The sequence below is a fragment of the Fluviicola sp. genome (assembly GCF_029266855.1).
In the GTDB taxonomy this organism is placed as follows: Bacteria; Bacteroidota; Bacteroidia; order Flavobacteriales_D; family Crocinitomicaceae; genus Fluviicola.
Map to the genome: position 1 here is coordinate 1 of NZ_JAQSWB010000005.1, position 57,671 is coordinate 57,671.

The following is a 57,671-nucleotide window of genomic DNA, read 5'->3' on the forward strand; positions in this document are numbered from 1 at the left end:
CGTAAAAACACGAAGCACAGCTTGTTCCGAAGTATTCCCCGATCGAATTCATTCCACCCTGAACTAAATCGTAAGTTAAAGTAATCGAATTCGTGCCCAGATTCAAATGGGTATAATCCACTACACTCTGCATGTTTCCATTGGCATCCGTAGTGATTAAGTTCATCGGCATCAAACTCGAAATCGTGGTAACCGGAATACCCGCCGGGTTATTATCCAACGGAAGTAAATTCGTTGGGGCACCGTTCATTAAACCAGTAGCAATGATACGTCCCTGCTGATCCGTATAACTTGCAGAAGCTTGACCATTAGCATCGACTTTTACCTGCTTATCGTAATGTGACAAATTTCCCACGTTCGAACCAAACAGTTCACGCAAATCACGATCTGTAGGCTTTATGTAATAATGGTGAATCTCATGACCGCTTCCTATTCGGTGAGTTAAACCAACTCCTGAACGGATTTCAACCCGACCTAAATTGTCATTACTTACAATTGCCTGGGAATAGGGATAACCTTCTGCGTCCGGAATGCGGGATCTGAATGGATCGGATGTTAAATCATTTGCAGAACTGTAGTAACGACCTGCTCCGCTTGCTGTTCCCATAGCTGCGCTTGTTCCCAGATCAAAATCCGCTTTATCAAAAGCTGTACCCGTACTGAACACTGGATCTTCCTTCATAATCATATAAAGAAGCTGTAGCAAGCAACTGCCCAGTACTTTTTTGTTGACTTAACTGTTGACGAGCACGAAGAGAACCGTCATAATATGTAATTGAACTGCTGGACAAACCATTTTGTGCATATGCAACATTATACTGCCAGTTCTTCTTCCCTTCATAATCCGCAGTAATGGTTAAACTCATGTTCCCACTTCCAGATTTTTTTTCGTAAGACCAGGAATTGTATGAGTAAACCTCCTTATTTCCTGTTCGAAAAACATACCCCCTCGGTCTCACTCTGAAATACAAGGTTCCCTTGGGATAAACTAAATCCAGTACATGCCGGTGTTTGTAAGTTGTAATGCGAACGCCCTGTTTAAAATCAAAAGGACTCTGAGCGGTAGTATAAATAAACTGGTCCAATTCGTGAATGAAAACCCATTCCACATCGTATTCCACAGCACCCTCTACAGGTGTCCAGTTCAATTCATTTCCATTCGTAATGGATAATTTTGGAGCTATCGTAGAAAGTTTTACGATCCGGTCATTAAATGCCATTGCCTCCAAATGGATATCAGCAATTGGAATATCTGAAAGGGTTGCAGTAACCCATGCTGAACCATTATACTTCTCAATAACCATCTGAGTTACCGACCAGGTCATGTTATAATCCAGTGGCTGCCCTGTAGTTTTAAAATCCGCCCAGGAACTATAACGTGAGGTTCCACTTGGAGTAAATTCCACCACAAGTGGTTCTTCCTGTAACGTTACTGTATTTTTAAAATTCATCGTTAAGCGCCAGTTCGTTGAACCAACAATATCTGTGTGGGTATTGCGGTCATAAACCAGTTCCAAGCGGAATCTTCGGTCTACCTTATTATCCGCTGCAACCTCCATCGATTTCAAGGGATCTTCCATAAACACCGTACTTCCCAAACCGATATTAGCCAATTGGTACCTGGATGTATTGAGCAATTCCTGAGAGTTGGCAAACAAACAAGAAAGAAGGGTTAGTAAAAAAACTAAAATCTTATTCATGGTTCAGATTTAAATGGTTATTCTAAAATTGAATTGGTTGATTCGCTCTGTTGAATCCGGTAAAGCGAAAACTCCTCCGTCGGGATCATTGTTTTATTCTTCTCAACAAAGTAAAAATCAGTTCTTAATATCCTGGCATCATACTCCGGATTCTCAATAAAGGTGATCTCATTTCGAGCCATCAGACCTGTATTCCCAACAAAATCAGCATTGTAGTAATAATCAATCTGCCGGAGCATTTCCCCTGTAAACCGAAGTTCAACCAAATTGAAGTATTGATTGGCAAAACGCAAGTAATACACCCGATCCAAACCATCAAAGGAAAAGTAAATAGAATCTGCTTTGGTAACTAAAGTATCGATTTGATTCAGCAGCATTCCAGTAGTAACAGACTTATTCGTTCTGTCCAGGTTTTCATTCTTTGAATAGAGAATCTGATGATCCTCATCATTGATGATAATTGTATGTTCTCTATTGATGACCATCTCACAAAAAGCTGTTTGATAAAAGTATCCATCCGGAGTGAATAGCACATTGACCTTTCCTTTCTCAGAAAACTCCAGGGTATCATTGGATGAGTAATCGACTATAAACTGAAAAGTTTTTAGCTGATCCAGTTTGCTGTAAATCTGCTGAAATTCCTTACTCAAGTTTTGAGCACCAGCAAGTGGGGAAAAGAAAGCAATCAAGAGCCCGCAAAAAAAAGTCCCTTTCATCTTAGTTCTTTTTAAATGAGGTTCTTGTTTCCTGAACTGTAATAATTCCCTTTTCTGTTTCCTGTTTTACGAGGAACAAATCCCCCTCATCATTATAATAATAGAAGGTTGCATAATTGTTCTCATCCAGTACAGCTTCCAAACGTTGGTTATCATTATTGTAAACATATGTAGACATACTTCCATCACGCGGTTGTATGCGCAAATCATCAAATAGTGCATATTGTACATAATCTCCACCATCCGGAAGGGTCGGATCAAACACTTCCTTGGTTCTTGGAAGTGTGAAACGAACGTATTTAGCTCCCACAGGCATTGTAAAATTGAGCGTGAATTTCTGCCATTCATCAACAAATGTTCCCTGCAGAATGTCTGGTTCCTTATAAGTAATTGTATTGGATGTCATCACTACACTTGAGGCATCCAAAAATTCAACCTTAAAGGGCGCTTCAAACAAATCACTGCTGCCATGTAATGTTTGTAAAGATTGATTGTCGGCAGTGCTAAACCATCCGGAAAACTGATATTCTTTCCCTTCCAATAAATTCAATCTTCTTTGAAGGAATTTTGCTCCATCAACTGTACCTACTGCCAAACTTTTCTTCCCAGTATGACCTTTGGTCGTAAATAGGGATACAGAGCCGGCACTCCCGCTCGGACCAGGATTTGGCATATTTTTTCCTAAGAACAGTTCCCCTCTCCAGTTACGCTGGTCAATACCTCCCGGAATATTTAACAATGGGTTAATTGAGCTAAACTGGAAATTGGTCAGTCCACCCCCTCCAGCTACAACAGAAGTAAAGTTTGAAGCAGAAACGCGAACCAAGACTTCCTGTTTCGGGTAAGTTACCGGATTTCCTAAGACAACAGTATTTAATGCATCAATATGAAGCCGAATTACAAACGATGAATTGTCTGTTGTAAAAGTTACCGGTGCATTCGTTTTACCCGTAACTCCAGCTCCCGAAATTTCATGCCGGTTCTCCATTAAAATTGGAGTACTAGTGTTCAAGTTCGTAGAATAGAAATTCAGATTATTTGTTGAGTTATTATCGATATCGATAGATGTTGTGGTATACTCTTCAAAGTTCTCAAATCCGATTTCAGAATTCTTTGCGTTATCTGCAAGAGCTATTGGCTCAATTCCATTTCTTCCATACAATGATGCATTATGTACATTCAAAATATTTCTTGATTCGATCGGAGCGCTTGAAGGATTTAACAAATTAATCTGATCAGTCAGTCTCCATTTCGTAGCGCATTCTAGCTTAGTAGGAGTAGCCAGGACCTGATCAAAATCAAATAATGCCACACTATTCAATAGTCCATCATGTTTTAAATCTACAGGACTAGATTGCGTACGATCATCAATATATGCATATTTCCGAACCGGTTGGAAGTTCCCGCCAAACCCTTTCGAATAGAATGCATTGTTAAACCAGTTGGATGGAAGCGAGTTAAGCTGTCTGGTATCTTTATACCAGTACTCACCTAACTCTGTTGCACCAATACCAATTACATTATCTATTGTTCGAACTTTATAGTTCCCCAGATCACCAGAATTTTTATCCCAACAAGCAATTACCGTTCTATTGATTGTAGGATCTGATAATGCAGTAATTTGGGATACAGAAGTATTTAAAATATTCTTCCGTCCTGATTGGATGATTACCAATTTATATCGCTGAGATAGTGCCGCATTCAATTCCAATTTCAGGGTTGTTGCGTCAAAATCCAGGCAATAGGCTACGGCTTTTGGTCGACCACCATCCGGCAACCCGCCCGCAGTTACGGGAACAAGTAAGATCTGATCTCCTTTTACAAAGCGGTCCATTTCAGAAGGAGTTTCCAATACAAACGACTGGATTCCGCTAGTCAAACCACCGGAAGGATTCGCGTATGCTTCTTTACCTATATTCTTATAAGATGCTCCAGCCCGATCATAAATATCTTTCGCCAGAATAGAATAGTTATAGATCTTATCTCCATAATCGTTCGTAACACTAGTAAGCAGAGGGTTCCCAGTAAGATCATCAAACACCAAACTTTCTGTTTCAACAATAGAACCTTCCTGTGTTGCAGTTATCTTTTTAACGATCCCTGATTTTGAAACGATTTTGTTTGTTACAACAGTCCCAACCCGTTCTGCCTGATAATTTACAGCAGGAATCGGATATAATAGAGCCAATGGAATAAAGGTCTCCACATTGATTTCCAAATTGACAGAAGTATTTTTCTTTTCAATGTATTGCGTTCTTGGTATAAATTCAATGCTGGTAGCCAAGGTAGCATCCTGCAATATGTTTGCTTTGGTCATATCGCTCGGATTATTATCCGATAACAATACATTGACATTGTTTTTCAATGAGCGTGTAATAAAGGTTTCGCCTGCACGGTTAGTTGTCAATTTTTCTTCATCAAAGTAATCATACTCTACCGAGGAAAGCACTTTTTCATCGTTTTGAGCTACCAATTTCATTTCCTTGGCTCCTTTCGGTTTTCCGTGCATATCATTGGTCTCAATGTAATAACCCTGAGTTGCAGCCATACGCAGTCTATCAATATTTACGAAAACAGCAGGAATAATCAAACGTGACTTTCTAAAGGTTTTATCTGTTTCCAATTCGGTAACTTTTGTAATTACCGGGAAATCTTTTGCCGTATAGAATTCCTGCACACTTATACCACCGTAATGCACTATGTTACTTGCATCAAAATTGTCCTTTTTCGTTGCTGTGTTTTTGGATAGAATTCTGACACTGCTGTAACCAACTGCTGGTCCAGGATAAACAGATTCATTGCCCGGTTCTTCACTGTAGGTCGTGGCCACGTTCTTCGATAAAGCATTCTTATCCTCCCAGCCTTTAACCGGGTTTCTCATTGCATTTTCATCTCCACCAACCAAAGGTTCGTAAGTAGCAACTCCCGAACTGGTTTTTACCCCGTTTGCATCCACTAGATCGTATTCATAAACTGTACCATAAACAGATCCCGCTTCAGTTCCAACAGTGGTAAAGGAATTTTCCCAGTTATCGTAAATCAAGATCTCCCTTACACGGTGACCGCCCCCATATTTTATTTTGTCCGGTGTTCTCATTCTCAGGTAAGAAGTATTCAAATCGATTTCGGAAAGGCGTTTATTCCCATTCCCATAGAGCGCCTCTGTGTAATTTTTGAAGTCGGGTCCGACACTTGCAACGGCAGAAATAATTGATGTCGCAATTGATTTGGCAACACCTTTATTCAAATTATCCATATCTGCGTTCGGCAAATTATCAATCAAAATGTCCGGTTGGTTATAACGGATATGACGTGCACCAACTTCTGTAAACGGGTGATATTGGGTGTCTTTTCCATCGACTTTAAGTGGCTCCAATTCCACAAAGCCCCACAAATAATTTGCACCACTATAACTGGTTTCATCCACCCCGATATTTCCTACCCGGGCATAACCTGCAACGAGTTCTTTCGAATCGGAATTCTTCGTGAGGTTGATATCGACCTTGAAGTACAAATACTCTCCGGTTTTGATATACTTCAACATCTCGGCTTGCCGCTGTGCACTATTATACGACATGGGAATGGGTTGTTCCAGTTTAAAATAAACCCTTCGATTCTCCGGTGGATCATTTTTGTCGCAGGTGATTTTATTATCCCCTGTATTTATGTTCCCACCTGAATCCCTATACGGTCCCAGGTTTGCAACTTTAAACATATGCATGGCGACTTCATTCTGCACATAAGCATATGAATCGGATTCGTATTTGATCTCATACTTACCTCCTGAAGGAAGCACAACAGATTTTAAATTCCAAAGAGAAGCTCTTTCATCATTAGTTGCTTTATCCACATAAGGATCATTATAAGGGTCTTCTACATTTGTAAATGGTTTGTAATTCCCCCATCTGTCAACGGCATATTTGGAATATTGAATCTCCTGGCCAGCAACTGTCTTGTAGTAATCAAAAACATACGGAGTAGTAGCTCCTGATTGGTTGTTTCTGTAAGTAAACCAAACTTTTTCCAAGGTTAATTTACCACCACCTGTTGGGTTGTCAGGAGTCCCTTTACATAATGAATTGTTGCTTGCCAAATATTGGAAATGACATGTTTGGATTGGTTTCGCAGATGTATTGAAAACGCCGTTCGGATAACGCTCGGATTTCAAATACACGTTGATCTTACTTAATGCTTTGTATTGCCCCGATCCATTAGTACTACTTGTCTCACCTCCGGATTCATAGCAATCCGGTCTGCTGGTTAAAATAAACTCTGCTACGTGCGTTTTCGTCTCTACAGTCGCAACATACCAAACCTCTTTCTCTCCATAACTGTAGTTTGCAGTACCATCCTTAAAACTGGTTTTATTTCCTCTGCTATAACTTACTCCCTGATAAGGAGACTTCCACTTGAAATTATCGTGCGCTTTGTAATAACTGAATTTAACCCAATACCCTAAATCTCCATCGGATGGACCTTTGGTTCCATCTAAATCTACATAATCAGCTCCCAAAATGGAACTCATTAAATGTGAATGTGCATAGGATCCTTTTTCAACCGAATTATAGTATTTATTTGTTCCTGAAATTTTATAATCTGAAGGAACAGGGATAAGTTGTGCAGCACCATTTTGACCAGGACTTTCAGCAACAGACATGACTACATCCCTTTCCTTCTTATTTTGTGCGGGTAAGGCATAAACATAACGCATTCCAGTTTCGTTTCGAGCTACAAAGCCTCCGATCTGTGAACCACTTAAACCCGATCTGATCCCATCATAATCTACATAAGAACCACTTGTTCTGTTGTACCCGGTTCCGGAAGTTGCATTGTAGTATTTCATTTCGAATTCCGGGATAATCGTTTGACTACCATCCAGGATCATCGAATTGGTATAGGATTCGATATCTTCAGCACGTTTTTTTCTTGTTGGCCTGGAAAAATTGGAAACCATTGTATTTCCCTGCTGATCCAAATTCTCAATTTTATAGAACCCGTCATCTGCGTTTAAAGCATAAGCAACTGCGGAGTTGTTTGCAATCGTCGCCCCATAATTTGCTACCAGATCGTCATGAGAATGTTCTCCATACTTTTGGAAATAAACTGATTTTGACATAGATGCATCCAAGGTACTATGTTGAGAAACGGGTGACTGGGGCCACGGCTTAACGGAGTTACCACTGTATGAATATCCCGCATCAATTCCGAATCGAATATTAATCGCTGCTGGGGGAGCTAAATCAATTCCCAAGTTACCCGAATGCATTTCTGAATGTACGTTCGGATCATCGGCATTTCCGATATCTGTTCTATACGGACGGAAAGAGCTTCCAATTCCCTGACCAGTTACAGAATAATTATCATAAGTCAATGTAGGAATTGCCAAACGGCGCGTATCCTTATGAACAAATCCCTCATTTTCAATAGAAACGTCTTTTACCCGTAAATCATCCTCTTCAGAAGTTGTGGTGTTATTCTGGTAATACATATACCCGACACCTCTATAGGTAATTTCTTTATTTCTATTTTTAAGTTTACTCAATTCAAAACCTACATTCCAGTCTGCTTTTAGGAAAACTCCAAAAAGATTTACTCCAGTTTTTAGTATAAAGTTTCCCGATCCACCACGCATTGCCTGGGGAGCACTTACATTAACGATTGGTTTTGCAAAACTCAGGCTGCTTCCCGCACCATACATTGCACTTCTGATTTTTGTTGAACCATCTTCTTGTTGAATCTTTTTAGTTAATTTGAAACTTGTTGAAATATTAATATCTTTCTGCCATCCATTCTGAGTAAATCCGGTCGATACGCTACCGGATTTTATATTCCCCTTATCATTCGAAATTCCAAGTGTGACATTTCCCGAAACACCTTCTCTACTATCCTTTTTAATGTTGAACCCTAAGTCTCCCGATATATTGGATTTTCCGGTACTGGTATTCCCATCCGTATAAATCTTACGTACTTTCAATGATAAACCAAAATCTCCGGAATAACCGAAACCTCTGTAATTGTTGTAGTAGAATCGAGTTCCCGCTGAGATTGTAGGCACCACATACATTGCATCAATCGGGTTAAACCCAGCCAACTCCAAAGATCCTTTCAAACCCGCAGAAACTGTCCAGTTTGGTTTTTGATCGGTTTTGATCTTAATATCTTCCCCCTGGAAATCATCCGGTAAATTACGAACCTGGCGATTGATCGTCCCCATATTGATATTCCATCCCAGACCAACCCAGCTCGCTTCCTGGTCCATCTGGATCCCGCTGTGATAAGCCAAATTGACCGGATAGCCACCATTCGGACCAGGCAAGTTAAACAAGGGAATATTGTAAGTAAAATCTCCTGTAAACGGATCCACCATCTGATTGGTACCAATCGGTTCGAATGACTGAACTTCTGGCTGGGAAGGTCCGCCATCACCGGCAAATACTGTATTCAAGCCAAGTGAGTCGACCAATAACTGAAACACTAATAAAAGGGTTAGACCTTTAAACGATTTAGCTTCTCTAATTTTAAGAATCATAATTGTGTTATTTTAGGAATATTTAGGTTATTCAAGTTTTTTATTTCAAAGGGGATTACCGCATTGTTAAGTACCTGATCTTTAAAGATCAGTTCTTTCACCCCATTGTCTTTAGGTGATTTATCAAAAGCCAGATAGATCGTTACAAACGGTGCAACACCATAAGTGTTTTCAAATTGGTAATGCACAGGGGCGATGGTATCTTTCTCGCGGACAAGCAAAAAATCGTATTTCGCAGATTCAACGAAATAAAACACCTTCTCATTGATCTCTTCTTTCGTCTCCGAATACTCAACGAATAAATCTCTACCGGCTTTCGAGGTAATCTTAAATGAGAACTCTTCATAGGTATCGTTTTCCTTGTACCATTGTTTGATTTCTGCTTTGTTATTGACTTCATTTCTGCTTATTGCACCCAATAGACGCAACTCTGCAGGATTATATCTCATTTGATAATTGAGATTTTCATAATCAGTAGAAAACACCAAAGACTGGTAATTTGTTTTATACCATTCTTTAAATTCATCCGCTGTTGCTACTCTATCTTTCGTCAGAAAAGCAAAACCTGGTAAAACCACTATTATGAAAAGCAGCCGCATTCTTATTTATGAGATTTCATATAGGTAAGTACTTCATCCGTTATGTCGCAGCGATCAGAAGCAAACATGATGTTACCATCCCCCTTTGCTCCCAAGACAAAATCAATCCCTTTCTTTTTACCATATTCAGACAAAATGCGATTGATTTCTCCCCAAATGATTTCATCGAACTTTTTGGATTTTTCCTGGTATTCAGCGGTTAAGGTTTCCTGCTTTTTAATCAGCTCTTCCTCCAATTCCTTGATAAATTGCGGATCGGATCCTCCTGCTTTGTAGTCTCTGATTCCTTTCTGGATATCTGCTAACTGTGCATTGCTTTTCGCTTCAATTTCTTTCAGATCGCCCTGGAATTTTTCATAATAAGACGACTCCAAATACAATTTGTTCATCGAAACAAAACGCACCTTATCACCATCCTTTATAAAAAACCCCAACAAGCCTCCAACTGCAAGAAGCAGGAGCATTACAATGCCCCATAAAACATTTTTCTTCATTAACTGTTTACCACTTTAAATTTTAAATATTCTTTCTTTCCACTCGCATCTGTTAACTCAAGCAAATAAACATTTCCCAATACCAAACCGGCAGCGTTCAAATTGATTTCGATCCAATTCGTATTGGCATTTTTCGGAGTCAGTGTAAGAGTAACAGAAGAATCATCAGTTAAGCATTTAATGGAATAATTTAAAAAACCATCCGCATCAAAGTAATCCTTATACCTGATCCGAAGCGTTTTATCCGAATTCCGCAAATCTGCGATTTCGGGTCCTACATTTTCTTCCGGAACATAATATAAATTGGTATTTGTCCCACAATTTGTTGAGGTCAAGTTTAAGGCTAAAGATGGCCTTGAACCTGCTGCAGCTTCTGAAGAATTGAACTGCATCTTCGTAACCGAACCTTCATAAAATGACAGTTGAAAATGACATCCGTAGTTTTGCGGATTGTTCAATTTCCAGCTATTTACCAAACTTGCAATGTTCACGGTTGCATTTCCATTTCCGGCCACTATACTGTTGATCGTTACGGACGGAGTTATCAAAGAGACAGGCCGGTTTGTATAAGCCACAGATGTTTCCGCCCAAGGAGCATTTACCAATTTCAAATAGGAAGTATTCGGTCTATCCGTAGGTGCATGTGCATTCCCATAAAGTGTCAGGTTTGCAGAGTTAACAGTCAGATTCGGATCAAACCACAAACGGAATCTCAACAAACCTTCAGTGGTCATCGGACTTAAATTTTCACTTGCCGGAATAAGTGAGGAATTCCCATTATTGACCTGTGTGTTAAATACTGCAGTCGTTCCGGAACCACTGATATTGTTGATCATATAAGTATCATCCACATAGTTTCCATCCGGAGCAAAAGTCACGTTCACAGTGGAACATTTAACTCCAATGAGGAATGCATAGTACATCACATCACTTGGATCCGTACCACTAACTTTTAACCCGTACCAACCATACGTTCTTCCGGTCAAATTTAGACTTGTACCTCCCGGAATAGTATTTCCTAAAGAATTATACCATTGATATGTTTTCGAAGCTGAAGATCCTCCAGCAATTACAGGAGATATAGAGCCATCAGCAGAGGATGTGGTAGTTGCCTGTACAATAGTTGCGGAAGTTACAGTCATAGGAATATAATACTTCACTTCCAATTTCGGATAAAAAAACGCATTCCCGGGAATGTGCTCAGTTGAATAATAAATTGCAGGCGTTAAATTTCCAGTATCCGGATTTCTTCTTATTCTCCAGCCATGGTTTGGGATTCTTCCTTCTGCAAGTGCCTGAACATGATTTTTCACATCAAATTCCCGATAATCAATACTTCCGAAAATATCTGTTACAGTAACAAAATTAGAAGTAGTAACAGTACTTACAATCGTATTATTTGAAATTCCAGAATTATGAGTAATTGTAGATTGACTCCAAGTTGTATTCGCCAAATCCGCATATAATTCAGTTGAATTTGTCGTTACAAGAGATTCAGATTTAACTCTTAAACGCAATTTCGCGGAAGTAATTATTGCATTTGAAGGTATGGCAGATAAATCAAATTTAACAAATGATCGTGTTGAATAATAACTTAGAGGAGAAAGGCTGTAAGTTGTACTTGAAATAATCAATTCATTCACAGATCCATAATTAACAGCAGTGTTCGTTGCCCCACTCTTCGTGTGTGCATCTTCAGTGGCATCAAAAACGGCAGTTGTTATACTTTGTCCGTAAGATTTCGTCAAACCTGAAAACAAAAGACAGAACAGGATCAGATAATTCTTTCCTTTCATATGTTGTTTGGAATTAAGATTAGAATTAGGTTTTAAAAGAATCATGGTTAGTGAGATTTTCAATAGGTGGAACAGAATCGGGTCAATAACTCAAATTTAAATTATTACCTCCGTCGGGATACTTTCGGACACCAAAAGCATCTTCAATAAGAGATCCCATTAAACAAAAATTGCTTTGATTTTGATTTAGATGCACAACGATTAAGTATTAACATTCAGTAGCAAAAATAATAAAGCATTTGACATTTACACAAACCAGGAAGAAAAAAAATTAGATTTAATCAACTAATTTTGCCGCTTATAAACTATATAAACTACTGTTATATTTAAGGATAAATTGCACGAATTATTTCGTTGATTTTCTCTTAAAAACTTCAGAATTGAGACCAAATTTCTACTATTTAAATGATAAATTAATTGTTTTCGTGCATTCTGATGACAGCCAATTAAAAAAATACAATGTGGAAACTACTATTGATTCAAAAATCACAAATAGATTGTTTCATTAAACCCTGTAATTATTCAAATTACCTTATTTTTAGCTCATCAAAATTGGGCCAATCATGATAACAGAATACATTACCATTTGCTTGTTTGCGCTGCTGGGTTCAGGGCTGACTTTTTTCTCCGGGTTCGGACTCGGGACTATCCTGGTTCCCGTATTTGCACTCTTTTTTCCTTTGGAAATAGCTATTTCCCTGACGGCAATCGTTCACTTTCTGAATAACCTTTTCAAGCTTTTCCTTGTTGGGAAAAATGCCAGCAGAAGCGTTGTCATCCGCTTCGGATTACCGGCTATTGTCGCTGCATTCATCGGAGCTTATATCCTGACCTTCATTTCAGAGATGCAGCCCCTGTACTCCTATTCGATTTTCAATAAAACTGCCGATATTACAATTATTAAAATAACAATCGGGAGCTTACTGGCTTTCTTTGCGCTTTTTGACCTGATCCCTTCTTTATCCAAACTGAATTTTAATCAAAAATACATTCCGTTGGGCGGGTTTTTAAGCGGATTTTTCGGGGGATTATCCGGAAACCAGGGAGCTTTGAGATCGGCATTCCTTATAAGAGCGAACCTTTCCAAAGAACAATTTATTGCAACAGGTGTGGTGATTGCAGTTCTGATTGACATTTCGCGACTGACCATTTACTCGTCGGACATCGTAAAGCAACACAACAGCCTGGATTATATGCTGCTGATACTGGCAACACTCTCCGCATTTTTAGGTGCATTCCTGGGTAACCGCCTGCTAAAGAAAATTACCATCCACGCACTTCAGCGCTTCGTTGGAATTGTGCTGCTCGTTTTTTCTGCTCTGCTGATTGCAGGGGTTATCTAACTGTGAAATTCAACACGCCAAATTTGATTTTCCCAATCTTAAGAAATTAAAGTGTGAATTTTAGTCCGCATTTACTCAGTGATTTCTGCTAAAGACACATTTCCGATTCATGCACATACGGTATAAAGGCTAACAACAACTACTTATTTGGATTTTAGTTTTCAAGACTTCACATCCTAAAATCTAAATTCCATACCTTTGCGCAGTTATCTCAAACGAAACCGTTTCGAACAAATTTTTGATCGTGGACATGAACAATACACCCGCTGGCTCATTAGCAAACCGATTGAAAAGTATTTGCGTGATCTTATTCGCGTGCTTTGCCTTGATATTCAATTCTTCCGCCCAATTTTCGCGGTCTGATGAATCCGTTGCAACCAGCCTGTATCCGCTGATGCTGAATACGACCTGGGAAAATCAATCTTCCTTCCAGACATTCCAGATCGGTGTACTGGACAGTGACACCTCTTTTTACAGTGTTATTCGAAAAAAATACGAAGGAATTATCTTTAAAGGCAAAAAGGTAAGCGTCGTTCATTTTAAAAACCAGGACGCGATCAGCCCAACACAAGTCTTGTGTGTCGACAAGAAATTCAATAAAAAGATCGAAAAAATTGCGAAAGCGATCGACGGGAATCATACCCTATTGATTACCAACTCCTGCAAGGATGAGGATTATACGATGATAAACTTTAACGGTCGCCTGAAGAAAGATGATTTCACGGTAAACCAGCCCAACATGGAAAAGGCCGGGTTAAAGCTCACCAATCAATTCGAACAATACATGGAAGGTACGGTTGCCTGGGAAGAACTTCTCAACGAATCGACCGAAAAATTGGAGAAGGAGCGCGAAAAAGTAGCTGTAAAAGAAGAAACGATCAAAAATCAGAAGGCCAAGATCAATTACCAGAAAATGACACTGGTAGAGAAGATCAAAATGCTCGATGAACAAGGAACACTCCTGGAAGAGCAGGCGCAAAAATTAGAAAAGCAATCGCTTGCCATTTCAGACCAGGAAGATATCCTATTCGATCAGAAACGCCGGATCGATGCTCAGAAAGGACAGATCAACGAACAGCTGCACGAGCTTGGTATGCAGCGAATCATCCTGATCATGGGCTTTATCGTGCTGATGCTCATTCTTGCAACAGCCTATATTTTATACCGCAATTCAGTACAGCGCAAAAAATCCATCGTACAACTTTCGGAGCAACACGGTATTGTCAGTGCACAAAAAGACCAAATCGAAAAGATCCTGTTTGAACTCACCGACAGTATCCGTTATGCATTGCGCATTCAGAATGCGGTTTTACCAAATGAACAAACGATCCGCGGAACTATTCCGGGTGATTTCTTTGTCATGTACAAACCGAAGGATATTGTCAGCGGGGACTTTTTCTTCGTGGACCGCAGGGGAGACTGGACTCTGGTAGCAGTTGCCGACTGCACGGGTCATGGTGTACCAGGGGCATTTGTCAGCATGTTATGCATCAGCCTTCTGAACGAAATTGTGAAACAGCAGGAAATCACGCGTGCAGATATTATCCTGAACGAGCTTCGCGACAAAGTGATCGATTCACTTCAGCAAAAAGGCATCCAGGGCGAACAAATGGACGGAATGGATATTTCCTTACTGCTCATCAACAACAAAACGTATAAATGTCACTGGTCCGGTGCAAATAACCCGCTCTATATTGTTTCTTCGAAAAGCAACAAACTCGAAGAAGTGAAGCCGGATAAGCGACCTATTTCGATCTACCCGGACATGCGGGAGTTCACCAACCACGAGATCAACGCAAACCGCGGAGATATCTTCTATTTGTTCACGGACGGGTATTCCGATCAGTTTGGCGGGGAAAGAGGTAAAAAATTCATGAGCCGGAACTTCAAGAACCTGCTTGCCGAAAATGCGCATAAGCCAATGACCGAACAAGGAAAGATCCTGGACACAGCTATTGAAAACTGGAAGTACGGAAACGGTGCCGATTTCGAGCAGATCGATGATATTACGGTGTTGGGGATACAGATTGGGTAAGAAATAATTTCACGCAGATTATATAGATTACGCAGATAGTCTGTTAATTGACTTATTTTCTTCTGTTGATAGGTTTCAAATCACGCTTTCTTCATATGCAGATCGTAAACAATTCCATCGGAGAGACCTATCTTGGGAACATACATTTCCTTACAATTGAGTGCACTCATGCATACGCGGAAGATTTCCAGTGCCGGGACGATGACATCCGCTCTATCGGGTTTCAATTGGAAGCGGTCCATACGCTGGCCAACACTTAAAGGTTCCAACTCCCTATAAAGCTGATTCATTGCTCTCAAAGTAACGGGGGATTTCTCCTTAAAGCCCAGAATTTTGTGAATCTTATTGATATTTCCACCGGTTGCATAAACAGCGTGCGGGTTATCTTCCACATGTTCCTCAATCCAAAGCTTCAATTCACGCCAATCTTTTTTATCGACCTTGTTCTTTAACATCCGGACAGTACCAATATCAAAACTCTTTGCAGCAACGCGTTTTCCGTGTTCGAATACATTGATCTCCGTTGATCCGCCACCCACATCGATTACCAGATAAGGCTTCGAGCGTTCAATATCCAGCAAGACAAAGGTTCCGAAAATCAATCGTGCTTCTTCATCCCCTGAAATAATTTCTATCTGAATTCCTGTGTTGCGTTTGATCTGCTGAATGATCTCGGGACCATTTTTTGCATCACGCATGGCACTTGTAGCACAAGCACGAATAGCAGCAACGTTGAAAATATCCGCAATCAGGCTGAATGCTTTCATGGTTTTGATAAAATCTTCTGCTTTTTGAATACTGATCTCCCCCGAATCAAAAACTTCACCTCCCAATCTCAAAGGGAGACGCGTATAAGAAATCTTCTTCACGTAGGGGTGCCCGTTCTCCTTGGCAATTTCACCAATTAACAATCGAGCTGCATTCGACCCAATATCTATTGCTGCGTATTTCTTTGCCATGAATCCGAAATTAGCTAAAATGGTTTAAATCCCTTCATTCTTTAAATAAAAAATGCCGCCTCCTTCCGAAGCCGGCATTTTAAATCATTTATCACCAGGTGTAGCCGGTTTCTTACTTCACGATCACTTTTTGCACCAGGTTGCCCTGAGCACTATTGAAACGAAGGAAGTAAAGTCCTTTAGCCAAGTGAGAAACCTGCAATTCCGTTTCCGTATTCATACTTAGGGAAGAAACCGGATAAACCATTTTCCCATCCTCAGAGATCATAGAGAAAGTAACATCCTTTCCTGTTTTGATCGTCACTGTTGAACTGGCAGGGTTCGGGTAAATTTCCAATCCAAAAGATTCCGCCTCTTCAATTCCGGCACAATCCTCCACAATGATATTTTGAGAAGCCGCATTCGTACATCCGTTTTGAGTAACGGAATATGTAATTGTTTGTGTTCCGGCACCGGCAGTTGCCGGATTGAAGTTTCCACCCGTAACACCTGTTCCGCTATACGTTCCGCCAGCCGGTAATCCCCCAGCTAAACCGAATGAAGCTGCCTGTAAGCACACATCCTGGAATGTTCCAAGGGTTGTTTGTGGTGCAGCATTCAACGTAAATGTTGAAACAGCACTTCCCGAACAATTGTTTGCATCCGTATAGTTATAAGTCAAGGTAATTGAACCCGGAGTCAAGCCGTTCGGATCAAAAGTTGTTCCCGAAACACCTGTTGATCCGGAGAAAGATCCTCCTGCAGGCATTGCAAGCAAAGTAACAGGATTTGCATTATCGCAGATATCCGCAACTTGTGTAAACGTTACCGTTGGATTCGGATTGAATACCACAGAAGCAGTTCCCGTTCCTGCAGCAGAACAAGCACCCATCGCTACATTTGTAACAGTAAATGTCCCATTCGCCGTAGCATTTATCGTGTATGGTGACATGGTAACACCGGTAACAGTTGTCGGAGTTGTTCCATCCGTATAAGTAATATTCCATGGACCGGTTCCGGTTAAGGCAATATTTACCGGGAACGATCCCGGACCGCATTGTGTTCCGCCACCGGAAACAACCGCTGTTGGCACTGCCGCAATCGTTACACTAAATGTTTGAGTTGAAGCAGGACAAGAACCATTTGCGGCAATTGCATTCGTTACGGTATAAGTTCCTGCATTGCTGGAAGCCAAATCAATAACACCTGTTGAAGCATTCACTACCAAACCTGTTGTAGAGCTAAAGGCCCCTGCACTTGCTCCCGCACCAAATACCGGATTAGGATCCGTGCCATTTGTACAATAACTTGTTTGAGCATAAGTAAAAGTTGCGTCCGGTGCGCCGGAAATAACAACTGTCTGGTTACTTGAATTCGGGCAAGACCCGGAGGTAGTATACGTTACCGAATAACTTCCGGAAGTACTTCCTGCCACATTAATTTCCCCTGTCGCTGTATTGGCGAAAACCAGTCCGGCCGGAGTTGCAGAAAACGTTCCTGTAACAGCAGTTGTAGGAGTTTGATTTGGGGATGCATCACAAATAGAATTTGTTGGATAAGTGAATCCTGCATTATCAGCAGGGTTTACTGTGATTGTCTGAGCTGCCGAGTTCGGAGAAGTACAACCCAATGCAATGGCACTAACCGTATAGGAACCAGCGGAAGACACTGTAATTGCCTGAGTAGTTGCTCCGGTAGACCAGGTATTCCCTGTTGCGGAAGACGATGTCAAAACGACATTGCCACCAGCACAAAATGTTGTCGGGCCACCCGGAGTAATTGTCGGAGCAGCCGGAGTGGGATTAACCGTTATTGTCTGTGTTGTAAAATCAAAACAGCTACTCCAAAAACCACCGTTCGTTGCCAAAAGCACATCATAAGTTCCGGCAGCCGGGTGAGTATATGTAGTTGTACCGGTCCAAATATATGGTGATAAATTATCCATATCGTAAACAAAAGTCGAATCAGCGGTAGCCGCTCCGAAATACGTACGGAAAACCTGGTAGTTCATCATTCGGTTACTTAAAATCGCCATGGGAGTGGTTGCATTCGTGTACGTTACAGGTGTTCCCTGGCACACCGTTGTTAAAGAAGGAGTAAATTGGGTGTTAATCGAATAATTTACAATTGGTGCCATTAAGGCTTCGTAATTTGAAGCACCTCCGGAAAATGTCGGGATGGTGTTCCAATTATTCGGGTTCGGGTAGCTGGCATAAGCGGAGAAGAAATGTGTAAACAATTCGTCATACACTTGTGCGGGCGCAATATCATTTACATAAAGATTCAGGATCCCGTTTGCATTTGTAGGTTTAAGCACCACGGCATAATTACCGGTTACAGTAATTGGACTGGCAAATGTAGCATAACGATACCCGTATGCAGTTGCCGTGAATGTAACATTTCCACTTCCGATAAGGGTCGTAGGAGCATTCGAAGCATTCACATTGTAGATTGCAGCATTCACAGTTACAGAAGCAGCCGAACCTACTGCTGTACTTCTTGCGCCAAAAAATTCAACACCGGTAATCGAAATACTCGAAGTATTGAGAAAGGTCTGTGAAACCGATTCGTTATCAGCCTGCCAAACTTCAAATCCACTGTAAAAGTTATTGGTTCCGAGAATTTGTTCTTTTGCCTGCGGGTAGCGTAAGGTATCCTGACAAAGCAAGGTTTTTTCCAAAGGGTGATTCAAAGAAGCAGCATGCTGCAGGAGAACAGGGTTTGAAGCCGAACTTAAGGACATTTTAGTTCCTTGTTGGGCAAAACCAAACATACTCCCCGCGCAAAGCGAGAGTAACAGTAATGATTTTTTCATAGTAAGTCAATAAATTAATGTAGCACTAAAATAGGCAATCAGCTTTTGATTTCTGAATTATTTAACATATAAACCCTTGATTATCATTTATTCTTAACAATTGATACAACAATAAATGATGTTATCATGAATTCTTCAGAGGCAGGAAAAAAGAGAAGGGTTTATATTTAAAATACAACCAAACGGAATGAAACAAATACTTCAATTCAGAGATTGGAATATCCCTCGAACGCAAGGCAAGCCAGAGTGAAAGTAAAAAACTGACAATGAAATTGAAAAATCCGATCACACCAATCCCAATAATTCCCATTAAGATGGGATACCAGCCGGTGTGAAAGTTCTCACCGAATAATCCGATCGCCAGGTTCCCGGAAACAAAGGTGATGTGCCGAACATCCAGATTCAAGCCAAGAAAGATTCCGATCGAAGCCGTTGAACCCATAAAAACACCAAACCAAAAATTAGAAGCGACCCCCGCCCACTTTCGTTCAATCCACGAGGCAAAGCTTTGGGCTCTTTCTTTTCCCAGGGAGATTTTCAAAACCGGATGCTCTTTTATCCGGTTATAAATCTTCTTGTGTTTCAGCTTATTGGAAATCGATCCTGAAATGATCCCCGACAAGAACAAAAACACTCCTGCGATACAAGCATGGAGTATTGCCAGGGATTCTACCGGATTAATATCTTTCAGCAAGTGAGCACTTTTCTGTTTATCCACAATCTGAAAACCCGCTAAACCCTGAAACAGCCAAATAAGCAGAAGGGCCACCGGAAAAGCGACGAATACATTTCCGACGAAAGCAATGAACTGAGAGCGGAACACCTGTGAAAAAAGAATGGCAAAGGAGCGGTGCCTGTCGGCCTCGTTCTTAAGCCCAGACATTCCGGCCTCAATTGACTTCACAATAGCTGCAGCTGTCATTGCAGGCTGCTTCGTTGCCAATGTGAAGCCCAAAAGATAGATGAGGATAAATCCGAAAGCGTAATTCAAACTATACAGCAAGGCATGACCAAAATCACTCACCTCAAATTTTCCCAGGACGATTTTAGAGATACAGAGAAAACCGACAATTAAACCCGCCCCGCAGGCGGTAAGCAGCATCTGGTAGTATTCTTTCTTCGAATGCGTGATATAGTGTTCCCCCGTCTTGGCCGTGTGCTGTGTTACTTCGTATGCAATGGTTTGTGTACTGTCGAGCAACAATCGGCGAATATTGTTCTTCCTGCAATTGTACTTTATCAGCTTAATGGCTAAATAAATGGAGTTATCCCGCTTATCTTCATCCGAATCCGTAGCGAGTAATGGCAGAAGTGCTTCGATCCGGTACAACTGCTGACGGATTCTTAATAAACTTTGATTTACCCGGATGGAAATTCCAAACTTTGCACTATTATCAAAAGCAGTATTAATAATTTGATGGCAGCCCGCAAGCAACTGAATTAAATCCTGGAAATCAGAATCCGTTGTGGAAACTGAAAAATCCAGTTCGCGGGCAATCTTTAAGAGAATCAGATCGAGTTTCTTTTCAAATAATTCAAAAGGACTTTGAATATTTTCATATTCCGGGACCATGATCAGCACATCCTGTTCCAAAGCCCTGCCGCTTATTCTCTGGATCAGCAGACTGATTCCATTAATTATTTCCCGAATTGCAGAATCCGGACTGTGGTCATTGTCATCATAAATCGTTTTCAAATCAAGCAAGACAAGTAATTCATTGATTTCGGGAAGAGCAATTTCCTGGATCCATTCGAAATCAGTTTGCTTATAGAAAACCTGGTTCAGTAAGAACTGAAGGGTATCCGGTTCGGGCTGCTCCGGTAAAACTTTAGAAACGATCCGTTCCCGCACTTCACGCATAAAGTATGCGTCCCGAATAATTCCAGAATCCGTTAAAATAGTTGTGAATTTGCGGTTTTGAAGTACATTTTTAAGATAAACGGACATGGCATAACGCCTCACAGCATTTTCCTTCAGGTAATCCAATAAAGGCTGAATACTGACCGGTTTATTTTCTTCTATCTTCTCCGGACGAAAATATGCTACCAGGTCAACCAGGAACTCCAAATTATCCGCTGTATAATCAACCTGATGATAAAACTCATCAAACAGCTCATCGAGTTCCTTTTTTCTCCTTCTTCCAACTAGTCGCATCTTCTCTTCTTCTCCCTTTGTCTTAAAAGTAAGAAGACCATGTAAGATAGCGATGTTAAATCTCTTAAAAGTGTTGTTTAAAAAGAAAATGCCCGTCTTTTGACGGGCATTTCAGGTGGTTTCCACTCCGCTCAACCACCTTGGTTTCTAGTTTCTATTTCAACGACACGCGTCACGGTGACTTCGACTTCGCTCAGTCACCAATCTTAAATTTTATCTACACGGATCAAAGTATCTGCATCTTCTTCGATATCTGTTGAAAGGCCTTCAAAATTATCAGAAGTAATTTTTAAATCAGTTGCCAATACCTCATCACAAATAAACTGTTTATTCGCTTCAGCAGCCAATTGGATAAACTCGGATGATTTGAGTGTCAGACGGATCTTATCCGTTACCTCCAATCCTGAATCTTTCCGCAGGTTCTGAATGCGGTTTACCAACTCGCGGGCCACACCTTCCATGCGCAAGGTTTCGGTAATCGTACTGTCCAGGGCAACCGTCAATCCGTTTTCAGAAGCGACCAGCCATCCCGGAATGTCTTCCGCACGGATATCGAAGTCACTCATGTCCAGGATAATTTCGTCCCCGTCAATAAGCCCGGTCCAGCCCTTATTTGTTTCCACTTCAGCAATAGCGTGCTGATCCATTTGAGCGACCAGGGCAGCAATTGCCTTCATTTGTTTCCCGTATTTCGGGCCGATGGTTTTGAAATTCGGTTTAATAGATTTCACAAACACGTTATTCTCGTGAGCCAGGAGTTCCAATTCCTTCACATTTACCTCAGAAAGAATCAATTCCTGAACATGCTTGATGTTTGCAGCAAAGTGATTATCCAAAATCGGAACCATAATCTTTTGCAAAGGCTGACGCACACGGATCTTCTCTTTTGCCCGCAATCCCAATACCAGGGAAGAAACGTTCTGAGCGATCTCCATTTGTGCTTCCAGCTCCAAATCGATCAAATCTGCATTTGATTTCGGGAAGAAAGCCAAATGAACAGAATTCACCGGATGACGGCCCGAAATAGCATTCAAGTCAGAGAACAACTGATCCAGGTAGAACGGCGCAATCGGTGAACCCATGATTGCAACTGCTTCCAAACACGTGTATAATGTCTGATACGCCGAAATCTTGTCAGTTTCGTATTCGCCTTTCCAGAAGCGGCGGCGACACAAACGTACATACCAATTCGACAACTGATCCGAAACAAAATCCTGGATCAAACGACCTGCTCTTGTAGGCTCGAACGAGGCATAAGCTTCATCTACCTGTGCAATCAGTGAATTTAATTTCGACAAGATCCAGCGGTCAATTTCAGGACGGTCATCCAGGGCAATCTCTGCCTCTGAATAATTGAATCCATCTATATTCGCATACAGCGCAAAGAAAGAATACGTATTGTAAAGCGTTCCGAAGAACTTACGCTGAACCTCCGTAATTCCATCCGTGTCAAATTTCAGGTTGTCCCAAGGCTGTGCATTGGTTATCATGTACCAGCGCGTAGCATCCGGACCGTATTTCGAAAGTGTTTCAAAAGGATCAACCGCATTTCCCAAACGTTTGGACATTTTTTGTCCGTTCTTATCCAGAACCAAACCGTTAGAAAGCACATTTTTATATGCAACCGAGTCAAAACACATCGTAGCAATTGCATGCAGGGTATAGAACCAGCCACGTGTCTGATCCACACCCTCTGCAATAAAATCTGCAGGATATGAAAGATTATTATCGATCAGTTCCTTATTCTCAAAAGGATAGTGCCATTGTGCATAAGGCATAGCTCCCGAATCAAACCACACATCGATCAGATCACTTTCACGCTTCATCGGTTTCCCTGAAGGAGAAACCAGGATAATTTCATCCACATAATTTTTATGCAAATCGATTTGTCCGTAGTTCTCTTTTGAGAAATTATTCGGTTTAAATGCCGCCAAAGGATTTTCACTCATCAATCCGGCAGAAACAGCCTTATCACATTCCGCTTTTAATTGTTCTACAGACGAGATGCAGATACGCTCATCCCCATCTTCGGTTGACCAAATCGGAATCGGAATTCCCCAATAACGTGAACGCGACAAATTCCAGTCGTTGGCATTCTTCAGCCACTCACCAAAACGTCCAGTTCCGGTTGAAGCCGGTTTCCAGTTGATGGTATTATTCAACTCCATCATACGTTCCTTCACATTGGTCACTTTGATAAACCAGGAATCCAGCGGATAATACAATACCGGTTTATCTGTTCTCCAGCAATGCGGATAACTGTGTTCGTATTTTTCGATTTTAAAAGCCCGGTTCTCAATTTTCAGTTTCAGTGCAATGCGTTCGTCAACCGACATATATGCTTTCAAATCCGGAATGATCGCTTTCAGGCTTTCTTTCTGTTTTGCAAGCTCGATTTCTTTTTCCGCATCCGTCAGGTAATCCGTTTTCACATATTCACCTCCCAATCCGAAAACAGCGTCGGAAACTTCCATCCGGAAACGGCCACGCAGGTCAACCAGGGGAACCGGCACACCTTTTTCATCCAGAACCAGCATAGCCGGAACACCGAATTCAGTTGCAACACGCGCATCATCCGCACCAAAAGTAGGTGCGATGTGGACGATTCCCGTACCATCCGAAGTAGTCACGAAATCTCCTGAGATCACACGAAAAGCCTGATCCGCGTTCTCAAACGGCAAAGCTCCCGGAAGCAGTTGTTCGTAACGGATTCCGACCAGATCAGAGCCACTGCAAGAACCAAGAATTACAAACGGGATTTGTTTTGCTCCCTGTTCGTAAGTGCTTAATTCACTTTCTGTTTCAACCTGCAGAAATCCTTTTCCAAAATGAGCCGAAACCAAGTCTTTTGCCAAAACAACCTGAACAGGTTCGTACGTATACGGATTGAAGGTTGAAACCAGGACATATTCGATCTTTGGTCCGACACAGAGTGCAGTGTTGGAAGATAAAGTCCAGGGAGTTGTGGTCCAGGCCAGGAAGAATGTTTCCACCCCTCTTTGTCTCCCCTCAAGGGGAGAGTTGGAAACTGCCTCCTCCCTTGAGGGAGGATTAAGGAGGGTGGCGGGTAGAACCTGATCCTCTTTTATCTTAAACTGTGCAACAACCGTTGTATCTTTCACATCGCGGTAACAGCCCGGCTGGTTCAATTCATGTGATGAAAGCCCGGTTCCGGCAGCAGGTGAATACGGTTGAATCGTGTATCCCTTGTACAACAAATTCTTCTCATACATCTGACCCAGCAACCACCAAACAGATTCCATGTATTTCGGATCAAAGGTGATGTATGGATTTTCCATGTCCACCCAATACCCCATTTCTTCCGTCAAGCGATTCCAGATATCTGTGTAGCGCATCACTGCTTCGCGACATGCTTTATTATAATCTTCTACCGAGATCTTCTTCCCGATATCTTCCTTTGTAATTCCGAGTTCCTTTTCTACCCCTAATTCCACGGGCAAGCCATGTGTATCCCAACCGGCTTTACGCTTTACCTGTTTTCCTTTCAGGGTTTGATAGCGACAGAAAATATCTTTAATAGAACGAGCCATAACGTGGTGAATTCCCGGCAAGCCATTTGCTGATGGCGGCCCTTCAAAGAAAACAAACGGCTCTGCTCCGTCACGGGATGTGATAGAAGCTTCAAAAACGCGTTCATTTTTCCACTTTTCAAGAACTGCCTTTGCAACATTCGGCAAATTCAATCCTTGATATTCTTCGTATTTACGACTCATTCGTCTGTGTATTAAATAATTTTGGTCTTTTCAAAAAAGACTGCAAATTTAATAAAAAGGATCGAGAGCCTAAAGGCGAATTCAAAATGAAAACTTCAAAATTCAAAACCGGATCCTTTCATATTTCGTATTTTTCATTTTGAATTAATTTAATTCGTTAAATTCGCTTCGTTGGATTCATTGAATAACATAGAAATTAGTGCTTTAGTCAGCAAAGTAAAAACAGGAGATCAGAATGCTTTTGCGGAGGTCTATGATCGTTATTGCGGAGCGATTAACGGAGTGATTTCTCGTTTTATTACCGATGATGACATTGCCCAGGATGTGCTTCAGGACACCTTCATTAAGGTTTGGAAAAACATTCAGATGTATGATGATACCAAGGGCAGTTTTTTCACGTGGATGCTCAATATTGCACGAAATACTTCTATTGATGCATTGAGAAAATTAAAAAAAGAAGGCAAGTCTGAAATCCAAGTTCTGGAAACCACCGTAAATAGTTCTGTAACAGTTCAGCAGAATGTAAGTACCATCGGATTAAGACAATTGGTAGAGCGCCTTCCGGCAGAACAACAAACAATGATTGAATACTTATACTTCAAAGGCTACACGCAACAGGAAGTGGCAGACGAGCTGGAAATTCCGCTCGGGACTGTAAAAACCCGCTCGCGAATGGCCATGATGGAGTTAAGGAAATGGTTTACATTATTGATATTGTGGATATAAACGAATACATAGCGTCAGGAATTTTGGAGTCGGTAACACTCGGTCTTGCTTCCCCACAGGAAGTTCAGGAGGTTGCGTGCCTATCTAAAATATATCCTGAAATTCAGGCAGAGTTTATTCGCGTTCAGAAACGCTGCGAGGAGATGATGCTTGAACAAGCGCAGGCTCCTGATACAGCTATCCGGGCTTCCATATTAAAAAAGATCGCCGAAACCCCACAGGAAAATCCTTCAGGTAATGCGGATCCTGAGAAAAAGCAAGAAACAAAAATTATCGCTTTAAATACAGCTACTGAAATAAAAGGGGTAAGCCCGATGTGGAAAATGATGGCAGCTGCCTCATTGATCTTAACCCTTGGAATCGGTTCTTTGTGGTTTGTTTCCAATCGCGAAGTGAAACGCCTGGATTCCGCATTAGCCTCAATGGAAACCGAGCATTTGAAAGACAGCCAGGTTTTACAGGCCTTATTACTGGAGAAAGATCATTTACAAACAGTACAAGAAGTATTAGCAGAGCAAAGTACCCGAACAGTCTTAATGAAGGGAACTGCAAAGGAACCGGATGCTACTGTGAAAATAATGTGGAGTGCAGATATGAAAAAAGCAGTGATGCATGCTGAAAAAATCACTCCACCGCCAGCAGACATGCAATATCAATTGTGGGTAATCGCTGACGGGAAACCTCTTTCAGTTGGTTTATTCAACTACGATGAAGTAGAACAAATGACAGATCCATTTGACGTGAATGCTCAAAACATCAGCGCATTTGCAATTACCCTGGAGAAAAGAGGCGGCAGTCCTACTCCAACGATGGAAAACATGGTGGTAATGGGACCGATCAATAGTTAATTGATTTATAAAATATAAACAGTAAGGGCGAAAAATTTTTCGCCCTTACTGTTTTTTGCATTTTGCATTCATCCTTTTGAATTAATTTTAAGTCATGATTCGTCCTCCTCAATTAGTACCCGGTGATACCATTGCACTTGTTTCTCCTGCAAAGGCGATTGAAGCTTCTTACATTGATTTTGCAAAACATTATTTCGAAGACAGGGGATTCAAAGTAATTGTTGGTTCGGGCGCTTCAAATACCTACCGGTATTTTTCCGGAACAGATACAGAGCGTGCAAACGATCTGCAATGGGCAATTGATCACCCGGATGTAAAAGCGATTGTCTGCAACCGGGGCGGATATGGTGCGGTAAGATTATTTGACCTGGTAAATTGGGCCAATCTTTTACGTGAACCGAAATGGATCCTGGGCTTTTCAGACATTACTAATTTCCATTGTCTTGGACTGAAACTGGGGATTGAAACAGCACACACGAGTATGCCCCTGAATTTTCAGGAAAACTCGGAAGAATCACTGGAATCATTAGTGAATGTTCTGCTCGGAAAAGAGAATCAATACACCTGGAATACGCATCCTTCCAATAAATATGGAATGGCAACAGGAGATGTGGTAGGGGGAAATCTATCTATCCTTTACTCCCTGCTTGGAACCCCTTACTCCCCGAGTTACGATCATGCTATTTTATTTATAGAAGACATAGGTGAACAAGTATATCATTTAGACCGGATGCTAATGGCATTTAAATTTGCAGGCGTATTTGACCGCATTGCAGGCTTAATCGTGGGAGGAATGACCGACATGAAAGATACGGCAGCTCCTACACTCTGGACCCCCGAGGAGCTCATCCTGGAACATACCAAATACCGTTCGTTTCCAATTGCTTTTCAAAGTCCGGTAGGTCATGTTTCAGATAACCGGGCATTCATTTGCGGTCGTTCAGCTACCCTCACCACGACAGAAAATCAAAGTTATTTTTTCCAATAAACTAAATAATTCTTCTTCTGGTACTGTTTTTGATCCACTTGTTCCGTACTTTTGTACTTGAAAATTGACTTATGCGTGTTTTTCTAATTGGTTTTCTGATTCTTATACTGTCCTCCTGTGTAGATATCTGGGATGATATTACCATTCATGCAGACGGGAGCGGTACCTACAAGTATACCGTAAACATGAGTGCCAGTAAGGTAAAGATCAATTCGATCCTGGCCCTTGACAGCGTAGAAGGAAAACGGATTCCCAAACTTCCAGAGATCAAAGAAAAAATTGAATACTACCGCAACAAACTGGAAGAAAAACAAGGAATTTCAAATGTTAAGGTAGAATCGAATTACGACGATTTTATTTTCAAAATTTCCTGCGATTTCGAATCCGTTGCAGACCTTCAGGATGGTATTCGCGAAATTATAAAAGAAGAGATCAAAGACAAGAACGATCCCGCTTTGGATGAGAACTGGCTGACTTGGGATGGGAAAACATTAACCCGGATAGCTCCCAATTTTCAGAGTGTCATTTATAAAATGAAAGCAGAAGACCAGGAGAAACTAAAAAAAGGAAAATACACTTCCGTTTCCCGATTTGACAAAGCCATTGTAAAATGTGATAATCCACAGGCCCGGATCTCTCCAACTAAAGTTGCAGGTCTGATCGAATCCACTACTTATTCCGTGGGAACGAACCCTTCAATTCTGAAAAGTACCTTTACCCTTTCAAACTAGTTTCGCAGATTGCAGGAAAAAGCCGTCAATTTAACACAAGTTATCAACCAAATACTGGTTCATACGGTAAATAGCACATCCAATTCAAAAAATGATTTTACTTTCGTGTAGAATCCGTTCATTCGCTCATTTATGAAAATTAAAATCTTAATTCCGATTACCCTTTTGGGAGCTGTTTCATGGGGACAGAAATCAGAAGATATTATTCCCAAGGATGCAGTCACCATCTTTAGTCTGAACAATATCTCCATCCTTCAGAAAGTATCAATGGATGAGTTGGTTTCATATGATTTTATGACTGAATTGCAGTCCGAATTATTTGATGGTTCTACCCAGGGAAAAACATTGAAAGATGCCGGAATTGACTTCAATCAGAAAATGAATATTTTCTACGGAAAGAATCCTGAATTTGAAATTTCAGGTTTTACATTCGGGATCAGCGATAAAGAAAAACTATTCACCGTTTTTGATGATTTTGACCGCAAGGAAAGCCTGGTTGCGGGAACGGAATATTACAACAACTATTTCAATCATTTAATGATCCAGGGAAATGTTGGTTTGTTAATCCGCGTAGATACCGATCAGCAAAAACTAACCGAAATAACGGATTCTATCTGGATCTCCAGAGGTCTTGAGCTTCCATGGATGGAAGATGAGTATTACGACGAGGAAGGAATAGACACTTACGATGAGGAAGAACTGAGCGATGAAGATCCTGCATTGAATGAAGAAGGTGACGAAATAGAAGAAATTATCGAGGAAGAAGTGGATGAGACTCCTATCGCCATTGATGAAACAAGTGATCTGTTCAAGAATTACTATGAATTGCGCGACAGTATCGAATCGGAATATTCCCGCAAACGACTGTTCATCATTACGGAAGAATTATTCGTAAAAAAGATCAATTTAAAAGCATTGGACAGCCGTTTGGCAGGTCAATTGACACACCCTTCAGACGGAATTTTCTACCTGGACAACAGCCGGAATTTTAAAAATACAAACAGTCTGTTTTACCTGCAGGCAATGTTTCCCGATTTGTACCGCGACCTGAATGAACTCTATACGGGGAACGTCATGCTGGGAGATATCGTTTTGAATCAGAAATCCATTGACCTGAAAGTTGAAGCTTACTACGGAGAGGGATTAGGAAGCATTTACCAGGAACTAAACAGTGCAAAATTCGATAAAAACGTATTAAAGTACATCCCGAAAAACAATACCGGTTTTTTCACTTATCAAATTGATTTGAAAAAGGGTTATGAAAAAGCGTATGAAGTAATCATGCCAATCCTAAGCGAAGAAAAGAACGCTCGGATTTCCGCAAACGTATTAACTATTGAACTTCTGAATGACTTCATCAATACCGATGAGCTTTTCAATACGTATAAAGGAAGCATGTTCGGAACCTTCAACGGGATCAAACGCGTAAAAACAAAGCGCATTGAGTTCTTTTACGATGAAGAAACCTTTGAATACGGGGAAAAAGAAATCGAAGCGGAAGAAGACATGCCTATCTTCACTTTAGGATTTACAACTGCGCGTCCCGACATCCCGAACAAAATATTGAAGCACATGTCCCGTATTACTTCCCAATTTAAGAACATGGGAGATTACTGGGTGTATGAAGAAGCAATTTTGAACTCGGTTCCTTTGTACATGATCAATAAAAACGGCTTGTTCATTTTCACCAACGACGAGGATCTGGCTAAGAATCATTCCAACGGATACGGTGCAGAGGCAATTACCGGAAAACTGGCGAAAAATGCTGCGAAAAGCGGTTCTATTTACGGATACATCAACCTGGGAGACATGATCAATCGTTTACCTGAGTCCATTTTGAACGATCATCGCTTTGCAGTATTAGCATCTATGAAAGGTAAAAAAGGAGAAGTTGAAGTAATCTCCTCCAAAACGACCCGTCAGAAAACAACTTACAATCTTACTTACAGTTTTGAGGGTACTTTTGACAACGCGGGGAAATACCTGTTAGATTTGGTTAACACAGCATATCTGGTATCTACAACGCGCTAAAATGAGAACAGAGGGAGTTGGAAATAAAGTTATGTTAATCGCATTGCTGTGCGCAGCATTGGCTTTGTTTCTTTATATCCGTCCGCGTCTGCTTGCTCCCGATCCGCCGCCTTCCCTTTTAGACCGTTTACCTGAAAGCGAAATAGTGGGCAGATACAATTTGCTCGACATCGCCCGGGAAACAAACTCCATGATGTTTAAGAACAAAGTTCCCTTTAGAGAATACATGACCTATGATTTTCTTTTGGGGCAGGCAAAGGGAATAGGACTTGATATCCAAAGCACCGGATACTTCTTCTCCAATGGAACAGATGAATGGGGAACTTTCGTAACGGTCATTGACAGTTCAAAAATTCAGAACGGCTTGAACCGCCTGGAGCAGTATACTCATATTTCCGACACCCTGGTTTACAACAGGAAAGTAAAGAAGATCAAAGAATTGAATCTTTACATTTTCTACGATAAAAACTATTTGCTGGTGTACAAGGGATCCAAGTTCAAAAGAAGATTAGGAAAGGCTCTTTTTGCACACGAAGGCGACATGGAAAATTCCTGGGAAAAGTTCCTGAAAAACCCAATATTTAAAAAAGAAGATATTGTTCTCTATTCAAACTCTCCCAAACTTAAAAAGTTCGGATTTGATTACGCTATGTTTGCACATGACAGTGATTCACTGAACATCAAATTGAAGACTTATCTTCATTCAAACAAAAACCTGAAAATCAAAGAGAAGAAAGCAGGAATAACATTTGAACGAAGTAAACAATCTACAAAAGCACTGGAAATTCATCTGGACATTTCTGAATTTAAAAAAGATCCCAACGGTCCGCTTTACAAATGGATCGTTGAACTTGGAAAAAAAGTGAGCTTTCCTACAGCTGCATTCTTTGAAGCCTGGGATGGGGACTTGTCTTTCCAGGAAGGGGGAACACAACTGATCAATGAAGAAGTTGTTGAAATGAGCTACGATGAAGAATTCAATCCGATCGAGATCAGAAAAACAAATAAAGTAGCAGTTCCTGCTTATTCCCTGATATTTTCTGTAAATGGAAACGGGCAAAAATTGGTTTCGGCACTTTTTTCAAAAGGAATCATCACAAAACAGGGAAAACATTATCATTTCCTGTTCTCTCCGCCACTGACACTCAATATTCTTCCAAAAAGCATCAGTGCCTACACATCCGGAAGATCACCCAAAGTCATATCGGGATCTACCTGCAATGGTTTGTGGAACTATCACGGTACCGATATCATTTTTCACATCGATTCGTTAAAGAAAAAAGAGATTTATGGTTCTCTTGAACTGGAAGTCGCGAGTTTGATTAAACGGGGGAAACTTAAAAGATAATTACGAATATCCTCCCCCTTTACCATCGACTAGCGCCTTTCAGGCTAGTCTCAGTCTTTCCGTCGTGGCGGACTATCGCGAACTCTTCCCCTCCTGCGCCTATGCTGTAGTTTCAGCGCAAGCATAAAGGGGAAACATTCAGAACTCCTAATTAATACGGAATAAAGACATTTTTGGCTTCGGTGAAGAAACGGAGTGCTTCCCAACCGCCTTCCCTTCCAACTCCGGATGCTTTTACACCTCCAAATGGAGTTCTCAAGTCACGAACCAGCCAGGAATTGATCCAAACGATCCCTGCATGGACTTTATCAGCTGTTCTGTGCGCTCTTTTCAGGTCAGAGGTCCAGATAGTAGCGCTAAGTCCATATTGTGTACTATTCGCCATCATAAGCACCTCTTCTTCGGTGTCAAACGGTGTTAATGTAACAACCGGTCCGAAAATCTCTTCCTGGTTCGTTCTGCAATCGTAAGAGAGACCTTCGATCACAGTTGGCGCAATATAATATCCGCCATCATACGGAGCTTCCAAATGTACCTGATTACCACCAGTCAAAATCGTCCCACCCTCTTCTTTAGCCAGCTCAATATAAGAAAGTACTTTTTCCATATGCGGTTTGGAAACCACTGCACCCATTTTTGCATTCGGATCCGAAGGATTGGAAACGGTCAATTTTTCCACACGTTCAATAAAGGCTTTTTTGAATTGGTCGTAAATGCTTCGTTCGACAAAGATTCTCGATCCGCACAAACAGATCTGGCCCTGGTTGGCGAATGATGAGCGAACCGTCGTTTTGATCATTTCATCAAAATCGCAATCTGCAAAAATGATGTTCGGGTTCTTTCCACCCAATTCCAATGATAGCTTCTTAAACATAGGTCCGGCAGTGCGTGCAATGTATTCACCTGTTTTCGTTCCTCCCGTAAAAGAGATCGCTTTGATCTTGGGATGTTTTACGATGGCATCGCCGGCAAACTGACCCAAACCGTGCACAATATTCAGCACCCCTGCAGGCATACCACTTTCTTTAACTACTTCGCTCAATAAATAAGCTGTATATGGTGTAATTTCAGAAGGTTTTGCAATGACGCAATTTCCGGAAGCTAATGCAGGTGCAATTTTCCACGAAAACAAATACAATGGCAGGTTCCATGGTGAAATACAACCAACAACCCCGATTGGTTTACGGGTTGTGTAATTGATTCCCATTCCCTCCATGTAATGCGATTCGGAAGCAAAATGTTCGACAGCAGTTGCGAAAAAATGAAAATTTGAAATTGCCCGCGGAATATCCACGTGTGCAGCCAATGAAAGCGGTTTCCCATTGTCGCGCGATTCAGCGGCAACAAATTCATCCATGCGCCTTTCAATTCCATGACTGATCCGCATCATGATAGCCCCGCGTTCTTCATTGGTCATATTCGACCAAATCGGGAAGGCTTTTTCTGCTGCTATAACAGCCAATTCGACATCTTCTTCAGTAGAGTTTGGGATTTCACCATATACTTTTCCTGTTGCAGGTTCGTAATTATCGATGTACTGACCTTTCACGGGTGCAAGTAATTCTCCATTGATAAAGTTCTGAATGCGAATCATAGTTTGATTTTATTTCAATGCAAAGATAAGATAGTAATTACGAATACCGAATGCCTAATGCCGAATTTGTAGAGACAGTCGTATCTATATTTTAAACTTCACACCGACCTGTAAGTACAGTGAAAAATTCAATCCGCCTGAATTGAGATAGTTTGTTGAAATCCCCAGGTTTGTATAGAAACGATCGAATCCCAATGAGGATGGGTTATTCTTGTAAGCAGCACCAATATAGAGCGCGTGGACCAATCCGGCATTACTGCGATCACCCAGGTAAGTTAAATTACTGCCGGTATACACTGCAAGAGTCGGGTGAAAATCATGGATTATGGATCGGTTTGCATTTCCGATAACGATTTGTTTGAAAGGATTGTAAGAAAAGATCAGATAGTCCGTCTTCACCATTGCCTGGATACGAGCTTTCAGATCGATTCCCACATTGACACTGTATTCGAATCGCGTTCCCGCATATTGTGCATAAGCTGAAAGAGCGGAGGCTTGAAAATCGTAATTCCAATAAGTTGCTTCCAATCCATACTCCAAAGCATTCAATCCACCCCTGGATTCAGGTAAACACTGATGCGGATTCAATGTGTCCAAAGGATAATTGATCCTGAGTGAATCTCCAGCAGAAAGACAAGTAGAGCGATTAGAATAAATATTCCAGTCTTTGTTCTTCAAATACCCGGCAGGAACCACAGCAAAAAAATACGGCCTGTTCCGGATTCCGAATTTGGTTTGCCAAACAATTGGCTGGTCATAATTCCTGTCGAAATAGTAATATCTTGACGGTGAAACATAATCCCGGGGCACAATGAGTAAATATTCATCCTCCAGGCGTTTCTTTCTCAGCTGCAGGTTTTGCATGATATATATTTCCGGCAAGAGTTCCGATTTCAATTTCATTGGAGCGTTCATGTCTTTGTCGCAGACAACGCATTCATTGTAATCCGCCCGAATCTCTTTCTTTGTCAGGATTCCGTACGACTCAAAATCCACCTCTTTTATCCTGGCACGGTACCGCTCGTGTCTCCACCAGCCATCGCCACTGAGTTCCAGCTTCCACTTAACTATTTTCGCATATTGCGAGTTCTTGCTCAAGGTATAATAAACCTGGTTTTTAGAAAACAAATGAGGTTCCATTTCGAGAACCACGTAATTCGTTCGCCCATCATTGAAACGGATGATGTTGCAATTTTTCATGATCGAATCCGAGAGAACGAAGCAGGTTTTCGTGTTCCCGAAATACTCGTACAATTCCGTACTATCCTCCACCAATCGTTTACCGGCGTAAAATAAATGAATTTCTACCCTTCGGTGGTTCTCATTTGGATTTCGAAGTGCATTTTCTTCTCCCCTGGCAAAACTGGAGACGGGTGTTTTGGCCGGAAGGATCTCAGTCAGGTATTCTTTCACCTTTTGCGCACGTTTTTTTGAAAGCCGGAAGTTGAGTTTCTTCTTCCCGGTGGAATCCGCATAGCCAATAACCTGAAGACTATCAATTTTCTTTAGGTTATGTGCAAAAATGTATTTATTGATCTGCTGTTTATTGTCATCCAGCAGTTTATAATCCCCGCTCGGATAATAAATAGAAAACACTTCCTGGGTCAAGGCGTGATGCTTACATAATACCAGAAGTATCAGTAACAAGCCCGTTTTTCTATTAAACGAAAAAAGACCCGCCAGCAGACGGGTCTTCCGATTTTTTTTCCGCATCACAAGAGCGAATATAGTTTTAATCCCGAATTTATAGAACGTTCAAAAGTTTAAATGTTCAAAAGTTGAACGATTTTGGATCTGTTTGAACTTTTTATTGTTACTCGTGAACGATCAGTTTAAACCCTTTTCCATGGATATTCAGAATTTCAATGCGCTCATCTTCCTTCAAAAGTTTACGCAATTTCGCTATATACACATCCATTGAACGCCCGTTAAAATAATTATCGTCTCCCCAGATTGCACGCAATGCGGCTTGTCTGTCGAGTACTTCATTTCGGTTCTTACATAATAAATGCAGCAGCTGACCTTCTTTTGTAGTCAATTTCTTGTCTTCATCTTTCAAATGGAGGATGCGTGAAACGGGCTCATACCGGATCGTACCGATTTGCTGCATTTCACTTTCTTCCCCATCAGAAGGGCTCGTACGTCTCAAAATTGCTTCAATCCGGGCCATCAACTCTTCCATCGTAAATGGTTTTGTCATGTAATCATCCGCCCCGCTTTCAAATCCTTCGAGCTTGTCTTCCTTCATTGCCTTGGCCGTAAGGAAGAGAATCGGAATTTTCGGATCAATCAGCCTTACTTCTTTTGCGAGGGTAAAACCATCCATTTCAGGCATCATCACATCAAAAATACAGAAATCGAAATGTCCGTCTGTGTATTTTTCATATGCATGCTTTCCATTGCGGGCAAGTTCTACCTGGTAACCTTTAGCTTTCAGAAAAGTTTGTAATAATTGACCCAGATTGTCGTCATCTTCTGCTAATAAAATTGATTTTTGCTTAGCCATAATTATCTTTTTATTGTTACACGAAATTCGGAACCTTCTCCTACCTGACTTGTTACGTGTAGGCTCCACCCAAACAGTTCTGAGAGTGCTTTCACATAGCTTAAGCCCAACCCGAAACCCTTCACATTATGAACATTTCCGGTTGGAACACGGTACAATTTATCAAATATTTTCGAGATATGTTCACGTTTTATTCCAATTCCTTTATCAATGACGGACAATTCCAGCCGATCAGCGAAAACTTCCAGTTTCACGGTTACATGGATTTTGTCCTTACTATATTTAATTGCGTTATCAACTAAATTATTCACCATATTGGTGAAATGCATGCGATCCGCTTCAATATACACCTCTTCCTTAGGCATTTGAAGAATCAATTCCCCGTCTAATCCGGCAATGCGGAAGGAAGCCGTTTTTGCCACAGATTGGATGACTTCGATTACCGGAACCTGCTCCATCCTCACTTTTAATTCACCGCGATCAATTACTGCACTTTGAAGGATCGACTCAACCAAAACTCCCAGGCGTTTATTTTCTTCCTGAATCATTTTGACAAAAGGAGCCGCATTTTCTGTTTGTCCACCCATCATAGCCGGATCGTGCATTGCTTCACAAGCCAATGAAATAGTTGAAATAGGTGTTTTAAACTCGTGAGTCATATTGGAAATGAAATCATTTTTCAATTCATACAACTTCTTTTGAGTCAAAATGGTACGGAACATGTATGAAATTGTGATAATAATCAGGACAGCGAGGATCAAACTTACGATCAGCAAGCTCCCCATGGATTTCAGGACGAAGAATTTACTATTGGGGAAATTCAAATGCAGCGAAAGTTTATCTTCCAGGATTTTATTCGGGAAAAGCATTGCTGCCTGGGTTTTAACGGTATCCAGATTCACATCGTAATTTTCCAGGCTTTGTTTGAACTTGACCGGTTCATTGTTTTCCTCAACAATTACAAATTTGAAATCAATCGGGAGTTTATCTGCAAGCAGTTCTGTTTGAATGATCGAATCCAGGATTTTCAAATTGATTCTTTTTTCAGGGTCCAGATACATATTGTCTCTGAAAGTCTCCACCATCAATTCGTTGATATACTTTGCTTTTTTGACAATCTTATGCATCACCCGCTGATCCAGATGATATGCTGCACGAATAGAATCTTTGTGAAACAAACTCGTTCCTCCTCCATCAAACAATTCGTGGATCTGCCGGACATCTCTGGCCAGAACCTCCTGTTTCGAATATAACCCGGAGATAGAATCATAGCTGTTCCCGGTTACGATCAAATAATTTTCCAGTTTCCCCTTTACCGTCAGCACCGTATCCCGAATAGAAATGGATTCCTTCACTTCGAATAAATTCTGGAATTCCTCTTTCAGCACATCCTTGTATTGGCCGGAAACGTCCTTACTCATTAAGCTTGAGTACCTGCGCACATCCTCTACTTTTTCATAACGGATAGCAATTCGTTCAAGGGCAGTATTGACCTTGCTCTTAAAGTCATCTGACTTCCGATCGTACAGCTGAAGGGTTTGGAAGATCTGAATCAACAAGAGAGCCAGCATGGCAATCCATACTGCAGTAATAACGAGATTGATTCTAATCTTGATCATAGCATAGCGAATGTAGGCGAAATGTTAAAATTAACGATTCACTTAACGTTTTTTAGGAGAAAGATACCGTTTAAAAGAATCACTTCGCACACTAATCTTTTTGCCTGAATTTATTGTCGGGGAATTATTGCTAGGCTTATATTTGAAAATTTCTGACGTTTGCACCTTTTAGAAAACTACTTTCCCTTTGTTGAACCGTGCTAACGCTTGTTCCTTCGCTTTAAGCAATTCAAATTGCTTTGCTCAGTCTTCACCAGCCACGGCTGGCTCTTATCAATCCGCCGTGGCGGATCACTTTTTCTTATTCCCCTTCTTTTTAGGCTTGCCGTATTTATCCTGCATTGCCTGTTTATGGTTATAGCGAACATTGACTTTCTTGTTCTTGTCTTTCTTTTCGTGGAATGCTGGTCCGGTCTGATCTTTTGAGGGCGATTTAACCAGGGAATTCTTCATTGCAACCTGTGGTTTCTCAAAATCCAGTACCAATTCCGACAATTCCACTTCATCCGGGAATTCCTGAATAGTTACTTTCTTATTCATGAATTCTTCGATACGTGTAAAAAGATCCCGGTCCTTTTCCGTTAGAAAACTGATTGCATGACCTTCCTTATCCTGGCGGCCGGTTCTACCAATTCTGTGAATATAATTTTCCTGGTTATCCGGAATGTCAAAGTTGAAAACATGCGTTATATCCGTTACATCGATACCACGGGCGATCAAATCCGTTGCAATCAATACTTTATAAATCCCGTTTTGGAAATGGTTTACCGCATTGAAACGGAAATTCTGCGCCTTTTGAGAATGAATGATTCCCAATTCAACATTGAAAATCGGTTCCAATTCCTCGAATAATTTATCGGCCAATACACGTGAAGAAACAAATACCAGCACTTTGGTCATATCCTTATTCTCCTGAAGCATGTGCTTCAACAAATTCACTTTTGAAGTGAAATTCGGAACTGCGAACGCTTCCTGTTTGATTTTTTCCAACGGAGTACCAACGCGTGCCGCCTCAATTTTAACAGGGCTGTCAAAATATGTTCCCAGGAATGTTTCCACTTCTTCTGAAAGTGTTGCTGAGAACAACAGATTTTGTCTTTTCTCAGGAAGAAGTTCAAAAATACGCATCAATTGCGGTCTGAAACCCAGGTTTAGGGTTTCGTCCACCTCATCAATAACTACTTTTTTAATATGTTTGAGCTGTAACGATCCGTTGGCGGTTAAATCAAATAATCTGCCCGGTGTTCCCACCAAAACATCTAATCCCTGCAAAACCATTGATGCCTGTGTGTTGATATTCGCACCACCATAAACACCGCCTACCGCAACATTCATATGAGGAGTTAATTTCTCAACTTCCCGGACCACTTGCACCACCAATTCTCTTGTCGGAACAATGATTAAAATCTGCGGATGCGGTTCCTTGGAAAACTTCCACAGAGAAAGAGTGGGAAGCAAATATGCGAGTGTTTTTCCTGTTCCGGTTTGCGCCAGACCAATGACATCTCTTCCGGACATCATTACCGAAAATCCAGCAGATTGAATGGTGGTAGGAGTAGTATAACCCAACTCATCCAAAGCAGTAAGTATTGGTTTTTTGATGTTTAAATCGTGAAATGTCATGAGGAAAATTTTCACAAAGGTAATCAATCCCTTTTTGTATGCTTGGATAGCTTTATACTTTCTGAAAAATTGGCTTTTAAGGCTCTGCACGAGTTCCGCGAAAACAGAGACTATTACCTGATAATCAATGATATATCAAGTAATTTGAATAAAAAAATTAACATTCATCAGAAAAAAAGTTTTTTATATTTGACTTGCTAACACACTGATTCTAATCCGATTAGAATCAAACAAACGTTACTACTACTATGATAAAGTCTACTCTTTGCGTAATCTACGCTGCATTCCTTTGTGTGCGGTTAACAGCACAAGTCACCGTTTTTGAAGCCATGTCGGCCCAGATTGATTTCATCAGCCCCCGGAGCTATACCCAGGAAGCGGGCAAAAAATACAACAGTGAAAGCTACCATTCGCATCCCGACTTCGGGAAACTGACTTTCGATGCGCCATACGGTAAAAACGTCGTTGAAGATATCAACAAAAGAACCTATGATTCAAGGTATTATATTGATCTGAATAATCCGACCTTTTTCTACATTCAGCAATCAAGCAAGCCAATCAATATACTACAGAACGGAATCTGGCGGGCTATCGATCCAACGCTTCATGCAGTTTCACCCCAGGTATATCAATCCGGAGTTCAGCCCTGCCCTACAAAACTGGACCTGGGGAATAAAAAAACAAGTATCCGATTGGGAGAAGAAGAATTTCAATTCAACCATTATTCATTGAAAGTGGTGCATAATGACAATTCTATTACGATGCATCAGGCAGATTGGTCACAAATCTCCGTTGGAAATGAAGGAGCCTATATCACAGATGTTTTTCCCGGAATTGATATGAAACTGGTTTTCAGAGAGGCTAGTGTTGAATCCGACTTTATTATCCGTGAGAACCTGCATGTGAAAAGATTGATCTTTGTTGATCAGTTAGAAATTCCTGATTACCTGAATGGCTTCATTTATACTGACGAGACAGTTCAAAACGGACCGGTTATCTTTGAAAACATCCATACCGGGGAAGCAGAAATAAAATTCAGCGGTGTGAGATGTCACGACGCATCAGAAGACAGATATTCATGGCTCAACCCGTATACGTTGAACGGAAGTACTTTGGAAATTCTATGTGATTCCGCTCAATTAAACGACCCTGCAAAAGTATATCCGATAACAATTGATCCTTTGGTTACAGTTGTCGGACCAATAGCTTCAGCGAATAATTTAATGGGTTCACGGCCTTCACCGGCATTTTGCTCTACTACGCTTAACATTACCTTCCCTGGTGGATCAACACCCTGGGATGTTTCCGCCGGATGGACCATTGTTTCCGATTTTTGTTATTTAACTTCCGGTTGGTTCTATGATGATTGCTGGAGATCCGAAGCCCAGGTTTGGGTTACCTCCTCCTGTGGGGGAATTTCTCCTACCGGGGCACCGGGGACTATTTGGGCTTGCACAGCAGGCTGCAATAATATCGGAACGTGGAATCCGTTGTTGCCTTTTGCAACTTCAGGAACACAAACCCTTGCACAATGTTATACACCGTCCTGCGCAAATCAGGCACTCAGCTTTACAATTAATTTTAATCGTTCCTATTGCGCGGGAAATGGTACTTATGATAATTGCAACTGGGCAACCAACTACTGCAACTTTATGAACAACTGGAATGTAACTGTTCAGGGAAGAAATGCAGAAACATTGGCAAATACAGCTACGGGAAATGGTGCGGCAACTTATGCGGCTCCAAGCTGCGCTTCCGGGACAACCTTGTTAAATCCGGCGGCTCAATACGGTGTCCCGGGGTATACTTATTCCTGGTCCACGGGAGCAACATCCAGCACCCTGACAGTTCCAAACGGGCCGGTTACCTATACCTGCCAGGTAACGGATGCATGCGGAACCGTGCGAACCGCCACCTTCACAATCACGTGTCCTTTGGCAATCAATTTAAGTGCATTTGAAGTAGAAAATTCAGGAGATGATGTGGAAATCAATTGGGTAAGCAGCTTTGAAAAAGAGAATCATCATTTTATCCTTTTAAGAGCCGGAAGTGATTTGAAATTTGAAGAAATCGGACAAGTTTTGAGTCAGGGTGATTCCGAGGATGCCCAGTTTTATTCATTCTTGGACAGGTATCCTTTTGACGGTATAAACTATTATCAATTGGCAATGGTTGATATCAATAACGAAATAAAGCTGTCCGATATCCGGTCAATTGAGAAAAAGAGTTCTTCCCGATCTATTACTGTTTCCCCGAATCCGAATAATGGGAGCTTTTCACTAAGCATGGTTATTCCTGCAGGTGGAGATTATCTTGTTTCAATAAGTTCTGCCGAAGGAAAAACGGTTTTCCAGCAAGTATATTCGTTTGAAAAAGGTAGCTGCACTATTCCATTTAACAAACTGAACATTCAAAAAGGATCCTACATTACACGCATTCAATCGAGCTCAGGAGGAGAATTTAAGCTGGAAGAAAAAGTCATCATAGAATAAGTATTGCATACCCAAAACCCAAAGCAGTCAAAAACAAAACCCCGACGCCCGTCAGCTGACGGAGTCGGGGTCACTCTGCTATGAGTTTGCTGGTTGGTATGATCTTGAATTCCTTTGACGCTGTAACTCAGTGTTCAATCCGGATTCAAGGCTTTACCGTGGTATTACATTTTAGGCATCAATACTTTGTCAATTACATGGATCACTCCATTTGACTGATATACATCGTAAGTAGTGATATTTGAAACATTTCCCGCTTCATCTTTGATCGTAATGTTGTGATCGCCATTCATCATAGCCCACAATTTACCTCCTGAAACAGTTGTCATTTCAGCTTTACCTCCTCCTTTCTTAATTGCCGCAGCAATCGTATTAAAGTCCATCTTACCCGCAACTACGTGATAAGTCAATACTTTTACCAAAGTTGCTTTGTTCTCCGGTTTCAACAAAGTTTCTACCGTTCCCGAAGGAAGATTTTCGAAAGCGTCGTTTACTGGAGCAAATACCGTGAAGGGACCTTTTCCCTGCAGGGTCTCCACTAAACCCCCGGCTTTCACCGCCGCTACCAATGTCGTATGATCTTTTGAATTTACTGCGTTCTCTACAATGTTCTTTGCAGGATACATAGACTCTCCACCAACCATTACAGTTACATTTTGAGCAAATGAGTTGGAAAATAATGCTGTTGAAGCAATTAGTGCAATTGATAATAAACCCTTTTTCATAATCGTAAGTTTTGAATTAAAATAATTTGACTCAGTTACGACCTGAAAAAAGTTTTGGATTTCGAAAAATGAAAAAAAATTGAAATTATTTCTGAAACAAATTATAATCAGCTGATTAACAACTTACTTCAATAATAAAAGTCCTACGGTGAAATAGATGAAAAGTCCCAATACATCATTCGTTGTGGTAACGAAGGGACCTGTTGCCAATGCAGGATCGATCTTATAGCGATTTAATATAAGCGGGATCATTGTTCCGAAGATGGCAGCGAAAATAGTTACGGTTAACAGGGAAATACTTACTACTAAAGCCAACCGATAATCATTGAAGAAATAAGAAAATCCAAAAATGATAGAAGAGCAAAGTAAGCCGTTAACCAAACCAACGATGGATTCTTTTCCTACTTTTGAAAGAATACTGTCAAAAGGATCATTTCCACGCGCCAGTGACTGTACTACAATTGCAGAAGATTGTACTCCGACATTTCCACCCATCGCTGTGATCAGAGGGATAAAAAATGCAAGTGCAGGAAGATGGGTAATGTTGGTTTCGAAACGGGAAATTACCTGCGCACTCAGTATTCCTCCGAGCATTCCTATTAACAACCAAGGCAAACGGGCTCTGGAGATACGGAAAACACTTGAATTCGATTCAACTTTTTCAGAGATCCCTGAAGCCAACTGGAAATCCTTGTCGGCCTCCTCCTTGATCACATCCACCACGTCATCGATGGTAATACGGCCTACCAATTTTCCTTGTAAATCAACAACCGGAACCGAAACTAAGTCGTATTTTTCCATCACTTTAGCAACCTTCTCAGAAGAATCACTCGTAGTAACAAAAATCAAATTTTTGCCTTCGTATAAATCCCGAATGGGTGTTTTAGGGCTTGCAAACAGCAATCTTTTAAGAGAAAGAACTCCAACCAGTTTATTCAGATCATCAATAACATAGATCGTATAAACCTGCTCAACATCTTCCGCCTGCCGCCGAAGTTCAACCAGGGCACGGTTTACCGGCCACTCCAATCTTGCCTGGATAAACTCTTTTTGCATCAATCCACCGGCAGTATCTTCATCGTAATTTAAGAGATCAACGATATCATCAGCGGCATCATCATCCTCCATTTGAGAGATTACTTCCTGGATTTTGTCATCCGGGAGTTCTCCCAAGATATCTGCGGCATCATCCGAATCAAGATTCTCCAACTGCTCCGCCATTTCCTTACTCGACAAAGTCCCCAGGAAGCGGTCACGAACCTCTTCATCCAGCTCCATCAGAACATCCGCCTGAAGTTCTTCATCCAATTGATAATACAAGTACCTGGACTGCTCCATGGATAATTCATCCATGATTTCTGCAATGTCAGCAAAGTGAAGGTCTGTAATGTGGAGTTTAATCCATTGATCATCCTCCGACGAGATAGCTTGTCGGATGCGCTCTAAGAATTCTTTCGTAAGTTCGAAACGCATGGATACTCAATTTTGATGCAAAAGTAAGTCTTTAAAAGCCAAGAAGCAACCTATTGCTGTTTACCACAATATTAAATCTTGGAAGCAGCTCAAATAAGTTAACTATCCCTTTGGGTATAAAACCTTCCTGCCGGTAATAAAGAATGCGAAGAAAAACGCTACAAATGAAACGCCTGTTTGGGTTTGCAAAGTATCTTCTATCAAAAAGGAAAGCATGGTAATCACCAGGAATCCCGTCCATTCGAAGGCATTCATCTTCAATGCTGATACCAGCTGAATAAACCATAAACTCACGAAAGCAATAAAACAACTAATTCCAGCCGCAATCCAGGATGTGAGAAATTGATTATGGGTCAGATGTTGGTTTTCAATTGTCAACTTCGAATGATTTGACCGATAGGCTGAAGCGAAAGATTCCTTCAGGTCTCCAATCCCCACCCCAATAAGCGGATGTTGCTTAATGATTGTTACTCCTGCTTTTAGAGACTCTATTTTTTCGAGAAGAGACTTTCCATTCGGGTTTTCCGAACCGTTCAACTGACCACGCATCCGGTATAACTGAGCAGATATTCCGCCTTTTGCCATTTCAACAGAAGCAAACCCTAATTCCACGTTGCGGATATCGCGTTTACTCATTTTCTGGAAATCAACAGAATCTTTTTTCAATCCTTTGGAAGTCATATACCTCCACAAAATATTGCGGATCGGATTTCCTTTCAAATCTACTCCTGTCCGGTAATCCACTTTTGATGATTCGGACCACTCCTTTTCCAATTCTTCATCAGCAATGAAGGCATGAACCGGATACCCGTTTTCCCAATTCATATTCTCAATCAGATCGAAGGTATAGAGATTTCCATTTACTGTTTTTGTTCCGTAATCATTGGGGCTGATATGAACTTTACGCGGAGTCGGCTGAAGTTTTATGTACAGGAAGATGCAAAGGAACAACACAAATGCACTGAATGAGGCGATAAACGTTCTTTTTATCCAAATTGAGCGAATGGATTTAACTTTAAAATAAAACATCATTAAAACCACCCCTGAGAGTGTAAACACTCCCATCCAGATTTGTGAAAGGTTGGTATAGTAAATAAACCACGCCGCCAAAACAAGCGCAATCCACCGATAAGGGAATTTCCGGATCCACCAGGCGGCACAAAATACCAGTGCCAGGATAATCATCATGGCATAGCGTAAATGCGATACAAACAACGAGAGGCTTCTTATATCGTCATAGACCTTGGAACCCCACCAATGAAAATAAGTTCCCACATTGATAAAGCTCGTAATGAAAACGGCTGACAAAAAGCTTAAAACCACCCATTTGTAATGTTTAAAGCTAGTTAAAGGTATTGCAACAATTGCCAGCGGCATAACATACAATGTGAGTTCCCTGCGAATCATATTCCAAGCTTCGCCCTTATTTTCCGACCAAAAGACAGAGAGGAGTTCCACAGCAAAATAGGCAAATAAGAGCCAAAGCCATTTATTCGAACTCCAATTCTTCCAAACCTTAGGCCAATCCCAAAGTAAAATAAGGTTGAGTCCCAACAACATTGTTCCAATGGAAAGAGGAATTTTACTAAAGGGCAGACCGGCTGCAATTCCGATCATTGCAACCAATTGAATACAATAATGAACGGGTTTCCCGGTCAGTTTATCCAGCATAAGTAATCGCTATATAAATCGATAACGCTTATTTTCCGAGAATAGTATTTACTCTTTTTGTATCAGACAGAACTTCGATCGCTTTTTGAAGATCTTTATCAAATTGAAAGGCCTGTTCTGCACGTCCGTTTTGGTAATAGTAACGCGACACGATCTCACTGGATAAGATCTCTGATATTTCATCTTTAAATTTATCCAAATCACGCTCTTTCGATGGAGTCACCTTGGACAACAATTGTTCGTAGTCAGCTTTAATGTCTTCAAAATAACCTTCGTCTTCAGCTGTTTTTTTCATACGCTCCAATTGCTCCTCAGACGCTGTTGAATAGGTAAACTCTTGTTTCAGAGCATAGGCTTTGAACGCAGCATAGTCCTCCGGACTCAGCTTGAACGTTTTAGCCGGAGCAATTGTTTCATGTGAACGTTTGTAATCCGTTGCAAAATTGAAAATCACATTATTACTTACCAGCATTAACAACAAGCGCGAATAATCGTCTTTTTCAACTACGATATCCGGTTCAATTCCGCGTCCGTCGATCACTTTACGTCCGTTTGCAGTGGTAAAGGTCTTTAACAATGAATCTGCAATTGCCTTCGGTTTATCATCCAATTCCTTATCGTAATATTCCAGGCGCTGCACACAACGGCCGGAAGGCGTATAGTATTTCGAAATTGTCAGTTTAATCTTTGAACCGTATTTCAGATCAAACGTACGCTGAACCAAGCCCTTTCCATATGAATTCTCTCCGATAATAACCGCACGATCCAAATCCTGCAAACTTCCGGAAACGATCTCGGAAGCGGAAGCGGAACCTCCATCGACCAAAACTACCAGCGGAATTGTCAGATCCAAAGGATCAGCAGATGTCGAATACGTTCTGTTCTCTTCCGGGATACGTCCTTTCGTAGTAACCACTGTTTGACCTTTCTTGACAAAAATATTGACAATCTTAACCGCCTCGATCAACAGACCTCCGCCATTTCCGCGTAAATCCAAAACCAGCGAAGTCATTCCCTGTTGTTTCAGCTTACCATAAGCTGCGATTACTTCTGCAGAAGCCGTTTGGGTAAAGCCATTCAATTTGATGTATCCGGTGGTTCCGTTATTTAGCATCCCGAAATAGGGAACGTCTGCCAATTTAATCTCATCACGTGTAATGGAAATTGTTTTTTCCTGTCCTGCACGGTCAACTTTCAATTCGATTGTTGAACCCTTTGGTCCGCGCAAAGCATCCGAAACCTCATCACTTGGTTTTCCCTTCATGTCTTTTCCATCAATAGAAAGGATCTTATCTCCAGCCATTGCCCCGGACAGTTGAGCCGGTTTTCCTTCATAAGGCTCTGCTATAAAAGTATACTCACCCATTTTACGGATCAAAGCACCAATGCCACCATATTGTCCGGTAGTCATCATGCGGTAATCCTCCATATTTGACTCGTGGTAGTAAACAGTATAAGGATCAAGCTGTTTCAACATGGCATCAATCGCCGTTTTACTCATCTCTCCCGGCTTGATCTCATCAACGTAATTGGTTTCCAATTGCTGAAAAATGAGATCCATTAATTCCATGGATTTAATTTCCTCGAATCCGTTGGACTGGGCTTTAACAGGAGAACTAAAACCAATAAGGATACTTACCAGGGCGAAAACATGCAAGAACTGCTTCATATTTTTAAAATTTCTTTAACTGCGCTAACGCTTGTTTTTTATCGTCCGCCGCGGCGGACTCTTGTGTGATGACTTCAAAAATCATTCCGTAAAATAATCTCCGAGAGGTAAAAATACCGAAAGATTGGGAATAGAATTGGTTTTTTTAGGTTTTTTGACGAATGGTCCGGGCATTGAGAATGAATCCCTTTAATTTTGATTTGATTCAGTTAATTCTGCAATTAATTTCCCGATCAGTTTCTGCACACATTTTTCCAACTCCCGGTATGTCAGCACTTCCTTGTTTGTATAAACAATAAATAAGGATAATTGTTTCCCGCTTGCATTCAACAATTCCTCCAAAGGTTGTTTTTCCCTCCGGAGAACTTCCTTCATTAATCGTTTCACATAATTGCGGTCATGAGCTCTTCTAAACTGACGTTTAGGAGCAGAAAGCACAACCTGAAAAGGAACTTTCTCTATTGATTTACTCTCTGAGTAATAAACCGTTAAGGGAAAGGCACGCAGCTGCTTCCCCTCCTTGAAGAGACTGTCGATTGTTTTCCGACTGCAGAGTTTATATGCTTTTCCGAAATGTTCCATTTGGATATTAGGATTTTAAGACTTTAGGATATTAGGACTCAGATTTTCTCAATTACACAAAAATCCAAGTCCTAAAATCTTAATATCCTGATGTCTTGAAGTCTCTATTTAACTGTCCACGTCACGCCATCCTTGCCGTCTTTAACGACAATTCCAGCTTCTGTTAAACGGTCCCTGATTTTATCCGATGTGCTCCAATCCTTATTTTCGCGGGCATCTTTGCGCATATCCAGTACCAAATCCATTACAGTTGTTAAAGCACTGTCAGTTGCGGCAGAAGCTTTCTCAATTGCAAGACCAAGTACATCGAACACGAAAGCACTAAACTCTTTGGACAATAATTCCAGGTCAGCAGCAGTGATCGTTGCCTTTCCTTCCGCAATAGTATTAATGTATTTCACGGCTTCGAACAGTCCGGCAACAAGCATCGGTGCATTGAAATCGTCATTCATTGCCTTATATAAACCATCCACAAGTGCCTGAACATCCTGAGAAGAGGTGTCTTTTGTTTCCAGAGAGCTCAATTTCCCGTATGCTTCCGACAAGCGTGTAAATCCCTTTTCTGCCGCATTCAATGAATCAGGTGTAAAATCCAGCGTACTGCGGTAATGTGCCTGCATCATGCAAAAGCGGATGACCTGTGGAGAATAAGGTTTATCAAAAACCTCCGTTGTTCCATCCACAATTTCTTTTGGCAGGAAGTAATTACCTAGGGATTTGGACATTTTCTGTCCATTTACATTCAACATATTTGCATGCATCCAGTAATTTGCCGGATTGCAGCCAGCAGAACCACAACTCTGTGCAATTTCATCTTCGTGATGCGGAAATTTTAAATCCAGTCCGCCACCATGAATATCGAACTGATCTCCTAAATACTTCGTACTCATTGCAGTACATTCAATATGCCAGCCCGGATTTCCATCACCCCAGGGTGAACGCCAAATCTGCATATCATCCGGATTTGCCTTTTTCCACAAAGCAAAATCAGCGAAGAAACGTTTTTCGTCCTGTGCATTCAGCTCACGTGTTTCCTCTGCCAATTCATCGACCTTACGCCCACTCAGGATTCCATATTCGAACTTTTCACTGTAAGCACGTACATCGAAATACACAGATCCATTCACCACATAAGCGAATCCGTTCTCAATGATCTGTTCGATCACTTCAATTTGTTCCTGGATATGTCCGGTTGCCGTTGGTTCGATAGCTGGAGGCAGCAGGTTATAAATGCGCTGCAAATCCTGAAACTTCACATTGTATTTGTAAACGATTTCCAAGGATTGTACTTGCTCAACGCGCGCTGCTTTTCCGATAGAATCAACCGCTTCACCGGCTGAATTGGTAATGTGCCCGGCATCTGTGATGTTACGCACGTACTTCACCTGGTAACCCAAATGCAGTAAGTAACGGTAGATCAAATCAAAATTGATGAAGGTACGCATGTTTCCCATGTGCGGTTCGCTATAAAGCGTCGGACCACATACATACATTCCCACCCTGCCGGCAATAATGGGTTTAAACACTTCTTTTTCACCTGAAAGGCTGTTGTAAATCAACAGGGGAGTATTGGGATTCATGTTAAATTAATTCAAAAGATTCGAAGCACGAAGATAGGGAGAATTTAGTAATTGCGAATTACGAGTGCCGAATGCCGAATTAGATTTCAGGATCACGGAATGTCGGAACAAGTATTCGGATATTAAGATTAAAGACTGTGGACCTGGGACCAAAGACGGAAATGGGCACGACCAGAGCCTCGCGCCAACGAAGAGGGTTGGTTATTGCTGGTAACAGGCAATGGTGATCACGGCATTAGGCAATCGTTTTTAGTACAGTTAAATACACCACTTCAATGTTAAATAACTATACAAACGTAACTATATCTATGCTTTATTTATGCTTCAATCATGGTTCATTCATGCTTGAAAGACGGAGTACCTATACTACAACTACGTTATGTCCCTCGGCTTTTTCGTCTTGACCAAAGCAGATCATACAAATGATCGCTTCGGATCGAGTGAGACAGAACCTCAGTCTTCGTCCGCCGCGGCGGACTCTTATCTATGCTTCATTCATACTTTAATTACGCTTCATTCCTGCCTTAAAGTTGGAAATTTTGCTTATATGCTTACCTCTCAAGGTGACTGGTTGAGCCTCCAAAACCATTTTATACCTACTTTAGTCCGCATGAATATCGAATCCAGACAACACAGCCTGGGCTTCCTGGATGGGGTGCGCGGTGTAGCTATGATAATAGTTGTATTCCACCATTTCGGTTTAGCGTTCTTCCCAGCGATTAATTACATGAATCCCGATCAGGTAAACCTGGGAAATGGCGGGATAGAATTGCTGATTGCAAAAACACCTCTTAATATCTTTTTTAACGGAGGATTTGCAGTTTCCATTTTCTTTGTCTTAAGTGGCTTTGTACTCAGCTATAAATTTCACCGTTCCGGAAACCACAAACTTTTGAGGGAATATGCTGCCAAACGATATTTCAGACTACTTATCCCGGTTGGCGTATCTGTCATTCTCTGCTATATTCTTCATGAAGCGGGACTCTTCACTCACAAAGAATTGGGTGATATGACCAAATCAAAAAATTGGTTGGATTGTCTATTCAGGGATATGAGTACTGTTGCAGACATGATAAAAAACCTGTTTGTGGATGTGTTTTTAAATAGGGACGATCGTTACAATCCGGTATTGTGGACAATGACGATTGAATTTCTAGGTTCCTTATTGTTGTTTTCCTTCCTGACATTAGCGGGTAACAATAAGAAAACAATCCTGCTTCATATCATTGTCGCGGTTCTTATTCTTCTTACAGATAAAAAATTCTATGCCGCTTTCATACTTGGGTCACTCATTAGCCGGCTTTTTGTAGATGGGTTTTCTTTTCCAAAGGGATGGAAAGGCATCGGGATTAAACTTTTGCTTTTGAGTGCGGGAATTTATTTCAGTTCCTACCCACAAGGCTCCTTGCTCGAGCAAAGTATATGGAAGCCCTTGTCTTGGAGCTGGACCAACAGTTACGACCTGTTCCATGTATTGGGATCTTTTTGCCTTCTGTTTGTGATCTGTTTTGAGAACAATTTCATGCGTTTCTTTTCAATAAAGCCTTTTTTATATTTGGGAAAAATCTCGTTCTCATTCTATTTGATCCATTTGGCCGTCTTGTGCTCACTCGGAACCACACTTTTTCTCGAATTATGGAAACCGGGAACCTACTTCATTCCTTTCCTGATTTCATTTCTCGCGTCCATGGCGGTATCTTTTCTGATTTCGCATTTCTACTATAAATTCATCGATAAGGCCAGCATCGGGCTCTCTGAAAAAATGGGGAAACTTATCACAAAAGGTGACTTATCGGAATGAAGTGCAATACCTGCTATTTCTCCATAAATGCCGTGACCATTCTTCCAGAAACCAAAATCCCCTACCAATTATTGATAGGGGAATTCGCAGTAGTAATTTAGACTGTGGTGTCTATGCGCCTTCGCTGTAGCTTCAGCGTAAGCGTTGGGGTTCTTTTGTAATAAATCAATTAAAACTCCCACTTTCTCATTTATGACGAGAAAAATTATGAAACGTTGTTTTAAAGCTTGTGAAAAAATTTCAACTAAACTCTTGTTCTGTTTAATATCAAGGCATTCACGCCCCAAAAACAACGATCTTTTAACATTTAAGGTGTTGCTTTTAAACAGAATTCGCAACAAAAATTACCTCGAATTCAGATTTTTATACGCTAACACGTCCACTAAGTAAAATGAAATTTGGCTTGATTCGCGAATTATAGAATATTATTCTATATTTTTATAAAGCACAGCTTCTTTTTTCTGTTATTTAATGATTTTGAAGCCGAAAACAGAAATATTTTCTCAAAACTTTGAAGTATGTCAGTATTAGATTCCATTGATCATCAGATCATAACGCTCCTTGAAGCCAATGGTAAAATGAATAATAAAGAAGTTGCGGGCAAAATCGGTCTGTCCGTTACTCCTACTTTTGAACGCATCAAGCGATTGGAGCGCATTGGTGTTATCCAGGGTTATGCTGCGCTGATCAATAGAAAAGCTGTAGGGAAGGAATTGAAAGTAGTGTGCCAGGTAAGTTTGAAAAGCCACGAAAAGGAGGGAATTGATGTATTTGAAAGCGCCGTCAGGGAACTACCGGAAGTCATTCACGCCTATCATGTAGCCGGAGCCACAGATTACATGCTTACGATTGAAGTTGCAAACATGGAAGTGTACCAGGATTTCCTGAAGAACCAATTGGCCTGCATTCCACATATCGGGCAGGTGAACAGCAGCTTCGTGATGTCGGAACTTAAATAGATTCTTGCCGCGAATGCACGAATTTTAGCTCGGCTAACGCGCTCGCTATTTATTTTTTGACGCTTAATATTTTTGCTTGTTCGAAATGAACTTTTTCATTATCTTAAAGTAAATGAAGCACTTAATATTAGAAAAGGAAGCCTATGAAATAATAGGTATGTGTATGGAAGTCCACCGAAATTTAGGAAATGGTTTCTCCGAGATTGTCTATAAGGATGCATTGGAATATGAATTTAAGCATGCAAAAGTTCAATTTGCACGAGAAAAAGAGTTTAAGGTTCACTATAAAGATATTATCTTACCTCATCATTTCTACGCCGATTTTGTAGTCTTAAACTCCATCATTTTAGAAGTAAAATCAGTTAGTCAACTTACAAAGTCTCATTATGCTCAAGTTATTAACTATTTAGCAGTTTCCGATTTACCACTCGGTTTATTAGTCAATTTTAATGAAGATAGTTTGAAATACAAACGTTTTGTCCTCTAAGTGACCTTTGCGAGCGTGTTAACCGAGCGAAAAAATTCATGCATTCATGGGATACCCATTAAACGAACTGAGAATTAACGTTAAAAGATTTCCTCTTGTTTGTCGAAAGCTCGAATTTTTGGCTACATTTATTAGGAACACATAAAACAAAGTATCATGGCAAGTAGCACAGGAAATGTTATAATTGCACTTCTGGCAGGTGCAGTTATCGGAGCAGGCATCGGGATTCTATTAGCGCCTGATAAAGGATCTGTAACTCGACAAAAGCTGAAAGACAATTTAGGCAAAGGAAAAGATAATTTGATGGATAAATACCACGAATTGGCTCAACTGTTGCATCGCAAGGCTGAAAATGCGGGTGAAGACATTGGCGAATTTTTGGATAACGCCATTTCAAGCGGGCTTCATGAAAAGGATGAACTGATCTCACTTTTAGAAGAAAAACTGTCCTTGTTGAAAGGTGCGGCTAAAAAAGCAACAGCTAAGTAAGATGGCATTTGAAGAATTAAAGGAGAGCACAGGCAAGATTCAGGAAGAAACCAAAGCATACGTAGAAAGTACTGTTGAATATTACAAACTGCTGGGTTTCAAAATCTTAATGAAATCCACCAGGATGGTCGTCAGATTTATACTGCTTGGTTTCTTCCTGATGATTGCTTTTCTTTTCGGATCCATTGCAGCAGCTTTGGCAATCGGGGATGCGATAGACAATATTGCCTTGGGTTTTCTTATTGTTGCCGGCGCCTATTTTGTATTGATCCTTTTACTCTGTTTTTTAAGGCTTCGATTCATCGAAAAGCAAATTTTACGAAGATTTTCCAAACTATTTTTCAATAATTAAATGGAGAAACAGCCGAAAATATATTCTTCGTTTGAAGAAATTGAGCTGGATTTAAAAATCCTAAAGCTCGAGCGTGAAATTCATGCTCAAAAAATAAAAATGGGCTTCCGGGAGACCGGTGAGAATTTGCGCCCTATGAACTTGCTCCAGGACTATATCGGAACAGGTAACCAAACCACTTTTTCCCTCATAGAACAAGTCATCAAATTTATTTTACAATTCGTCGTAAAGCCGTTCAAAGAATAAAAAGTAACTTCGGAGTGCTCAAATTCATTTCATGAAAAAAGTATTCTTTTTGGACACTGTACATCCCATCCTTTCCGAACGGCTCACACAAAGCGGTGAATACGAATGTATTGAGGCGCATGACTGGACCAGAGAACAATGTGAAACTCAACTGAGAGATGCGCACGGAATCGTGATCCGTTCCCGCTTCACACTGGATGAATCCTTTCTACAATTCACTCCCGCACTTCATTTCATAGCTCGCTCCGGGGCAGGAATGGAAAACATTGATGTTACTTATTGTGACTCACGTGGAATTCAGCTTTACAATGCTCCGGAAGGAAACCGCAATGCAGTGGCAGAACACGCATTGGGCATGCTCTTATGCATGATGAACAAGATCCATACAGCAAACCGGGATGTAAAAAACGGGCTTTGGGACCGCGAAGGAAACAGAGGTGTTGAACTGGATGGCAAAACGGTTGGAATAATCGGATTCGGAAATAACGGAAAGGCATTTGCAAAGAAATTACGCGGCTTTGACATCACCCTTCTGGCTTACGACAAATACAAAACAGGTTTTGGAGACGACTTTGTAATCGAAGCTACCCTGGAAGCTGTGCTGAGGAAGTCCGACGTGATCTCCTTTCACATTCCCCAGAATGAAGAAACCATTCACTTCGCCAACCAAGAGTTTTTTGATGCACTTGGGAAACCCATTTACCTGTTGAATTTATCGAGGGGAAAAATAGTTGAAACTAATTCTTTAATTAAATCTATCCAAAAAGGATCAACGATTTCAGCTGGATTGGACGTAAATGAATTTGAGAAAAAATCATTCGAACATTTCTTTGACCACACCGACAACGAAGGATTGAAATTCTTACTGGCATCCGATAAAATATTGCTTACGCCTCATGTTGGCGGATGGACTGCAGAAAGCTACTATAAACTTAGTTCTGTTTTAGCCGACAAAATTCTGGACATCGAAGATCAGTAATTCACAATTACTTGTAGATCTTGACTATAGCCTCTTTACTATTAAGTCTTACTTTAATCAAATAGAGTTGGCCACCGGGTAAAAAACAAACATCAAACGTATTTGTTAGTTTGTTTTCAAGCAATAAATTACCGGACAAATCGTAGAGTTCAAATCGTGCTTCCTGCCTGTTTTTCACTTTCAGATATCCACCTTCAAACTCAAGGAAAGAGTCCTCATTCAATTCCATCATTCCGTTTACGGGACTCGTAATTATGAATTCATAACTTATGGTTTGAACAAACGAAAGATTGTTCGGATCGTAAACGTCAAAATAACAAATTCCATGTCCTGGAGTTCCGTTCAAAATTGCGCCGATGATCAATTTTTTTGCAAAGGGCTGATTCGCCGGCAGATTAAAATCTGCACTATCACCAACCTGTATATTGGAGTAAGAAGCAGTTTGATCATCCATCCCTATCTCCCATTCAGGGGGAACATTATCGAAATGGGTTGCTTTCCACCTCAATACTGTGTCCACTGAACTATCAGAAAAGACTTCAACGTACCAGTGAGCCGGAGATTGATTCGTAGTCTTAACAATTAAAGCCGAAGTATCCGATACGTGAAATACTTGTCCCAAAGATTGGAATCCAAGGGAAAAAGCCGCTAAAATCAAGCCTGTTTTCATAAGCAATTCAGTTATTCGTTTCAAAACGTGAAAACAATAAACGCATTTTCGAGTATTCGGTATCCCAACTTGCAAGTCTCGGATCCGTAATCGATAAGCAAAGAATCTTTAGAAATGTTTGAAATGATTACCTCTTCTTTCAAATCGGTAATTTGACCTTCTTTCAATTTATAAAATGCTTCTTTTGCCCCCCAAATCAAATGAAGTGCAATTTCATCCTCGGAAAATGACAATTCCCACTCATTTCTAAAATAGTCCTGCCCTTGTTTCAACCTGGGTGAATACGTCTGAATATCAACTCCCACGGGCTCAGATCCCACACTCACCGCAAACCATCCTTTTGCATGAGAAATTGATAAAAACAATTCCGGTTTATCTTTAAAATAGGGTTGTCCGCTTTCTTTATAAGAGATTTCATCTTCGTGACAAGCCAATTCCTGAAGCAATTTTTGTACCCCGCCTTTTTCGACTGCGCGTTTATTTATACCACCGGCAAGCAGCTGATCGTAGTCCTCCTGCTTAAAATAAGCCACTGTAGAATTCGGGTTGTTAATTATACTTATCATCGTTATCCGTAGTCGAAATTGCTGAGATCCAGCTCAAAAATAACGTATATTTGTACTCAATTATTCAGACGTGTGCTAAGAACCATAATTAAATACCTATTCCGTCTCATTTGGATTCCGACAGAGTTACTTTTTGCATTCATTTTCATATTGTTTACAATTGTCCTCTTCAATGCCCAAATCGACACCCCTGAAGTTCCGGAGATTCATATCGGCGAACGAAAACAAGTTGGAAAAGACCATTACGTTCTTGGAAATTCTTACTTAAAGAAAAACAAGTTCGGTGTTTGGGAAATGTACCTGGAAGGAGAACCTTACGAAAGAGGTGTCATCTATGGAAAACTCGCAAAAGAACTCGTACAGGAACAAGAAGACATTTTTGTCGGACAGATCAATAATTTCCTGCCGAATAAACTTTGGAGGCATCTCATTAAATTAATGGTCGGATTTTTCAATAGTGACCTTCCGGAGAATATTCCGCTTGAGAACCAGCAGGAAATCTATGGTATCTCACTCGCTTTTTCGGATCGTTACGATTACATCGCTTCAAAATATACACGTATACTGAATTATCACGCAGCACACGATATAGGGCATGCCCTGAATGACTACAGCGTGGTTGGCTGCACCTCTTTCGCGGTGAAAGGCAACAAAAGTGAAAACAAGGAATTATTAGTCGGCAGGAATTTTGATTTTTATGTCGGTGATGATTTCGCGAAAAACAAATTGATCATTTTTGTCAATCCGAGTAAGGGTTACAAATTCACTTCCTATTCCTGGGCTGGATTCACCGGAGTAGCTTCCGGAATGAATGAAAAAGGTTTGACTGTGACTATCAACGCCTCCAAGTCAGACTTGCCAACCAGTTCAAAAATGCCGATCTCACTCCTGGCTCGTGAAATCTTACAATATGCCAAGAATATAGACGAAGCGGTGGCAATTGCCAAAAAGCGAAACACTTTTGTTTCCGAAACACTGATGGTTTCTTCAGCGGCAGACGGAAGAGCAGTTTTAATCGAAAAATCACCGGCAAAACTGGGAGTTTACGAAAGCCCAACGGATCAATTGGTTTGTGCGAACCATTATCAATCCGCACGCTTCGAAAAAGACAAAGAAAATCTCAAAAATATATCCAACAGTGATTCCAAATACCGTTTCGACAGGATGAAACAATTGCTTGGAAAATCACATCCATTGAATCCTTCCATTGCGGCAACCATCCTAAGAGACCAGGGCGGATGGAACGGAGATACTTTGGGAATGGGAAATCCAAGAGCATTGAATCAACTCCAGGCACATCACAGTGTGGTTATGCAACCTGAAAGCGGGCTTTACTTCATTTCCAGTTCGGATTATCAATTGGGTACTTTCCTGGGATATGATCTAAACAAAACATTCAAAACAAAGCATATTCAACTCGTGGATTCAATCCCACAGGATCAATTTGTCACTTCGGAGGCTTACAGGAAATTCAAAACGTTCAAAACCGTTAAACAGCAAATCACGGCTTACCTGATGTTTGATAAAGAATTGAATCTTTCAGAAAAAGAGATTGCTGAATTCATTTCAAACAATTCCGAATCGTACGTTACCTATGAACAGCTTGGAAAATATTTTCAGAAGAAAAAACAGCTTAAAAAAGCGATCTCAGCATATGAAACAGCGCTTACAAAACGAGTTGCTTCGCCCAAGATTGAAGAAGAATTGCGTAATTTGATCAAAGAATGTCGAAAAAATGGAAAATAGCAAGGTCCTTGAGCAAGTAATTGAAACGATTCACTATGCCGTTGCGCATGCTCCATTTTATCGGAAACATTTTTCAAAGAATTCACTTGAACACTTGAATTGGGAAGGATTTCGGGCACTTCCTTTTACAACGAAAGAGGACCTTTCCCAGAACAACCGGGATTTTTTATGTGTTCCTCCTGCCCAAGTTGCCGAATATGTCACTACTTCAGGTACTTCCGGCAAACCGGTTACCATTTATCTTACGAAGAAAGATTTAGTTCGTTTGGCAAAAAATGAAAAGGAGTCTTTTGAATTGACCGGTGCTAAAGCCGGT

At 40.9% G+C, this 57,671-nt stretch carries 42 protein-coding genes (1 of these 42 running past the window's edge); 18 read left to right on the forward strand and 24 right to left on the reverse strand.

From position 1 onward, the window contains the following. The 7 genes from K0S23_RS11745 to K0S23_RS11775 all read right to left on the reverse strand — a co-directional run. The coding region (locus K0S23_RS11745) for a hypothetical protein (protein WP_300357498.1) at positions 1–682 on the reverse strand (682 nt) is incomplete at its 3' end. Further along, positions 642–1,700: a hypothetical protein gene (locus tag K0S23_RS11750; RefSeq protein ID WP_300357501.1), complete on the reverse strand. Its 1,059-nt coding sequence runs from the start codon at positions 1,698–1,700 to the stop codon at positions 642–644. The genes K0S23_RS11745 and K0S23_RS11750, both read right to left, overlap by 41 nt. Positions 1,701–1,717: 17 nt before the next feature. Further along, positions 1,718–2,416, reverse strand: a complete 699-nt coding sequence (locus tag K0S23_RS11755) for a hypothetical protein (RefSeq protein WP_300357505.1) — start codon at positions 2,414–2,416, stop codon at positions 1,718–1,720. A 1-nt stretch (position 2,417) separates the two neighbouring features. After that, complete coding sequence (locus K0S23_RS11760; protein WP_300357508.1) at positions 2,418–8,945, reverse strand: hypothetical protein; 6,528 nt, start codon at positions 8,943–8,945, stop codon at positions 2,418–2,420. Beyond that, the gene (locus K0S23_RS11765) at positions 8,942–9,544 is read right to left on the reverse strand and encodes a hypothetical protein (RefSeq protein ID WP_300357511.1); all 603 of its coding nucleotides are present in this window, start codon (positions 9,542–9,544) and stop codon (positions 8,942–8,944) included. Before K0S23_RS11765 ends, K0S23_RS11760 begins: the two co-directional genes overlap by 4 nt. A gap of 2 nt (positions 9,545–9,546) precedes the next feature. After that, positions 9,547–10,038: an OmpH family outer membrane protein gene (locus tag K0S23_RS11770; RefSeq protein WP_300357514.1), complete on the reverse strand. Its 492-nt coding sequence runs from the start codon at positions 10,036–10,038 to the stop codon at positions 9,547–9,549. Beyond that, positions 10,038–11,834, reverse strand: coding sequence for a DNRLRE domain-containing protein (locus K0S23_RS11775; RefSeq protein WP_300357517.1), 1,797 nt, complete (start codon positions 11,832–11,834; stop codon positions 10,038–10,040). Before K0S23_RS11775 ends, K0S23_RS11770 begins: the two co-directional genes overlap by 1 nt. 563 nt (positions 11,835–12,397) lie before the next feature. Here K0S23_RS11775 and K0S23_RS11780 point away from each other — a divergent pair. Together K0S23_RS11780 and K0S23_RS11785 are read left to right on the forward strand one after the other, a co-directional pair. Further along, positions 12,398–13,177: a sulfite exporter TauE/SafE family protein gene (locus K0S23_RS11780; RefSeq protein WP_300357520.1), complete on the forward strand. Its 780-nt coding sequence runs from the start codon at positions 12,398–12,400 to the stop codon at positions 13,175–13,177. A gap of 250 nt (positions 13,178–13,427) precedes the next feature. Beyond that, on the forward strand, positions 13,428–15,212 hold the full coding sequence (locus K0S23_RS11785) for a YfiR/HmsC family protein (protein WP_300357523.1): 1,785 nt from the start codon (positions 13,428–13,430) through the stop codon (positions 15,210–15,212). 80 nt (positions 15,213–15,292) lie between these two features. Here the strand turns inward: K0S23_RS11785 and K0S23_RS11790 are convergent, their stop codons facing one another. The 4 genes from K0S23_RS11790 to ileS form a co-directional block, all read right to left on the reverse strand. Beyond that, on the reverse strand, positions 15,293–16,171 hold the full coding sequence (locus K0S23_RS11790; RefSeq protein WP_300357526.1) for an exopolyphosphatase: 879 nt from the start codon (positions 16,169–16,171) through the stop codon (positions 15,293–15,295). A gap of 112 nt (positions 16,172–16,283) precedes the next feature. Beyond that, complete coding sequence (locus K0S23_RS11795; protein ID WP_300357529.1) at positions 16,284–18,965, reverse strand: T9SS type A sorting domain-containing protein; 2,682 nt, start codon at positions 18,963–18,965, stop codon at positions 16,284–16,286. Between the two features lie 124 nt (positions 18,966–19,089). Beyond that, the gene (locus K0S23_RS11800) at positions 19,090–21,120 is read right to left on the reverse strand and encodes a recombinase (protein WP_300357531.1); all 2,031 of its coding nucleotides are present in this window, start codon (positions 21,118–21,120) and stop codon (positions 19,090–19,092) included. A 206-nt stretch (positions 21,121–21,326) separates the two neighbouring features. Continuing rightward, complete coding sequence (gene ileS / locus K0S23_RS11805) at positions 21,327–24,854, reverse strand: isoleucine--tRNA ligase (RefSeq protein ID WP_300357533.1); 3,528 nt, start codon at positions 24,852–24,854, stop codon at positions 21,327–21,329. 171 nt (positions 24,855–25,025) lie between these two features. Here ileS and K0S23_RS11810 point away from each other — a divergent pair, with 171 nt between their 5' ends. The 6 genes from K0S23_RS11810 (at position 25,026) to K0S23_RS11835 (ending at position 31,526) form a co-directional block, all read left to right on the forward strand. Beyond that, positions 25,026–25,580 carry a sigma-70 family RNA polymerase sigma factor gene (locus K0S23_RS11810; RefSeq protein ID WP_300357535.1) on the forward strand — a complete coding sequence of 185 codons (555 nt, stop codon included), beginning with the start codon at positions 25,026–25,028 and terminating at the stop codon, positions 25,578–25,580. Next, positions 25,550–26,428 (forward strand): anti-sigma factor, encoded by an 879-nt coding sequence (locus tag K0S23_RS11815; protein WP_300357538.1) that lies wholly within the window; start codon positions 25,550–25,552, stop codon positions 26,426–26,428. Before K0S23_RS11810 ends, K0S23_RS11815 begins: the two co-directional genes overlap by 31 nt. A 94-nt stretch (positions 26,429–26,522) precedes the next feature. Continuing rightward, the gene (locus K0S23_RS11820) at positions 26,523–27,416 is read left to right on the forward strand and encodes an LD-carboxypeptidase (RefSeq protein ID WP_300357541.1); all 894 of its coding nucleotides are present in this window, start codon (positions 26,523–26,525) and stop codon (positions 27,414–27,416) included. 71 nt (positions 27,417–27,487) lie between these two features. Next, complete coding sequence (locus K0S23_RS11825) at positions 27,488–28,147, forward strand: hypothetical protein (protein WP_300357543.1); 660 nt, start codon at positions 27,488–27,490, stop codon at positions 28,145–28,147. A gap of 132 nt (positions 28,148–28,279) precedes the next feature. Continuing rightward, a complete protein-coding gene (locus K0S23_RS11830) occupies positions 28,280–30,178 on the forward strand; it encodes a hypothetical protein (RefSeq protein WP_300357545.1) in 1,899 nt (632 codons plus the stop codon). Position 30,179: 1 nt separating this feature from the next. Further along, on the forward strand, positions 30,180–31,526 hold the full coding sequence (locus tag K0S23_RS11835) for a hypothetical protein (RefSeq protein WP_300357548.1): 1,347 nt from the start codon (positions 30,180–30,182) through the stop codon (positions 31,524–31,526). Between the two features lie 151 nt (positions 31,527–31,677). Here K0S23_RS11835 and K0S23_RS11840 read toward each other — a convergent pair whose 3' ends face one another. The 5 genes from K0S23_RS11840 to K0S23_RS11860 form a co-directional block, all read right to left on the reverse strand. Continuing rightward, complete coding sequence (locus tag K0S23_RS11840) at positions 31,678–33,120, reverse strand: aldehyde dehydrogenase (protein WP_300357550.1); 1,443 nt, start codon at positions 33,118–33,120, stop codon at positions 31,678–31,680. Between the two features lie 84 nt (positions 33,121–33,204). Continuing rightward, the gene (locus K0S23_RS11845) at positions 33,205–34,767 is read right to left on the reverse strand and encodes an OmpA family protein (protein ID WP_300357552.1); all 1,563 of its coding nucleotides are present in this window, start codon (positions 34,765–34,767) and stop codon (positions 33,205–33,207) included. Positions 34,768–34,933: 166 nt separating this feature from the next. Beyond that, positions 34,934–35,626: a response regulator transcription factor gene (locus K0S23_RS11850; RefSeq protein ID WP_300357554.1), complete on the reverse strand. Its 693-nt coding sequence runs from the start codon at positions 35,624–35,626 to the stop codon at positions 34,934–34,936. Positions 35,627–35,628: 2 nt separating this feature from the next. Next, the gene (locus tag K0S23_RS11855; RefSeq protein ID WP_300357557.1) at positions 35,629–37,245 is read right to left on the reverse strand and encodes a HAMP domain-containing sensor histidine kinase; all 1,617 of its coding nucleotides are present in this window, start codon (positions 37,243–37,245) and stop codon (positions 35,629–35,631) included. A 291-nt stretch (positions 37,246–37,536) separates the two neighbouring features. Beyond that, positions 37,537–38,868 carry a DEAD/DEAH box helicase gene (locus K0S23_RS11860; protein ID WP_300357559.1) on the reverse strand — a complete coding sequence of 444 codons (1,332 nt, stop codon included), beginning with the start codon at positions 38,866–38,868 and terminating at the stop codon, positions 37,537–37,539. Positions 38,869–39,161: 293 nt separating this feature from the next. On the opposite strand from K0S23_RS11860, the gene K0S23_RS11865 reads away from it, so the two are divergent. Further along, positions 39,162–41,360, forward strand: a complete 2,199-nt coding sequence (locus K0S23_RS11865; RefSeq protein WP_300357561.1) for a hypothetical protein — start codon at positions 39,162–39,164, stop codon at positions 41,358–41,360. 164 nt (positions 41,361–41,524) lie between these two features. On the opposite strand, the gene K0S23_RS11870 is transcribed toward K0S23_RS11865, so the two are convergent. From K0S23_RS11870 to cysS, 6 genes are all read right to left on the reverse strand, one after another. Next, positions 41,525–42,085 (reverse strand): fasciclin domain-containing protein, encoded by a 561-nt coding sequence (locus K0S23_RS11870; RefSeq protein WP_300357564.1) that lies wholly within the window; start codon positions 42,083–42,085, stop codon positions 41,525–41,527. 123 nt (positions 42,086–42,208) lie between these two features. Further along, a complete protein-coding gene (gene mgtE / locus K0S23_RS11875) occupies positions 42,209–43,558 on the reverse strand; it encodes a magnesium transporter (protein ID WP_300357565.1) in 1,350 nt (449 codons plus the stop codon). Positions 43,559–43,660: 102 nt separating this feature from the next. Continuing rightward, on the reverse strand, positions 43,661–45,229 hold the full coding sequence (locus K0S23_RS11880) for an O-antigen ligase family protein (RefSeq protein ID WP_300357568.1): 1,569 nt from the start codon (positions 45,227–45,229) through the stop codon (positions 43,661–43,663). A 28-nt stretch (positions 45,230–45,257) separates the two neighbouring features. After that, the gene (locus K0S23_RS11885) at positions 45,258–46,898 is read right to left on the reverse strand and encodes a S41 family peptidase (RefSeq protein WP_300357570.1); all 1,641 of its coding nucleotides are present in this window, start codon (positions 46,896–46,898) and stop codon (positions 45,258–45,260) included. Between the two features lie 189 nt (positions 46,899–47,087). Beyond that, positions 47,088–47,480 carry a ribonuclease P protein component gene (gene rnpA / locus K0S23_RS11890; RefSeq protein ID WP_300357573.1) on the reverse strand — a complete coding sequence of 131 codons (393 nt, stop codon included), beginning with the start codon at positions 47,478–47,480 and terminating at the stop codon, positions 47,088–47,090. Positions 47,481–47,584: 104 nt separating this feature from the next. Beyond that, entirely contained in the window at positions 47,585–49,060 is a 1,476-nt protein-coding gene (gene cysS, locus K0S23_RS11895; RefSeq protein WP_300357576.1) for a cysteine--tRNA ligase, read from the reverse strand. A 547-nt stretch (positions 49,061–49,607) separates the two neighbouring features. On the opposite strand from cysS, the gene K0S23_RS11900 reads away from it, so the two are divergent. The 7 genes from K0S23_RS11900 to K0S23_RS11925 all read left to right on the forward strand — a co-directional run bounded on the left by K0S23_RS11900 (position 49,608) and on the right by K0S23_RS11925 (position 54,373). Then, entirely contained in the window at positions 49,608–50,861 is a 1,254-nt protein-coding gene (locus K0S23_RS11900; RefSeq protein ID WP_300357579.1) for an acyltransferase, read from the forward strand. Positions 50,862–51,379: 518 nt separating this feature from the next. Further along, on the forward strand, positions 51,380–51,820 hold the full coding sequence (locus tag K0S23_RS11905; RefSeq protein ID WP_300357581.1) for an Lrp/AsnC family transcriptional regulator: 441 nt from the start codon (positions 51,380–51,382) through the stop codon (positions 51,818–51,820). Positions 51,821–51,932: 112 nt separating this feature from the next. Then, on the forward strand, positions 51,933–52,307 hold the full coding sequence (locus tag K0S23_RS11910) for a GxxExxY protein (protein ID WP_300357583.1): 375 nt from the start codon (positions 51,933–51,935) through the stop codon (positions 52,305–52,307). A 156-nt stretch (positions 52,308–52,463) separates the two neighbouring features. Then, entirely contained in the window at positions 52,464–52,796 is a 333-nt protein-coding gene (locus K0S23_RS11915) for a YtxH domain-containing protein (RefSeq protein ID WP_300357585.1), read from the forward strand. Between the two features lies 1 nt (position 52,797). Further along, positions 52,798–53,148: a competence protein gene (locus K0S23_RS11920; RefSeq protein ID WP_300357587.1), complete on the forward strand. Its 351-nt coding sequence runs from the start codon at positions 52,798–52,800 to the stop codon at positions 53,146–53,148. Continuing rightward, entirely contained in the window at positions 53,149–53,394 is a 246-nt protein-coding gene (locus tag K0S23_RS18555; RefSeq protein WP_366944312.1) for a DUF6327 family protein, read from the forward strand. 31 nt (positions 53,395–53,425) lie between these two features. After that, a complete protein-coding gene (locus K0S23_RS11925; protein ID WP_300357590.1) occupies positions 53,426–54,373 on the forward strand; it encodes an NAD(P)-dependent oxidoreductase in 948 nt (315 codons plus the stop codon). Positions 54,374–54,380: 7 nt separating this feature from the next. Here K0S23_RS11925 and K0S23_RS11930 read toward each other — a convergent pair whose 3' ends face one another. Both K0S23_RS11930 and K0S23_RS11935 read right to left on the reverse strand, forming a co-directional pair. Beyond that, positions 54,381–55,043 carry a hypothetical protein gene (locus K0S23_RS11930; RefSeq protein WP_300357593.1) on the reverse strand — a complete coding sequence of 221 codons (663 nt, stop codon included), beginning with the start codon at positions 55,041–55,043 and terminating at the stop codon, positions 54,381–54,383. Between the two features lie 20 nt (positions 55,044–55,063). After that, positions 55,064–55,609: a hypothetical protein gene (locus K0S23_RS11935; RefSeq protein WP_300357596.1), complete on the reverse strand. Its 546-nt coding sequence runs from the start codon at positions 55,607–55,609 to the stop codon at positions 55,064–55,066. A gap of 72 nt (positions 55,610–55,681) precedes the next feature. Here K0S23_RS11935 and K0S23_RS11940 point away from each other — a divergent pair, with 72 nt between their 5' ends. After that, complete coding sequence (locus tag K0S23_RS11940) at positions 55,682–57,355, forward strand: C45 family peptidase (RefSeq protein ID WP_300357599.1); 1,674 nt, start codon at positions 55,682–55,684, stop codon at positions 57,353–57,355. Next, positions 57,345–57,671, forward strand: the 5' portion of a protein-coding gene (locus K0S23_RS11945) for an AMP-binding protein (RefSeq protein ID WP_300357602.1). Its footprint extends 915 nt past the window's final position; only the first 327 of its 1,242 coding nucleotides appear in the window; the start codon lies at positions 57,345–57,347; the stop codon falls past the right edge of the window. Before K0S23_RS11940 ends, K0S23_RS11945 begins: the two co-directional genes overlap by 11 nt.

Coding starts and splice junctions, on each gene's coding strand:
- K0S23_RS11750 (WP_300357501.1), bottom strand. CDS start 1,700: ATGAATAAGATTTTAGTTTTTTTACTAACCCTTCTTTCTTGTTTGTTT.
- K0S23_RS11755 (WP_300357505.1), bottom strand. CDS start 2,416: ATGAAAGGGACTTTTTTTTGCGGGCTCTTGATTGCTTTCTTTTCCCCA.
- K0S23_RS11760 (WP_300357508.1), bottom strand. CDS start 8,945: ATGATTCTTAAAATTAGAGAAGCTAAATCGTTTAAAGGTCTAACCCTT.
- K0S23_RS11765 (WP_300357511.1), bottom strand. CDS start 9,544: ATGCGGCTGCTTTTCATAATAGTGGTTTTACCAGGTTTTGCTTTTCTG.
- K0S23_RS11770 (WP_300357514.1), bottom strand. CDS start 10,038: ATGAAGAAAAATGTTTTATGGGGCATTGTAATGCTCCTGCTTCTTGCA.
- K0S23_RS11775 (WP_300357517.1), bottom strand. CDS start 11,834: ATGAAAGGAAAGAATTATCTGATCCTGTTCTGTCTTTTGTTTTCAGGT.
- K0S23_RS11780 (WP_300357520.1), top strand. CDS start 12,398: ATGATAACAGAATACATTACCATTTGCTTGTTTGCGCTGCTGGGTTCA.
- K0S23_RS11785 (WP_300357523.1), top strand. CDS start 13,428: ATGAACAATACACCCGCTGGCTCATTAGCAAACCGATTGAAAAGTATT.
- K0S23_RS11790 (WP_300357526.1), bottom strand. CDS start 16,171: ATGGCAAAGAAATACGCAGCAATAGATATTGGGTCGAATGCAGCTCGA.
- K0S23_RS11795 (WP_300357529.1), bottom strand. CDS start 18,965: ATGAAAAAATCATTACTGTTACTCTCGCTTTGCGCGGGGAGTATGTTT.
- K0S23_RS11800 (WP_300357531.1), bottom strand. CDS start 21,120: ATGCGACTAGTTGGAAGAAGGAGAAAAAAGGAACTCGATGAGCTGTTT.
- ileS (WP_300357533.1), bottom strand. CDS start 24,854: ATGAGTCGTAAATACGAAGAATATCAAGGATTGAATTTGCCGAATGTT.
- K0S23_RS11815 (WP_300357538.1), top strand. CDS start 25,550: ATGGTTTACATTATTGATATTGTGGATATAAACGAATACATAGCGTCA.
- K0S23_RS11820 (WP_300357541.1), top strand. CDS start 26,523: ATGATTCGTCCTCCTCAATTAGTACCCGGTGATACCATTGCACTTGTT.
- K0S23_RS11825 (WP_300357543.1), top strand. CDS start 27,488: ATGCGTGTTTTTCTAATTGGTTTTCTGATTCTTATACTGTCCTCCTGT.
- K0S23_RS11830 (WP_300357545.1), top strand. CDS start 28,280: ATGAAAATTAAAATCTTAATTCCGATTACCCTTTTGGGAGCTGTTTCA.
- K0S23_RS11835 (WP_300357548.1), top strand. CDS start 30,180: ATGAGAACAGAGGGAGTTGGAAATAAAGTTATGTTAATCGCATTGCTG.
- K0S23_RS11840 (WP_300357550.1), bottom strand. CDS start 33,120: ATGATTCGCATTCAGAACTTTATCAATGGAGAATTACTTGCACCCGTG.
- K0S23_RS11850 (WP_300357554.1), bottom strand. CDS start 35,626: ATGGCTAAGCAAAAATCAATTTTATTAGCAGAAGATGACGACAATCTG.
- K0S23_RS11855 (WP_300357557.1), bottom strand. CDS start 37,245: ATGATCAAGATTAGAATCAATCTCGTTATTACTGCAGTATGGATTGCC.
- K0S23_RS11860 (WP_300357559.1), bottom strand. CDS start 38,868: ATGACATTTCACGATTTAAACATCAAAAAACCAATACTTACTGCTTTG.
- K0S23_RS11870 (WP_300357564.1), bottom strand. CDS start 42,085: ATGAAAAAGGGTTTATTATCAATTGCACTAATTGCTTCAACAGCATTA.
- mgtE (WP_300357565.1), bottom strand. CDS start 43,558: ATGCGTTTCGAACTTACGAAAGAATTCTTAGAGCGCATCCGACAAGCT.
- K0S23_RS11880 (WP_300357568.1), bottom strand. CDS start 45,229: ATGCTGGATAAACTGACCGGGAAACCCGTTCATTATTGTATTCAATTG.
- K0S23_RS11885 (WP_300357570.1), bottom strand. CDS start 46,898: ATGAAGCAGTTCTTGCATGTTTTCGCCCTGGTAAGTATCCTTATTGGT.
- rnpA (WP_300357573.1), bottom strand. CDS start 47,480: ATGGAACATTTCGGAAAAGCATATAAACTCTGCAGTCGGAAAACAATC.
- cysS (WP_300357576.1), bottom strand. CDS start 49,060: ATGAATCCCAATACTCCCCTGTTGATTTACAACAGCCTTTCAGGTGAA.
- K0S23_RS11900 (WP_300357579.1), top strand. CDS start 49,608: ATGCTTACCTCTCAAGGTGACTGGTTGAGCCTCCAAAACCATTTTATA.
- K0S23_RS11905 (WP_300357581.1), top strand. CDS start 51,380: ATGTCAGTATTAGATTCCATTGATCATCAGATCATAACGCTCCTTGAA.
- K0S23_RS11910 (WP_300357583.1), top strand. CDS start 51,933: ATGAAGCACTTAATATTAGAAAAGGAAGCCTATGAAATAATAGGTATG.
- K0S23_RS11915 (WP_300357585.1), top strand. CDS start 52,464: ATGGCAAGTAGCACAGGAAATGTTATAATTGCACTTCTGGCAGGTGCA.
- K0S23_RS11920 (WP_300357587.1), top strand. CDS start 52,798: ATGGCATTTGAAGAATTAAAGGAGAGCACAGGCAAGATTCAGGAAGAA.
- K0S23_RS18555 (WP_366944312.1), top strand. CDS start 53,149: ATGGAGAAACAGCCGAAAATATATTCTTCGTTTGAAGAAATTGAGCTG.
- K0S23_RS11925 (WP_300357590.1), top strand. CDS start 53,426: ATGAAAAAAGTATTCTTTTTGGACACTGTACATCCCATCCTTTCCGAA.
- K0S23_RS11930 (WP_300357593.1), bottom strand. CDS start 55,043: ATGAAAACAGGCTTGATTTTAGCGGCTTTTTCCCTTGGATTCCAATCT.
- K0S23_RS11935 (WP_300357596.1), bottom strand. CDS start 55,609: ATGATAAGTATAATTAACAACCCGAATTCTACAGTGGCTTATTTTAAG.